This window comes from Methylobacterium sp. ARG-1 (assembly GCF_001262595.1).
GTDB lineage: Bacteria > Pseudomonadota > Alphaproteobacteria > Rhizobiales > Beijerinckiaceae > Methylobacterium > Methylobacterium brachiatum.
The window spans coordinates 1-57,671 of sequence record NZ_LHCD01000034.1; the positions used below are offsets into that span (position 1 = coordinate 1).

44 protein-coding genes, 1 tRNA gene and 1 pseudogene (1 of these 46 running past the window's edge) are annotated in these 57,671 nt (G+C 70.3%); 19 read left to right on the forward strand and 27 right to left on the reverse strand.

The genetic code is table 11. The annotated features are described in order from the left end of the window. The coding region (locus AKJ13_RS24000) for an EAL domain-containing protein (protein WP_050735632.1) at positions 1–1,985 on the forward strand (1,985 nt) is incomplete at its 5' end. A 69-nt stretch (positions 1,986–2,054) separates the two neighbouring features. Continuing rightward, on the forward strand, positions 2,055–2,468 hold the full coding sequence (locus AKJ13_RS24005) for a globin family protein (RefSeq protein WP_050735633.1): 414 nt from the start codon (positions 2,055–2,057) through the stop codon (positions 2,466–2,468). 12 nt (positions 2,469–2,480) lie between these two features. Here the strand turns inward: AKJ13_RS24005 and AKJ13_RS24010 are convergent, their stop codons facing one another. Together AKJ13_RS24010 and AKJ13_RS24015 are read right to left on the reverse strand one after the other, a co-directional pair. Beyond that, complete coding sequence (locus AKJ13_RS24010; protein ID WP_050735634.1) at positions 2,481–3,065, reverse strand: PIN domain-containing protein; 585 nt, start codon at positions 3,063–3,065, stop codon at positions 2,481–2,483. A gap of 2 nt (positions 3,066–3,067) precedes the next feature. Then, the gene (locus tag AKJ13_RS24015; RefSeq protein WP_050735635.1) at positions 3,068–3,508 is read right to left on the reverse strand and encodes a helix-turn-helix domain-containing protein; all 441 of its coding nucleotides are present in this window, start codon (positions 3,506–3,508) and stop codon (positions 3,068–3,070) included. Positions 3,509–3,830: 322 nt separating this feature from the next. Here AKJ13_RS24015 and AKJ13_RS24020 point away from each other — a divergent pair, with 322 nt between their 5' ends. The 3 genes from AKJ13_RS24020 to AKJ13_RS24030 are packed head-to-tail and all read left to right on the forward strand — an operon-like array spanning position 3,831 to position 6,231. After that, entirely contained in the window at positions 3,831–4,196 is a 366-nt protein-coding gene (locus tag AKJ13_RS24020; protein ID WP_050735636.1) for a hypothetical protein, read from the forward strand. A 29-nt stretch (positions 4,197–4,225) separates the two neighbouring features. Next, positions 4,226–5,149 (forward strand): ferredoxin--NAD(+) reductase, encoded by a 924-nt coding sequence (locus AKJ13_RS24025; protein ID WP_050735637.1) that lies wholly within the window; start codon positions 4,226–4,228, stop codon positions 5,147–5,149. Between the two features lie 38 nt (positions 5,150–5,187). Continuing rightward, the gene (locus AKJ13_RS24030; RefSeq protein WP_050735638.1) at positions 5,188–6,231 is read left to right on the forward strand and encodes a hypothetical protein; all 1,044 of its coding nucleotides are present in this window, start codon (positions 5,188–5,190) and stop codon (positions 6,229–6,231) included. Between the two features lie 64 nt (positions 6,232–6,295). On the opposite strand, the gene AKJ13_RS24035 is transcribed toward AKJ13_RS24030, so the two are convergent. Beyond that, positions 6,296–8,770 carry a glycogen/starch/alpha-glucan phosphorylase gene (locus AKJ13_RS24035; protein ID WP_244471709.1) on the reverse strand — a complete coding sequence of 825 codons (2,475 nt, stop codon included), beginning with the start codon at positions 8,768–8,770 and terminating at the stop codon, positions 6,296–6,298. 387 nt (positions 8,771–9,157) lie between these two features. On the opposite strand from AKJ13_RS24035, the gene AKJ13_RS24040 reads away from it, so the two are divergent. Then, entirely contained in the window at positions 9,158–10,741 is a 1,584-nt protein-coding gene (locus tag AKJ13_RS24040) for an alpha-amylase family glycosyl hydrolase (RefSeq protein ID WP_050735639.1), read from the forward strand. Between the two features lie 220 nt (positions 10,742–10,961). After that, the gene (gene glgA, locus AKJ13_RS24045) at positions 10,962–12,503 is read left to right on the forward strand and encodes a glycogen synthase GlgA (protein WP_050735640.1); all 1,542 of its coding nucleotides are present in this window, start codon (positions 10,962–10,964) and stop codon (positions 12,501–12,503) included. Positions 12,504–12,628: 125 nt separating this feature from the next. Here the strand turns inward: glgA and glgB are convergent, their stop codons facing one another. From glgB to AKJ13_RS24080, 7 genes are all read right to left on the reverse strand, one after another. Continuing rightward, a complete protein-coding gene (glgB, locus tag AKJ13_RS24050; RefSeq protein WP_050735641.1) occupies positions 12,629–14,914 on the reverse strand; it encodes a 1,4-alpha-glucan branching protein GlgB in 2,286 nt (761 codons plus the stop codon). Beyond that, positions 14,911–18,189 (reverse strand): maltose alpha-D-glucosyltransferase, encoded by a 3,279-nt coding sequence (gene treS, locus AKJ13_RS24055; protein ID WP_050735642.1) that lies wholly within the window; start codon positions 18,187–18,189, stop codon positions 14,911–14,913. Before treS ends, glgB begins: the two co-directional genes overlap by 4 nt. A gap of 145 nt (positions 18,190–18,334) precedes the next feature. Further along, entirely contained in the window at positions 18,335–21,721 is a 3,387-nt protein-coding gene (locus AKJ13_RS24060; protein WP_050735671.1) for a maltotransferase domain-containing protein, read from the reverse strand. Between the two features lie 192 nt (positions 21,722–21,913). Continuing rightward, the gene (locus tag AKJ13_RS24065) at positions 21,914–26,821 is read right to left on the reverse strand and encodes a malto-oligosyltrehalose synthase (protein ID WP_050735643.1); all 4,908 of its coding nucleotides are present in this window, start codon (positions 26,819–26,821) and stop codon (positions 21,914–21,916) included. Continuing rightward, on the reverse strand, positions 26,818–28,623 hold the full coding sequence (gene treZ / locus AKJ13_RS24070) for a malto-oligosyltrehalose trehalohydrolase (protein WP_050735672.1): 1,806 nt from the start codon (positions 28,621–28,623) through the stop codon (positions 26,818–26,820). Before treZ ends, AKJ13_RS24065 begins: the two co-directional genes overlap by 4 nt. Positions 28,624–28,920: 297 nt before the next feature. After that, positions 28,921–31,044, reverse strand: a complete 2,124-nt coding sequence (glgX, locus tag AKJ13_RS24075) for a glycogen debranching protein GlgX (protein WP_050735644.1) — start codon at positions 31,042–31,044, stop codon at positions 28,921–28,923. 285 nt (positions 31,045–31,329) lie between these two features. After that, a complete protein-coding gene (locus AKJ13_RS24080; protein ID WP_050735645.1) occupies positions 31,330–32,751 on the reverse strand; it encodes a trehalose-6-phosphate synthase in 1,422 nt (473 codons plus the stop codon). 490 nt (positions 32,752–33,241) lie between these two features. Between AKJ13_RS24080 and AKJ13_RS24085 the strand changes: the two genes are divergently transcribed. The 4 genes from AKJ13_RS24085 to AKJ13_RS24100 all read left to right on the forward strand — a co-directional run bounded on the left by AKJ13_RS24085 (position 33,242) and on the right by AKJ13_RS24100 (position 35,423). Further along, positions 33,242–33,763, forward strand: coding sequence for a hypothetical protein (locus tag AKJ13_RS24085; RefSeq protein WP_050735646.1), 522 nt, complete (start codon positions 33,242–33,244; stop codon positions 33,761–33,763). A gap of 2 nt (positions 33,764–33,765) precedes the next feature. Beyond that, on the forward strand, positions 33,766–34,179 hold the full coding sequence (locus tag AKJ13_RS24090) for a phage holin family protein (protein ID WP_007562768.1): 414 nt from the start codon (positions 33,766–33,768) through the stop codon (positions 34,177–34,179). Between the two features lie 5 nt (positions 34,180–34,184). Beyond that, complete coding sequence (locus AKJ13_RS24095) at positions 34,185–34,556, forward strand: DUF3618 domain-containing protein (RefSeq protein WP_200905695.1); 372 nt, start codon at positions 34,185–34,187, stop codon at positions 34,554–34,556. Between the two features lie 90 nt (positions 34,557–34,646). Beyond that, positions 34,647–35,423, forward strand: coding sequence for a hypothetical protein (locus AKJ13_RS24100; protein ID WP_050735648.1), 777 nt, complete (start codon positions 34,647–34,649; stop codon positions 35,421–35,423). A gap of 47 nt (positions 35,424–35,470) precedes the next feature. Here AKJ13_RS24100 and AKJ13_RS24105 read toward each other — a convergent pair whose 3' ends face one another. Beyond that, positions 35,471–36,979 (reverse strand): malonyl-CoA synthase, encoded by a 1,509-nt coding sequence (locus AKJ13_RS24105; protein WP_050735649.1) that lies wholly within the window; start codon positions 36,977–36,979, stop codon positions 35,471–35,473. A 247-nt stretch (positions 36,980–37,226) separates the two neighbouring features. Here AKJ13_RS24105 and AKJ13_RS33150 point away from each other — a divergent pair, with 247 nt between their 5' ends. Next, the gene (locus tag AKJ13_RS33150; protein ID WP_280137124.1) at positions 37,227–37,352 is read left to right on the forward strand and encodes a hypothetical protein; all 126 of its coding nucleotides are present in this window, start codon (positions 37,227–37,229) and stop codon (positions 37,350–37,352) included. A gap of 9 nt (positions 37,353–37,361) precedes the next feature. Here the strand turns inward: AKJ13_RS33150 and AKJ13_RS24110 are convergent, their stop codons facing one another. Together AKJ13_RS24110 and AKJ13_RS24115 are read right to left on the reverse strand one after the other, a co-directional pair. Next, positions 37,362–38,771, reverse strand: coding sequence for a malonyl-CoA decarboxylase (locus AKJ13_RS24110; RefSeq protein WP_050735650.1), 1,410 nt, complete (start codon positions 38,769–38,771; stop codon positions 37,362–37,364). A 231-nt stretch (positions 38,772–39,002) separates the two neighbouring features. Continuing rightward, positions 39,003–39,194, reverse strand: a complete 192-nt coding sequence (locus tag AKJ13_RS24115; protein ID WP_007562754.1) for a hypothetical protein — start codon at positions 39,192–39,194, stop codon at positions 39,003–39,005. 317 nt (positions 39,195–39,511) lie between these two features. Between AKJ13_RS24115 and AKJ13_RS24120 the strand changes: the two genes are divergently transcribed. Beyond that, the gene (locus tag AKJ13_RS24120) at positions 39,512–40,687 is read left to right on the forward strand and encodes an MFS transporter (RefSeq protein WP_050735651.1); all 1,176 of its coding nucleotides are present in this window, start codon (positions 39,512–39,514) and stop codon (positions 40,685–40,687) included. Here AKJ13_RS24120 and cobD read toward each other — a convergent pair. Beyond that, positions 40,680–41,708: a threonine-phosphate decarboxylase CobD gene (gene cobD, locus AKJ13_RS24125; RefSeq protein ID WP_050735673.1), complete on the reverse strand. Its 1,029-nt coding sequence runs from the start codon at positions 41,706–41,708 to the stop codon at positions 40,680–40,682. The genes AKJ13_RS24120 and cobD overlap by 8 nt on opposite strands. On the opposite strand from cobD, the gene cbiB reads away from it, so the two are divergent. After that, entirely contained in the window at positions 41,700–42,683 is a 984-nt protein-coding gene (gene cbiB / locus AKJ13_RS24130; RefSeq protein WP_050735652.1) for an adenosylcobinamide-phosphate synthase CbiB, read from the forward strand. The genes cobD and cbiB overlap by 9 nt on opposite strands. A 109-nt stretch (positions 42,684–42,792) precedes the next feature. Then, the gene (locus tag AKJ13_RS24135; protein ID WP_050735653.1) at positions 42,793–43,707 is read left to right on the forward strand and encodes an NAD(P)-dependent oxidoreductase; all 915 of its coding nucleotides are present in this window, start codon (positions 42,793–42,795) and stop codon (positions 43,705–43,707) included. Positions 43,708–43,712: 5 nt separating this feature from the next. Here AKJ13_RS24135 and AKJ13_RS32345 read toward each other — a convergent pair whose 3' ends face one another. The 3 genes from AKJ13_RS32345 to AKJ13_RS24150 all read right to left on the reverse strand — a co-directional run bounded on the left by AKJ13_RS32345 (position 43,713) and on the right by AKJ13_RS24150 (position 46,877). Further along, the gene (locus tag AKJ13_RS32345; RefSeq protein WP_007562744.1) at positions 43,713–43,889 is read right to left on the reverse strand and encodes a hypothetical protein; all 177 of its coding nucleotides are present in this window, start codon (positions 43,887–43,889) and stop codon (positions 43,713–43,715) included. A gap of 101 nt (positions 43,890–43,990) precedes the next feature. Then, positions 43,991–45,340, reverse strand: a complete 1,350-nt coding sequence (locus AKJ13_RS24145) for an MFS transporter (RefSeq protein ID WP_050735655.1) — start codon at positions 45,338–45,340, stop codon at positions 43,991–43,993. Positions 45,341–45,419: 79 nt separating this feature from the next. Next, positions 45,420–46,877 (reverse strand): cobyric acid synthase, encoded by a 1,458-nt coding sequence (locus tag AKJ13_RS24150; RefSeq protein ID WP_200905696.1) that lies wholly within the window; start codon positions 46,875–46,877, stop codon positions 45,420–45,422. Positions 46,878–46,939: 62 nt separating this feature from the next. Here AKJ13_RS24150 and AKJ13_RS24155 point away from each other — a divergent pair, with 62 nt between their 5' ends. After that, entirely contained in the window at positions 46,940–47,353 is a 414-nt protein-coding gene (locus tag AKJ13_RS24155; RefSeq protein WP_050735675.1) for a RusA family crossover junction endodeoxyribonuclease, read from the forward strand. Then, positions 47,350–48,000, forward strand: a complete 651-nt coding sequence (locus tag AKJ13_RS24160) for a hypothetical protein (protein WP_050735656.1) — start codon at positions 47,350–47,352, stop codon at positions 47,998–48,000. Before AKJ13_RS24155 ends, AKJ13_RS24160 begins: the two co-directional genes overlap by 4 nt. A 6-nt stretch (positions 48,001–48,006) precedes the next feature. Here the strand turns inward: AKJ13_RS24160 and cobO are convergent, their stop codons facing one another. Together cobO and cobU are read right to left on the reverse strand one after the other, a co-directional pair. Further along, positions 48,007–48,609, reverse strand: a complete 603-nt coding sequence (gene cobO, locus AKJ13_RS24165; protein ID WP_050735657.1) for a cob(I)yrinic acid a,c-diamide adenosyltransferase — start codon at positions 48,607–48,609, stop codon at positions 48,007–48,009. After that, positions 48,606–49,139, reverse strand: a complete 534-nt coding sequence (gene cobU, locus AKJ13_RS24170) for a bifunctional adenosylcobinamide kinase/adenosylcobinamide-phosphate guanylyltransferase (protein ID WP_050735676.1) — start codon at positions 49,137–49,139, stop codon at positions 48,606–48,608. The genes cobO and cobU overlap by 4 nt, the downstream gene beginning before the upstream one ends. Before the next feature lie 127 nt (positions 49,140–49,266). On the opposite strand from cobU, the gene AKJ13_RS24175 reads away from it, so the two are divergent. Together AKJ13_RS24175 and AKJ13_RS24180 are read left to right on the forward strand one after the other, a co-directional pair. Next, positions 49,267–49,342, forward strand: a tRNA-Glu gene (locus AKJ13_RS24175). A 180-nt stretch (positions 49,343–49,522) separates the two neighbouring features. Continuing rightward, on the forward strand, positions 49,523–50,377 hold the full coding sequence (locus tag AKJ13_RS24180) for a hypothetical protein (RefSeq protein ID WP_144426367.1): 855 nt from the start codon (positions 49,523–49,525) through the stop codon (positions 50,375–50,377). 401 nt (positions 50,378–50,778) lie between these two features. Here the strand turns inward: AKJ13_RS24180 and AKJ13_RS24185 are convergent. The 8 genes and pseudogenes from AKJ13_RS24185 to AKJ13_RS24220 form a co-directional block, all read right to left on the reverse strand. Continuing rightward, a pseudogene (locus AKJ13_RS24185) lies at positions 50,779–52,797 on the reverse strand (AI-2E family transporter). A 1,066-nt stretch (positions 52,798–53,863) separates the two neighbouring features. Next, positions 53,864–54,214, reverse strand: a complete 351-nt coding sequence (locus AKJ13_RS24190; RefSeq protein WP_050735659.1) for a DUF3618 domain-containing protein — start codon at positions 54,212–54,214, stop codon at positions 53,864–53,866. Positions 54,215–54,320: 106 nt separating this feature from the next. Beyond that, positions 54,321–54,515: a hypothetical protein gene (locus AKJ13_RS24195; RefSeq protein ID WP_050735660.1), complete on the reverse strand. Its 195-nt coding sequence runs from the start codon at positions 54,513–54,515 to the stop codon at positions 54,321–54,323. Between the two features lie 380 nt (positions 54,516–54,895). Beyond that, positions 54,896–55,372 carry a YidB family protein gene (locus AKJ13_RS30030; protein ID WP_064774663.1) on the reverse strand — a complete coding sequence of 159 codons (477 nt, stop codon included), beginning with the start codon at positions 55,370–55,372 and terminating at the stop codon, positions 54,896–54,898. 83 nt (positions 55,373–55,455) lie between these two features. After that, positions 55,456–56,151 (reverse strand): hypothetical protein, encoded by a 696-nt coding sequence (locus AKJ13_RS24205; protein ID WP_064774664.1) that lies wholly within the window; start codon positions 56,149–56,151, stop codon positions 55,456–55,458. Between the two features lie 49 nt (positions 56,152–56,200). After that, on the reverse strand, positions 56,201–56,587 hold the full coding sequence (locus AKJ13_RS24210; RefSeq protein WP_050735662.1) for a hypothetical protein: 387 nt from the start codon (positions 56,585–56,587) through the stop codon (positions 56,201–56,203). 113 nt (positions 56,588–56,700) lie between these two features. Further along, positions 56,701–57,621, reverse strand: a complete 921-nt coding sequence (locus tag AKJ13_RS24215) for a YsnF/AvaK domain-containing protein (RefSeq protein WP_050735663.1) — start codon at positions 57,619–57,621, stop codon at positions 56,701–56,703. Then, on the reverse strand, positions 57,618–57,671 hold the end of the coding sequence (locus AKJ13_RS24220; protein WP_050735664.1) for a YsnF/AvaK domain-containing protein. The gene runs 447 nt beyond the window's last position; only the last 54 of its 501 coding nucleotides appear in the window; the start codon falls outside the window, past its right edge — the gene reads right to left on this strand; the stop codon is at positions 57,618–57,620. The genes AKJ13_RS24215 and AKJ13_RS24220 overlap by 4 nt, the downstream gene beginning before the upstream one ends.

Genomic DNA, 57,671 nt, shown 5'->3' on the forward strand with positions numbered 1-57,671 from the left:
CGGTGGCAGCCGGGGTGGCGCGCATCTCCATCGCGGCCGTGGCGGGGATCGGCCTGCTCTTGATCGTCTACCTCGCCGCCCATAACGGCTACGACCGCGCCATCCTGCTGGTGCCGACCTGGCTGCTCCTGGTGGTCTGGGTGACGGCGGCGGGCTTCGCGGTCACCGGCCAGATCGGCAGCGACCTGGTACAGCCGGCCCTGATCGGCGGCCTCGTGCTGATCGTGATGCTGATCGGCTTCACGGTGCTCCAGCACGCCTTCGCGGGCGGCGGCCTCAGCCACGCCCTGGTCTCGGACACCGAGCGGCGGGCCCTGGCGCTCACCGGCGCGGGCGACGTGGTGTTCGATTGGGACGTGCCCGCCGACCGGGTCTTCGCCGGCCCCGAGATCGAGGCGCAGCTCGGCCTGCCCCGGGGCACCCTGGAGGGCCCGGCGACGAACTGGCTCGGCACGCTCCACCCGTTCGACGTGGAGCGCTACTCGGCGGCCCTCGACACGGTGATCGAGGAGCGGCGCGGGCGCATCGTCCACGATTTCCGCCTGCGCTCGGCCGCCGGCACCTATTTCTGGTACCGGCTGAAGGCCCGGCCGGTGATCGGCGCCGACGGCGAGGTGATCCGCGTGGTCGGCACCATCGCGGACGTCACCGAGATCAAGACCGCCGAGGAGCGCCTGCTCCACGACGCCGTGCATGACAGCCTGACCGGCCTGCCCAACCGCGAGCTGTTCGGGGACCGCCTCGACGCGGCTCTGGCCTTCGCGGGCCAGGACCAGCGCCTCCGGCCCACCGTGATCGTGCTCGATGTCGACCGGTTCAAGGGCATCAACGACGCCATCGGCCTGTCGGCGGGCGACTCGATCCTGCTGACCCTGTCCCGCCGGCTCGGCCGCCTGCTGCGGCCGCAGGACAGCCTGGCCCGGATCTCCAGCGACGAGTTCGCCGTGATCCTGCTGTCCGAGCGCGACCCCGACCGGATCCTGGCCTTTGCCGAGATGATCCGGCGCGCCATCGCCACGCCGATCACCTATGCCGACCGGGAGATCTTCCTCACCGTCTCGATCGGGCTCGCCCTCTACGAGGCCGGCGCCAACCTGAAGCGCGACGAGGTGTTCAAGAGCGCCGAGATCGCCATGATCCAGGCCAAGCGCAACGGTGGCGACCGCATCGAGGTGTTCCGCGCCCATATGCGCACCGACCGCTCCGACCGGCTGATGCTGGAGAGCGACCTACGCAAGGCGATCGAGCGCAACGAACTCCGGGTGCTGTTCCTGCCGGTGGTCCGCCTCGAGGACCGCACCGTGGCAGGGTTCGAGACCGTTTTGCGCTGGGACCATCCGAAGCTCGGTCGGATCCCGGCCTCGACCTTCATGCCGCTCGCCGAGGAGAGCGGCTTCGTGGTCAATCTCGGCATCTTCGCCCTGGAGCGCACCGCCCTGGAACTCGCCGCCTGGCAGCGCTCCCTCGAGGTCGAGCCGCCGATCTTCGCGGCCTGCAACCTGTCCTCGCGTCAGCTCCTGCGCCACGACCTGCTGCACGACGTGAAGACCGTGCTGGCCCGCTCCGGGGCCCTGCCCGGCTCGCTCAAGCTGGAATTCAGCGAGAGCCTGGTGATGGAGAACCCGGAATACGCCGCCCAGATGCTGGCCCGGATCCACGACCTCGGGGCCGGCCTGTGCCTGTCGGATTTCGGCACCGGCTACTCGGCCCTGTCCTACCTCCAGCGCTTCCCGTTCGACACGATCAAGGTCGACGCGACCTTCGTGCGCCAGATCGGCACCGGCCAGACCGCGATCCTGCGCTCGATCGTCCGGATGGCGAGCGAGTTGAACCTCGCCATCGTGGCGGAGGGCTGCGAATCCGAGAGCGACGCCCAGGCGCTGGCCGGCCTCGGCTGCGAATACGCCCTCGGCCCCGCCTTCGGCGAGCCGATGACCATGCTCCAGGCCCGCCAGATCGTCGGCGCCGCGCCCGAAGCCGCCTGATACAGGTTTCACCCGGCCCGAGCCGGGCTATAACCCCGCCGGGGGACAGGTCTTTCGGCAGGGGATGCGATGACGCCCGATCAGGTCCGGCTCGTCCAGGACAGTTTCGCGAAGGTGCGGCCGATCGCCGGGACGGCGGCCGACCTGTTCTACGGGCGCCTGTTCGAGATCGCCCCGGAGGTCCGCCCGCTCTTCCCCGACGACATGGCCGAGCAGAAAAAGAAACTGATGGCCATGCTGGGCCTGGCCGTGGCCAATCTCGGCCACCCGGAGACCGTGGCCCCAGCGATCCAGGAGCTGGGGCGCAAGCACGTGGCCTACGGCACGCAGGCCGCCCATTACGCCCCGGTCGGCGCCGCGCTGCTCTGGACCCTGGAACAGGGCCTCGGCCCCGACTTCACCCCCGAGGTCCGCGACGCCTGGGCCGAAACCTACACGCTGGTGGCCGGGTTGATGAAGGGGGCGGCGGCGGAGGCCGCGTAAGGAGCGCGCCACCTACGGCTCGGGCTGATCGTCGAGCAGGACGCGCATGCGCCAGAGATAGTCTGCAAGCTGGGGGACGCCCGCCCCGCGCAGGTCATCCGTGTACTGCCTGGGCGTCAGGGGCGGCCGCTTGTAGTGGGCGAGGTCGCGGGCGGCCGCATCGGTCAGCATGTCCGGCTCGACCCCCTCGGCCTCGCTGAAGAACGCGTCCGGATGGCGCGTGTGGATCCCGTAGGGCGCCAGGGCTTCGGCCGGAAAATCCTTCTCGTTGAAGGTCACGATCACGTCGGCCCGGCCGACGATGGCGGCGGCCAGGATGTGGCGGTCGTCGGGATCGGGCAGCGTCAGCGCTGGGATCAGGCCGGCATATCCCGAGACCAGGGCATCCGGGACCTCCATCATCGACCGGATCGGCTCGATCTGCTCGCGTCGGAGGTCGGCGCGCCTGCCGAGCACCGACCGGATCCATTCATCATGGACATCCGCGCTCCAGCGCGCCCGAAAAACCCCGCTCTGTGCCACCTCCATCACGAGGCTGCGAAGGCGGGCTCCGAAGAACACGTTCGCGTCGAAGAAGGCGGTGAATGTGGACCGCATGATCAGTCGAGGCCGAGGTCCTGGGTCAGGGCGGCCATGCGATCGAGGGCGTCCTTGCGCTGCGCCTCGTCCTTGCGCTTGAACGCGATCAGGTCGGCGGCTCGCACGCGCCTATGCGCTCCAACGCGGCGGAACGGCAGCTCGCCGCGCTCCAGCAGGCCGACGAGATGGGGCCGGGAGACGTTGAGTAGGTCCGCGGCCTGCTGGGTCGTCAGCTCGGCGTCCAGGGGGATGAGTGACACGGCCCTCTGATCGCCCATACAGGCCAGCACGTCGACGATCAGCCGAAGCGCGCGGGCGGGCACCGGCACGACGACATCAACCGATTCCATCACGCGCAGGCGGACATCCTGATTGCCCTCGGCGATCGGTCTCAAGCGGGCCACGGCCTCGCGCGCGATGAGAGCCTCCTCGTCGCTTGCCACGAAAGGCACGTTGTCCATGCACGACTGCCTATCCCGCCTCTCGGTCGTGACCGTCATAGGGCCCTCCGCACCGGTCGGTCGCGTGTCCGACCAGGAGAATTTCAGGTCCAAACGCAATATTCGAAATCAACGAAACACGTAAGCACGGTGCGACGCGCGGCCGACCGCGGAATCATGCGCCGATCGCATGTGAGGATCCCGGGCATGGCCTTGAGCCCCGTGAGGCTTTTCGCCTGAACACCCCCGGATGCCGCCGATCAGTTTAAGTCCCCCTTAACCATGTCCGCGCAAGCTCCTGTTGACAGGCGGGCCCTCCGGCGCCCGTGAAGGGGATGGGCGGATGGCCGAGGCGGCGAGGCGTTACCAGCAGGCGGGCAGCTCGGATCTCGTGCGTCGTCTGATCGCCCGGCCGGTCCGGCTGGAGCAGCAGGCCCGCACCCGGCTGCCCCTGCCCGGCCAGGAGGCCCGCGGTCCCAGCGTTCCCCAGGACGACCTGATCGCGGAATCGGACGAGGCCGACGAGATCGCCCGGCTCGAGACCGAGCTGCAGGTGATGAAGGCGGTGCTCCGGGCCCAGCGGCAGGAGGTCGAGGCCTTGCGGGCGCAGCGCCAGCTCCTGACCGAGTCCGCGGCGAGCGACGACGTCCGGGCGACCCGCGAGCGCTGGGCGTCCCTGGTCGACACGCTCCTGATCCGCGCCCGGTGATCCCTCTCCAGACCAAGCGGGGTACGGCCATGGGCGCGCGCTGCTCGCTCGTCGTCAACGGCCGGTCGGTGCGCGTCTCGACCGGCGACACGCCCCTCGAGGCGGCGCTCGCCGAAGGCATGATCGCGCCCGTCCAGGCGCAGCTCGCCAACCAGCTCGCCGGACAGGGCAGCGCCGCGCCGTCGAGCCGCCGCCCGCCGGCCCGTCGCGCCCGGGCCGAAGCCCTGCGGCCGAGCCTGCCCGGCGCCCCGATTCAGGGCCAGGAGGAGGCTCCGCCCCCGCCGGTGGCGATCCGCAAGGGCACCGTCTCGGAGATCCGCCGGCTTTGCCCCGGCATCGTCGAGGTGGTGGCCACCCTGACCCGGCGCCCGAACCTCGAACCGGGCCACCAGGCCCTCGTCACCTTCGCGGGCCTGCCCGCCCTGACCCTGTCCCCGACCCTGCGGATCGACGGCTCGGCCGAGATCAACGAGGCGGTGTTCCACATCCCCCGCGATCCCGAGGGCGGCCCGGTCGACGCGATCCGCCTCGACCAGCCGGTGCGCCTGAAGGGCCCCGTCGGCCGCGGCCAGTACCGGCCCGGCGGCGGGCGCCTCGTGCTGGTGGCGGCCGGGGCCGGCTTCGGCCCGATCTGGGCGATCGCCCGGGCAGCCCGCTACATCGAGCCCGCCCGCGAGATGGCGCTGGCGGTGGGCGCCCGCGACGCCCTCGACCTCTACATGCGCGAGAGCCTGGACTGGCTGCGCTGCACCGGCGTCGGCCGGATCGTGCTCTGCGCCGATCGCGGCCGCCAGCGTCCGCCGGATGTGCGTTCCGGGCCGCTCACCGCCCACCTGCCGAGCCTGCGCGCCACCGACGTCGTCCATGTGGCCGGCGACATCGCCACGGTCGGCGCCGTGCAGGTGCTCGCCGCCTCCGTGGGCGCGCGCTGCTACCCGATCGTGCTCGACTGAACCCCGCGGTCCCGGCGCCCGGCCGAGCGGATTCCCCGATGCTCCGCGTGCTCTGCCTCGGCTACAGCGTCACGGAGCTGCCGGGCTATGTCGAGCGGGCCAACGCCCTCGCCGTGGCCGAGGGGCGGCCGGTCACCTTCCTGCGCAGCGGCTGGGGCGGCCATTCCCTACCCGCGATCGCCTGCCTGATCGACGAGATCCTCGACGCTTGTCCCTGCGACCACGTCCTGCTGGAGCTGTTCACCGGCAACGTCCGCTACTTCGACGGCGCGACGATGCGGGCCTATCTGGACGACATCCTGGCGGCGACGGCGCGCCGGAACCTGCCGGTGGCCTTCCTCAACCTCCACCAGGGCGGGGTCGATTACGCGGCCGAGCCCGTTGCCGGCCTGCTTGGCGAGTACCGCGCCCTCTACGGCATCCCGTATCTCGACATCGCCGCCCCGGTGGCCGAAGCGGGGGCGGGCGACATCACCTACCTGCTGAAGGACGGGACCCATGTCGCCCCGGCCGGGGCCGAACTCTACGGCACCCTGGTCTACGCCCTGATGCGGGCGCCGCCTCCGGGCCGCGCCTATCTCGACCGGTTCCGGGGCTTGCCGGTCCGGTTCGACTCGCTGCCCCTGCGCACCCTCCCCGGCCTGGAATGCGGGTTCGACCTGCGCCGCAACGGCATCCCGCTGCACTTCCTGGAGATTCCCGAGGGCGCGAGCGCCGAGATCCCGCTCGGGCGCCCGCGCCACGTGATCGGCCTGCTCGTGACCTACGGGCCGCGGGCGGGCACGCTGACGATCCGGGATCCGGCGCGCGGGCGGATCCGCGCGATCACCGCCTACGACGAAGTCTCGTATTACACGCGCTCGGTCTACCGCAGCGCCGTGTTCCCGGCCGCGCGGTCCCTGACGATCACGCAGGAGGCCGCGCTGCCGGACATCGCGCTGCGCAAGGGCGAGCCCGACCGGGGGACGCGGCTCGGGCGGGTGTCGCACGTCTTCGTCCGGCGCCGGCTCGGGCTCGCCGAGCGCGTCGTGCTGCTCCGCCACCGGCTCTGGCGCCGGCTGAAGGGTTTCCGAAGGGCCTGAGGCCCCTCGGCGGGGTGTCGGGGCAGGGCTCCGACTTCGGGCGAAGCCTGATAAGGCCGGGACGTCAGCCCAGGCGGACGCGCCAGATCTCTTCGGCGTATTCGCGCATCGACCGGTCGGACGAGAACCACGCCATCCGGGCGGTGTTGCGGATCGCCTTGGCCCACCAGCCGCGCGGGTCGCGCCAGGCGGCGTCGATGGAGCGCTGCACCCGCCAGTAATCGTCGAAATCGGCGGTGAGCAGGTACTGGTCGCGCTGGCGCAGGTCGTCGGTGAGCGGCCGGAACCGACCCGGCTCCTCCGGCGAGAACCGCCCGGAGGCGATCATGTCGAGGGCGGCCGCCAGCCGCGGCGAGGCCTGGATCGCCGCCGCGGCGTAGCCCGGCTCGGCCTCGCGCGCCTGCACCCCGGCGGCGTCGAGGCCGAAGATGAAGATGTTGTCCGCCCCGACATGATCGCGGATCTCGATATTGGCCCCGTCCAGCGTGCCGACCGTGAGCGCGCCGTTGAGGGCGAACTTCATGTTGCCGGTGCCGGACGCCTCCATGCCGGCGGTGGAGATCTGCTCCGACAGGTCGGCGGCCGGGATGATCGTCTCGGCCAAGCTCACCGAGTAGTTCGGCAGGAACACCACCTTCAGCCGGCCGGCGACGTCCGGATCGTCGTTCACCGCCTTGGCCACGTCGCAGGCGAGCTTGATGATCAGCTTGGCCCGCACGTAGCTCGGCGCCGCCTTGCCGGCGAAGATCTTCACCCGGGGCGTCCAGTCCCGATGCGGCTCGGCTTTGATCGCCTGGTAGAGCGCCACCGTCTCGACGACGTTGAGCAGCTGGCGCTTGTATTCGTGGATGCGCTTGACCTGGACGTCGAACAGCGCGTCCGGGTCGATGTCGGTGCCGGTGCGCTCGGCCACGAGCTTGGCGAGTGCCTCCTTGCGCTGCCGGCGCACGGCGGCGTAGCGCGCCACGAAGGCGGCATCCTCGGCATGGGCCTCGAGGCCCCGGAGCAGCTCGGGATCGTCGAGAACGCCCGCGCCCGCCGTCTCCACGGCGAGCCGGGTGAGGCCCGGATTGGCGTTGTGGAGCCAGCGCCGGAAGGTGATGCCGTTGGTCTTGTTGACGATCTTGTCCGGATCCAGGGCGTGCAGCGGCGCGAACACCGTGGACCGCATCAGGTCGGTGTGCAGCGCCGAGACGCCGTTGACCCGGTGGGAGCCGTGGAAGGCGAGGTGCCCCATCCGCACCCGGCGGCCATGGGCCTCGTCGATCAGCGAGATCGAGGCCAGGTAGGCGGCGTCCTGGTGGGCGGCGTCCTGGCGGCCGTGCTTGGCCTGCTCCTCGAGATGCATCCAGTTGATCAGGTAGATGATCTGCATGTGGCGCGGCAGCAGCCGCTCCATCAGCTCCACCGGCCAGGTCTCCAGCGCCTCGGGCAGCAGGGTGTGGTTGGTGTAGTTCAGCGTGTTGGTGGTGACGTGCCACGCATCCTCCCAGGAGAGGTCGTGGTCCTCCATCAGGATGCGCATCAGCTCCGGCACCGCGATGGCCGGGTGGGTGTCGTTGAGCTGGATCGCGGCGTGGTCCGGCAGGGACCGCACGTCGCCGCGCTCCGTGACGTGACGGGCGATGAGGTCCTGGAGCGAGGCCGAGGTGAAGAAGTATTCCTGGCGCAGGCGCAGCTCCTGGCCGTCGGCCGAGGAATCGCTCGGATAGAGCACCCGCGAGATCGCCTCGGCGCGCATGCGCGCCGCGACCGCGCCGACATGGTCGCCGCCGTTGAAGCGGGCGAGGTCGACCGGCTCGCCGGCCTCCGCCTTCCACAGGCGCAGCCGGTTGACGTGGCGCCCGCGCCAGCCGACCACCGGGATGTCGTGGGCGACCGCCTGCACGGTCTCGGCCGGCTGCCAGTGGCGGCGGATCACGCCCTCGCCGGGCGAGGACAGGGTGACGGTGCCGCCGAAGCCGATCGTGTAGGTCGCGTCGGGCCGGACGAACTCCCAGGGGTTGCCCTCCGCGAGCCAGGTCTCCGGCGCCTCGCGCTGCCAGCCGTCCTCGAAGGATTGGCGGAACAGGCCGTGGTCGTATCGGATGCCGTAGCCGATCGCCGGGATGCCGATGCTGGCCATGCTGTCCATGAAGCAGGCGGCGAGCCGCCCGAGCCCGCCATTGCCGAGCGCCGCGTCGGGCTCGGCATCCTGCACGGCGTCGAGATCGACCCCGAGCTCCCGGAGCGCCGCCCGGGTCGCCTCGGTGAGGCCGAGGTTGTTCATCGCGTCCGACATCAGCCGGCCGATCAGGAATTCAAGCGAGAGGTAGTAGACCCGCTTGTTCGGCACGGCCTTCTCGGAGGCCATGCAGGCCGCTACGATCCGCTCGCGCAGGGCCAGCGCGGTCGCGGCGAACCAGTCGCGCGGACGGGCGTTCTCGGGCGTCCGGCCCAGCGCGAAGCTGAGCTTGGCGCGGATCGATTCCCGCAGGTCGACCACGGAATCGCCGGTCTGGGACAGGAGCGGCGCGGTCCAGGCGGCGGGCGCCGGGATCTGGGAAGCGCTGTCGTCGCGCGAGGCGTCCCGCGGGGCGGGCGGAGTGAGAACGTCGTTCAGCACGTGCAGGTCCCCCAAAGTCGGCTCCCCGGATGCTAGCGCCAGGGGTATCGTGGGCGGATTATCTCTTTTGATGGATTGCCACCGCGTGAACGGGCGGACATCCGAGCCCCGAAGCCGCGACTGTGCGGCCGGCTTCCGGGCGAAGTCGTGGCAGCGCCGCCCCGACCGGGCTGCGCGACTACGCAGCCAGAGATATGGCGCGACTACGTGACATTCTAGACACAACGGCCGGCCCGGCCAGCCCGCATCGCGCGCATCTGAGCCGTCGCCAGCGCGCGGCTCAGCGGTTAACCCTGCACCCGGGGATTCGCGAGGGGCAGCATGACCGAGACCGTCTGGTGGAAGCGTGGGACCGTCTACCAGGTCTATCCCCGCTCGTTCCAGGACACGAACGGCGACGGGGTCGGCGACCTGCCGGGCATCACGGCACGGCTGGACTACCTCGCCTGGCTCGGGGTCGACGCCGTGTGGATCTCGCCGGTCTACCCCTCGCCCATGGCGGATTTCGGCTACGACGTGGCCGATTACTGCGGCATCGACCCGTTATTCGGTACGCTGGCCGAGTTCGACGCGCTGATCGCCGAGGCCCATCGGCGCAAGCTCAAGGTGATCCTCGACTTCGTGCCCAACCATTCCTCGATCGCGCATCCGTGGTTCGCGGAGAGCCGGTCGTCGCGGTCGAGCCCGAAGCGGGACTGGTACATCTGGCGCGACCCGGCCCCGGGGGGCGGTCCGCCGAACAACTGGGTGTCGAATTTCGGCGGCCCGGCCTGGACGCTCGATGCGGCCACCGGCCAGTACTATTACCACGCCTTCCTGGCCGAGCAGCCGGACCTGAACTGGCGCAACCCCGCCGTGCGGGCCGCGATGCACGACGCCCTGCGCTTCTGGCTGGAGCGCGGCGTCGACGGGTTCCGGGTCGACGTGATCTGGCACCTGATGAAGGATGCGGGATTCCGCGACAACCCGGCCAATCCCGACTACGCGCCGGGCACGCCCGAGATCAACCGCTTCACCCAGGTCTATTCCGCCGACCGCCCGGAGGTGTTCGACGTGATCGCCGGGATGCGGGCGGTGCTGCGCGAATACGGCGAGCGGGTGCTGATCGGGGAGATCTACCTGCCGATCGAGCGGCTGGTGGCCTATTACGGCCCGGATCTCACCGGCGCCGACCTGCCCTTCAACTTCCAGCTGATCCAGACCCCGTGGCGGGCCGACGCGGTCGCCGACCTCGTGGCCAATTACGAGGCGGCGTTGCCCGAGGGCGGCTGGCCGAACTGGGTGCTGGGCAACCACGACCAGCCGCGGATTGCCGCCCGGGTCGGCGAGGCCCAGGCGCGCATCGCCGCGATGCTGCTGCTCACCTTACGCGGCACCCCGACCCTCTATTACGGCGACGAGATCGGCCTCGGCCACGTCCCGATCCCCCCGGGGCGCGCCCAGGACCCCTGGGAGCGCAACGAGCCCGGCCACGGCCGCGACCCGGAGCGCACGCCGATGCAGTGGGACGAGTCTCCGCAGGCCGGCTTCTCCACCGCGGAGCCGTGGCTGCCCCTCTCCGAGGATTGGGCGACCCGCAACGTCGAGAGCCAGCGCTCGGACCCCGGTTCGATGCTGACCCTGCACCGGCGGCTCCTGGCGCTGCGGCGCGACCATGCGGCGCTCGCGGTCGGCGATTACCGGGGGCTGCCAATCGAGGCCGCAGACGTGTTCGCCTACGAGCGCAGCGCCGACGGGGAGAGCCTGCGCGTGATCCTGAACTTCGGCGATGCCCCGCAGAACCTGCCGCTGCCCGAGGGCGATTGGGGCGTGCTTCTCTCGACGCTCGCCGGCCGGGCGGGCGAGCGGATCTCGGCGAACCTCGCCCTCGCACCCGCCGAGGGGGTGATCCTGCGCCGGGCCTGAGGGCCCGGCCCTCCCCTGCCATCTCTTGTCGCAGTGCAGCGCAGTCATCGCGCCGTGGCCGAATCTGTAACCGATGCTTAAGGCTGTTCCTGGCCTATTTTGTGCGTCGCAGCGGAACTGTTGCGACGGAGGAGCATTGGACATGGTTGAGGCCGTGACAGCCGTGTCTGCCCGATCCTCTGCCCGACCGGGGCATCCCGCCCGGCCAGGATCAATGCCCATGCACGACGCGCTTCGCGGTGGTTCGCTCGCCGACGAGTCCTTCGGCGAGAGCGGCGGTGCCGCAGCGCAGTTCACCAACCCGGCCTGGCCGGCCTCGCTGCGCCGCCGCATCCTCTACGCCACCCCGGAGATGGCCGATTTCGTGAAGACCGGCGGCCTCGGCGAGGTCTCGGCCGCCCTGCCCCGGGCCCTGGTGCCGCATTACGACATCCGCGTCCTGATCCCCGGCTACCGCCAGGTCCGGGCCGCCTTCCCGGAGATCCCGGTGGTCGCCCGGCTCGAGGGCTTCGCGGGTGTCCCGCCCTGCGACCTCGGCCTGGTCGAGGCCGCCGACGGATTGCGCATCTACGTCCTGCTGGCGCCCGAGCTCTACGAGCGCGACGGCACGCCCTACGGCGACGCCCACGGCGATTTCGGCGACAACGACCTGCGCTTCGCCCGCCTGAGCCTCGCGGCCGCGGAGATCGCCGCCGGCGCCGATTCCGACTGGGCGGCCGACCTGCTGCACCTCAACGATTGGCAGGCGGCGCTCGCCCCGGCCTACCTGGCCTGGCGCGGCCGGCGCATCCCGAGCGTGCTGACCATCCACAACCTCGCCTATCAGGGCCTCTTCCCCCGCGACAGCCTGGGCCGCCTCGGCGTGCCGGATTCGGCCTTCCAGGTCGACGGCGCCGAGTTCTACGGCCAGCTCTCCTTCCTCAAGGCCGGCATCTTCTACGCCTCGCAGGTCACCACGGTGAGCGAGACCTATGCCCGCGAGATCCAGACGCCGGAGATGGGCTGCGGGCTCGACGGGCTGCTGCGCACCCGCGCCGGCCAGGGCCGGCTCGCCGGCATCCTCAACGGCATCGACGAGAGCTGGGACCCGAGCACCGACCAGCACCTCGCCACCCGGTTCGAGGTCGACGACTGGAAGGGCAAGCGCGCCAATGCCGAGGCGGTGCGCCAGCAATTCGGGCTCGCGGTCTCGCGCGGGCCGCTCTTCGCCATCGTCTCGCGCCTGGTGCACCAGAAGGGCATCGACCTCAGCCTGCAGGCGGCCGAGGCGATCGTGGCCGAGGGCGGCCAGCTCGTGGTGATCGGCCAGGGCGAGGGCCGGTTCGAGCAGGCTTTGCGCGGCCTGTCCAAGCGCCACCCCGACGCGGTCGGCGTCCATGTCGGATTCGAGGAAGCCCAGGCCAGGCGGATGTTTGCCGGGAGTGACTTCCTGCTGATGCCCTCGCGGTTCGAGCCGTGCGGGCTCGCCCAGATGTACGCCCAGCGCTTCGGCTCCCTGCCGATCGTGCACCGCACCGGGGGGCTGGCCGACACGGTCGAGGACGGGGTGACCGGCTTCACCTTCGCGGAGGCTTCGGCCACCGCGTTCGGGTCGGCGGTCCGCCGGGCCTTCGAGGCGTTCGGCCAGAAGAAGCGCCTCAACGCCATGCGCCGGCGCGCCATGGCCGCCCGGTTCGGCTGGGACCAGGCCGCCGACAGCTATGCCGGCCTCTACGCCCGCGCCATGGGCAACAGCCCGGCGCTGCGCTGGCGCGCGGCGTAAGACCGGGTTTCCAAAGGGCTCAGCCCTTTGGCGGGGTGTCGGGGCGAAGCCCGATACCAGGGCTCTGCCTTGGACCCGCAAAAGGTCACGGACCTTTCGGATCCGTGACCTTCGGGGACGAGCCCCTATCGCTCCAGCACGAAGATCATCGTCGCGAGCGGCGGCAGGGTCAGCGACAGGGACTGGGCCTGGCCGTGGCTTGCCGCCCCGTCGGTGTGGCGGCCGCCATTGTTGCCGAGATTCGAGCCGCCATAGACCGCCGCGTCCGAGTTGAACGCCTCGCGGTAGAAGCCCGCCTCCGGCACGCCGACGCGGTAGCCCTCCCGGGGAATCGGGGTGAAGTTCGACACCACGATCGCGACCTCGCCGGGATTGGCGCCCTTGCGAGCCCAGGCGATGACGCTGTTGTCCTGGTCGTCGGCTACCAGCCACTGGAACCCAGTATGCTCGACGTCCCGGGCGTAGAGGGCCGGGGTCGAGACGTAGAGCCGGTTGAGGTCCCGGACCACGTCCTTGACGCCCTTGTGCAGGGGATCGTCGAGCAGGTGCCAGTCCAGGCTGTTGTCGTGGTTCCACTCCCGCTCCTGGCCGAACTCGCCGCCCATGAACAGCAGCTTCTTGCCGGGATGGCCCCACATGAAGCCGAAATAGGCGCGCAGGTTCGCGAATTTCTGCCAGCGGTCGCCCGGCATCTTGCCGAGCAGCGAGCCCTTCCCGTGCACGACCTCGTCGTGGGAGAGCGGAAGGATGAAATTCTCCGAGAAGGCGTAGAGCAGCCCGAAGGTCAGGTTGTGGTGGTGGTAGCGGCGGTGGATCGGATCCTCCGACACGTATTTCAACGTGTCGTGCATCCAGCCCATGTTCCACTTGAAGCCGAAGCCAAGGCCGCCCGTGTAGGTCGGGTGCGAGACCCCCGGCCAGGAGGTCGATTCCTCGGCCACCGTGATCGTGCCCGGGGCGTGGCTGTAGGTCGCCTCGTTGGTCTTGCGCAGGAAGTCGATGGCGTCGAGGTTCTCGTTGCCGCCGTAGCGGTTCGGGATCCACTCGCCCTGCCGGCGCGAATAGTCGAGGTAGAGCATCGACGCCACGGCATCCACCCGCAGGCCGTCGAGGTGGTAGTGCTCCAGCCAGAACCGGGCGTTGGCGGCCAGGAAGGTCGCGACCTCGGTCCGGCCGAAATTGTAGATGTAGGTGCCCCAATCCTGGTGGAAGCCCTGGCGCGGGTCGGCATGCTCGTAGAGATGCGTGCCGTCGAACAGGCCGAGCCCGTGCGCGTCGAGCGGGAAGTGGCCGGGCACCCAGTCGAGCATCACGCCGATGCCGGCCTCGTGGGCGGCGTCCACGAAGGCGGCGAAATCCTCGGGCGTGCCGAAGCGGCTGGTCGGCGCGAACAGCGAGACCGGCTGGTAGCCCCAGGACCCGTCGAACGGGAACTCGGTGATCGGCAGCATCTCGATATGGGTGAAGCCCATATCCTTGACGTAGGGGATCAGCCTTTCGCCCAGCTCCTTGTAGGTGAGGTAGCGGTTGCCCTCCTCGGGCACCCGCGCCCAGGAGCCGAGATGGACTTCGTAGATCGAGATCGCGGCGTGGCGCGGATCCTTGGCGCCCCGGGTCTTCATCCAGCCGGAATCGCGCCAGGCGAACTCACCCGTCCCGTGGGTGATCGAGGCGGTCTCCGGCGGGTGCTGCGCCGCGAAGGCGACCGGGTCGGCCTTGAGCGGGATCAGGGCGCCGTCGGGGCCGCGGATCTCGAACTTGTAGCAGGCGCCAGCCTTGAGGCCGGGCACGAACAATTCCCAGATCCCGCCATCCTGCCACAGGCGCATCGGGTGGCGCCGTCCGTCCCAGTCGTTGAAGTCGCCGACCACGCTGACCTTGCGGGCATTGGGCGCCCACACGGCGAAGCGGAAGCCGTCGATGCCGTCGAGCTGGCCCGACTGGGCGCCGAGCATCCGGTAGACCAGGTTGGTGCCGACCTCGCGCAGGGTCGCGACGTCATACTGCTCGATCGAGGAGCCGAAGCCGTAGGGGTCGTAGCGCCGCTTCTTGGTCCCGTCCCAGAACTCGACCTCGATCTCGTAGAGCGGCCGGCCCTCGCCCTCGACCCGGGCGACGTAGAACCCATCCGGGTGCCGCTTCTCGAACGGCACGGTGCGGTCGCCCATCACCAGGGCGGCGGCGCGGGCCTCGGGCAGGACGGCCCGGACCTCCCAGAAGTCCGGGCCGACCCGGTGGGGGCCGAGCACCGAGAACGGGTCGCCGTGGTTGGCGCTCATCAGCGCCGCGATCGCGTCCGGATGGACGCTCGGCGGCGCCGAGGCAGCCCCGGAATGCGGGACATCCGCGTTCCGCGCGCTCGCCGCTTCCGGGTCGATCCGCGGTGCGAAGGTCTCGTCGATCGCCGTCATTCGGTTTCCCCGGGCTCGTGTCCGTCCGTGTCCAGAATGGTGAGAACCCCCCGTGCGGGGATTTCGATCCAGTCCGGCCGGTTGTTGGCCTCGTAATCGACTTCGTAGAGCGCCTTGGTCAGCAGGCAGAGGCGCAGCAGCCGCGCCCGCGTGTCCGGGTCGGTCACGGCCGCCCGCGTCCCCGCCACGGCCGCCTCGTAGCCGGCCAGGAACGCCGCCTCGATCATGCCCCGCCACGCCGTGGCGGCGTCCCGCGCCCGCTCCTCGGAATCACCGAACCGGATGGCGATCTCGCGGACCACCGTCTCGGCCCCGTACGCGAAGGAGCGCATCAGGCCGGCGACGTCGCGCAGCGGCATCGACTTCGCCCGCCGCTCGTCGGCCGGACGCGAGGGCTCGCCCTCGAAGTCGACGATGATCAGGTCGCTCTCGGAGACCAGCACCTGACCGAGGTGATAGTCGCCGTGGATCCGGATCTTGTGGGCCCCGCGCGGCGGCTCGGCGCTGAGCTGTTCGATCAGCGCCTCGACCTCGGCGCGCCGCTGCATCAGCGCCGTGCAGGCGGGCTTGCCGGTATCCAGGCCGCGCTCGGCGAGACCTTTCAGCGCCCGGAAGGCCCGCTCGGCCTGGTGGCGCGCATCCCGGGCGAGCACCACCAGGTCGTCCTCGGCGAAGGGCTCGGCCGCGAAGGCCGGGTCGTCCGTCTCCATGGCGAAGGCGGCGTGCATCTCGGCGGTGCGCCGGCCGAGCAGGTCCGCCCAGGGGCCATGGGCCTGGAACGCCTCTTCGGGGCTGGCAGCCTCGCTCTCGGGGGTGAGCACCACGGTCTCGAAGTCCCGGCGCAGGCCCTCGAGCATCAGGGTCCAGGCGTCGCCCTGGTTGAGGACGAATTTCTGCAGGACCGCGAGGGCCGTCCGCGTGCCGTCCTCGGCGACGTGCTCCAGGGTGCCGAGCAGCGCCGGGGTGTTGGCGAAGCCCGCGGTCTCGGTGAGGAAGCGCCCGACCTCGATCTCGGGATGCGTGCCCGGCTGCAGGCGCCGCAGCAGCTTGAGCATCATTTTCGAGCCGATGGCGATCGAGGTGTTGCTCTGCTCGGCCGAGAGCCGGCGGATGTCGGCGGTGTCGACCGTGACGCCGGCATCGAAGGCCGAGGTGGTGGAAAAGACCAGCCGCCCGCTCTCCGTGGGCAATTCGGTGCCCCGGCGCATGTCCTCGATCAGGCAGGCGGCGAAGTCGTTGGAGCCGGCCGCCCCGTAGAGCAGGCCGGTCCGCGGGCCGCGGCGCACCCGCGCCACCGCGAAGGGCAGGAGCGTCTCGTCCTCCCGGCCCTCCTCGACGCCCACGGGCATGAAATATTCGTGGCTCTCGCCGTTGGCGAGCTGCACCTGCAGCCGCGGCAGCAGGAAGCGCGCGCTGCCGTTCCCGTCCTTGAGGGCGGCGCAGTCGATCACCTTCACGGACCGGATCCGTGAACCCTTGGCGCCGAACCAGCGCCGGCTCGACAGGAACGGCGGCACCACGGTGCGCTCGAAGGCGACGCGCTCGCGGCCCGACATCAGGCTCTCGATGCCGCCGGTCAGCACCAGGGTGAACAGCTCGGGCTGCTCCTGCTGCGGGCCGATCGCGCCCGAGCGGGCCGCGCTCAGGGAGAACCAGTAGAAGCCGTAGGACGGCAGGGTCAGCAGGTAGGGCAGGTCGCCGATCGGCGGGAACTCGGTGCCGCCGGTCAGCTCGATCGGCACCGCGGTGCGCAGCTCCGACAGGTCGAGCTGCACCGCCTGCGGCGCGCGCGACAGGTTGGCGACGCACAGGATCCGCTCGTCCTCGTGCTCGCGGATCCAGGCCAGGACCTTGCGGTTCGAGGGATACAGGAACTGGATCGTGCCCCGCCCCAGGGCGACGCTGTTGTTGCGGATCGCGATCATCCGCCGCGTCCAGTTCAGCAGGCTCGTCTGCGCCTGGGTCTGCGCCTCGACGTTGATCGCGTCGAAGCCGTAGATCGGGTCCTGGATCGCCGGCAGGAACAGCCGCTGCGGGTTCGCCCGGGAGAAGCCGCCGTTGCGGTCGGGGCTCCATTGCATCGGCGTGCGCACGCCGTCGCGGTCGCCGAGATAGATGTTGTCGCCCATGCCGATCTCGTCGCCGTAATAGAGCACCGGCGTGCCAGGCATCGACAGGACGAGGGACTTCATCAGCTCGATCTTGCGCCGGTCGTTCTCCAGCAGCGGCGCGAGGCGGCGGCGGATGCCGAGGTTGATCCGGGCCCGGCGTTCGGCGGCGTAGAACGACCAGAGGTAGTCACGCTCCTCGGCGGTGACCATTTCCAAGGTCAGCTCGTCGTGATTCCGCAAAAAAATCGCCCACTGGCAGCCCTCGGGGATCTCCGGGGTCTGGCGCATGATGTCGGTGATCGGGTGCCGGTCCTCCCGGGCGATCGCCATGTACATCCGCGGCATCAGCGGGAAGTGGAACGCCATGTGGCATTCGTCGCCGTCGCCGAAATACTGCGCGGTCTCCTCGGGCCACTGGTTGGCCTCGGCCAGCAGCATCCGGTCGGGATAGCTGGCGTCGAGCGCGGCCCGGATCGCCTTGATGACGTCGTGGGTCTCCCGGAGGTTCTCGCAGTTCGTGCCGTCGCGCTCGATCAGGTAGGGGATCGCGTCGAGCCGCAGGCCGTCGACGCCCATGTCGAGCCAGTACCGCATCGTCGCGATGACCGCTTCCAGCACCTTCGGGTTGTCGAAGTTCAGGTCCGGCTGGTGGCTGTAGAACCGGTGCCAGAAATACTGCTTGGCGACCGGGTCCCAGGTCCAGTTCGAGGCCTCGGTGTCGAGGAAGATGATCCGCGTGTCCTTGTACGGCTCGTCTGTGTCCGACCAGACGTAGAAGTCGCGCTCGGGCGAGCCGGGGGGCGCTTCGCGGGCCGCCTGGAACCAGGGATGCTGGTCGCTGGTGTGGTTGATCACGAGCTCGGTGATCACCCGCAGGCCGCGCGCGTGCGCCGCCTCCACGAAGGCCTTGAAGTCCTCCATGGTCCCGTAGGACGGGTTGATGCCCTCGTAATCGGCGATGTCGTAGCCGTCGTCGCGCAGGGGCGAGGGATAGAACGGCATCAGCCAGATCGCCGTGACCCCGAGGTCGCGGACGTAATCGAGCCGCCGGGTCAGCCCTTCGAAATCGCCGATCCCGTCGTCGTTCGAGTCGAAGAACGACTTGACGTGGATCTGGTAGATGATGGCGTCACGGTACCATTGCGGGTCGCTGCGATCGATCATCGCGTCGCTGCCTCATCGGTCGAATTTACTGGGACCGGCGGTCGGAACCGGCCGGGGCGCGGGCGGTCGGCCGCGCGGCGCAATGGTCGGCGACGGGCGGGCCCGTCGTCGGGATCAGACGCATGGTCAGGTGCCATGGGTGGGCTCAGCCCGCAACCCGCCGCGGCGCCCGAAGACGCCAGATGATACAGGATCGCTCGGCCGGATCGAGCGCGATGCGGTGGGACTTGCCCCGCAGCTCGAACGTGTAACCCTGGAGCAGGTCCTCCACCTCCACGGCGCCGTCATCCGGCAGGCCGAACAGCCAGAGCGGTACCTCGTAGGTGCATTCCTGGCGGTTCTTGGGATCGAGGTTGACCATGGTGAACACGCAATTGTCGCGCTCCGGCGTCGCCTTGGCGTAGGCGATGATCTGGTCGTTGGAGGCGCCGGTGAAGACCACGTTGCGGAAGTCCCAGAGGGCGGGGTTCTCGCGGCGGATCGTGTTCAGCTTGACGATGTGCTCGCGGATGTTGCCGGGCCGGTCGTAGTCCCAGGCCTTCAGCTCGTACTTCTCGGAGTTGAGATACTCCTCCTTGCCCGGGTAGGGAGCCGCCTCGCACAGTTCGAAGCCGTTGTAGATGCCGTAGACCGACGAGAGGGTGGCGGCGAGCGTACCCCGGATCACGAAGCCCGCCCGCCCGCTGGTCTGGAGGAAATACGGGTTGATGTCGGGGGTATTCGCAAAGAAATTCGGGCGGTAGTACTCGCCCATCTCGCCGGCGAGCTCCAGGGCGTACTCGGTCAGCTCCTGCTTGGTGTTGCGCCAGGTGAAGTAGGTGTAGCTCTGCTGGTAGCCGGCCTTGGCGAGCTTCTTCATCATCTTCGGCCGGGTGAAGGCCTCGGCCAGGAACAGCGCGTCGGGATAGCGGCCGTTGACCTCGGCGATCACCCATTCCCAGAACGGGATCGGCTTGGTGTGCGGGTTGTCGACCCGGAAGATGCGCACGCCCCGGGCGCACCAGCCGAGCAGGATGTCGCGCAGCTCGATCCAGAGCGAGGGCAGGGCGCCCCCGTAGAAGTGGACGTTCGAGATGTCCTCGTACTTCTTGGGCGGGTTCTCGGCGAAGCGGAGCGTCCCGTCGGGGCGCCACTCGAACCATTCCGGGTGGTTCTTGATCCAGGGATGGTCCGGCGAGCACTGGATCGCGAAGTCGATGGCGATCTCCATGCCGTAGGCGTGGCTCGCCGCCACCAGCCGCTCGAAATCCTCCAGCGTCCCGAGCTCGGGATGCACGGCCTCGTGGCCGCCCTCCTCCGCGCCGACCGCGTAGACCGAGCCGACATCCCCGGGCTCGGCCTTCAGGGTGTTGTTCTTGCCCTTGCGGTTGGTCCGGCCCACCGGGTGGATCGGCGTGAAGTAGAGCACGTCGAAGCCGAGCTCGCGGATCTCGGGCAGGCGCTTGATGACGTCGTCGAAGGTGCCGTGGCGGTTCACGTCCATCGATTGCGAGCGCGGGAAGATCTCGTACCAGGCGGAGAACCGGGCCGCGAGGCGGTCGGCGATCACCGGCAGGACCACCGGATAGCGGCTGAGATTCACCCGCTCGGCGTTCCGGCGCACGAGGCTCGCGGCCTCGGGCTGGAGGATCCGCTCGAGCTGGGCGGCCGAGCCGGTCTCCTCCGCGGCCAGAGCGGCGACCAGAGCGGCCAGCCGCTCCGCGTCGCGCCCGGCGGCGCGGCTGCGGGCGAGGGACGCCGCGGTCTCGACCAGGGTGACGCCCTCGATCGTCTCCAGGCGGATGTCGACGCCGGCGGCGCGTTTCTTCAGGGTGTCGCGCACCCAGGAGGAGAACGGGTCGCGCCAGGCGATCAGGGTGAACTCGTAGCGGGCGTTGCGCTCCAGGGGGAATTGCCCGGCCCAGCGGTCGTTGTCGACGAAGACCATCGGGTCCTCGCGCCACGCCTCGGTGCCGGCGACCCGCGACAGGATCGCGGCGTCGAGCACCTCGTGGCCGTCGGAGAAGATGTCGGCCTCGACCCGCAGGGATTCGCCGACGATGCGCTTCACCGCCGAGCGGCCGCCGTCGATCTCCGGGCTCACGGCCTCGATCACCACCCTCCCCTCGCCGTCCGGCGCGCTGCGCTCGGGCAGCTGGGCGACCTGGGCGGCGCTCGCATTCAGGATGCGCAGCTCGCCCGGCAGCAGGTCGATGGCGCTGCCGGGATGGAAGGCGATCGGCTCGGCCTCGGGGGTCCGGTCTACGAAGGCGCCGAGCATCCCGCCGGTCCGGGCGATGAGCGTGCCGGCATCCACCGGCACCGGCTTGTCCGAGGGGTTGTAGAGCACGATCAGTGCGTGCCGCGCCGAGGCCGGATGGCCGGTGTCGAAGCGGGCGAGCGCCACGAGGTCGCTGTCGGGGGCCGAGATGCGCAGCTGCGCACCCTCGACATTGGCGGCCGGCAGCTCGGCGCGCAGGGCGTTGATTGCCCGGATCGAGGCGGAGATGTCGATGCCGGTGTCGTTCTCGCGGTCGCGCGGGGTGGTCTCGACCACATGCAGCGCCCGCCGGTAGCCCCATTCGTAGCCGATCGGCATCAGCACGCCGGCCGAGAAGAAAGCGGCGAGCGCGTAGCGGTTGCGCAGGTGCCGCGCCACCGCCTCGGGGCCGCCGCTGATTCCGGCGGCCAGCCGCTTCATGTCGTGGTTTTCCGGGAAGGCGATCGAGGGTGCCAGCACCCGCAGGCGCTCGTACTGCTCCAGCGCCCAGGGTTTCTTCAGGTCCCACCAGGCGAAGGAGTTGAACAGGTAGTCGAAGCCGGCGCCGGCGGTGGCCTTCGCCTCCTCGAAGGTGCAGCCCAGGGTCTCGGCGGCGAACAGGCAAGCGGGATCGCGGCCCTTGGCCTCACCGATCAGGACGCGCCAGGTCTCGGGCGGGACCTTGTAGGCGGCGTCGCACCGGAAGCCCGCGACGCCGAGCGCCTGGAGCCGGGCGACGTAGGCGCCCCAGATCCGGGTCAGCTCGTCCCGGGCGGCGGGCGTGTGATAGTCGAGTTCGGCGAGATCGCCCCAGACCGTGCGGATCGCGGGATCGTCCGGATCCACGGCGGCCGGGTGCATGATCGAGCCGTCGGGCTCCTTCATGAACAGGTCGGGCCGCTCCGCGGCCAGCCGGGCGTTGTCGGCGGTGTGATTGATCACGAGGTCGGTCATCACCGAGAGGCCGGCAGCCTTGGCGGCGGCGCAGAAGCGGCGGATCTGCTCGTCGTCCGGCGTGCCGTCCTGGTCCCGGAACCGCTCGTCGAGCCGCTCGGGATCGGCCACCGCGTAGAGGCTCTTCGAGCCGCCGGTCTGGTGGAACGGGTTCAGGTAGATCCAGTCGAAGCCGAGGCTCGCGATCCGCGGCAGCTCGGCCGTCCAGTCCGAGACGCGCCCGACCAGGAGCGGGAACAGGTTGTAGATCCGCGGTCCCTCGGCGCGGGGCGCCAGGGAGGCCGGCAGGACGGCTTCGGCTCCGGTCGTCGCGGCGGCGGCGGTGGTCGGTGCGTTCATGCTGGCCTCTGGCTCCCAATCCATGTCTCGTAACGCCCGAACCGCAGGCGCGTGCCTGCAGCTGCAGGGCGGCACCGGTCGAGGCGGCGGAACGGCCCGCACCGCTCCGCACAATCGCTCGGACCCGCCTCCGTTCCGGCGGCGGCCCGTCTTCTAGCCGACGCGGCGTGACAGCGCCGCGTCGGCCGCGCCCTAGGACGCGCGCCGCAGGACCACGTAGGGCAGGTCGCGCAGGAGTTCTCCGAGATCGACGCCCTCCCCGGCGCCCTCGACGGTGCGGCCCGAGACGATGTCGCGCCAGCTTGTACCCGCCCCGAGATCGACCCGGGTGCCGGCGAAGGCCTCGCCCGACCAGATTGCCTCGCCGACGATGCCGGCGAACAGCCGCGGCACCGCCACGAACAGGTCGCCGCCCTCCTCGCCGGGATCGGTCCGCCGATAGGCGATCACGTGGGCCGCCCGCGCGCCCCTCGCCTCCACCGGCTCGTAGGCCGCACTGGCGTAGAAGCCCGGGCGCTCGGCCCGCTCGGCGAGCAGCCGCGCCAGCGTCGCCTGCTTGACCCGCCCGTCCGTCCAGTGCGCCAGCAGCTCGGCCGGCGCGCCGCCCCGTTCGAGCATCCGCTCGAGGGCCGGGTAATCCACCGGGCGGCGGTTGTCGGGATCGACGAACGAGAAGTCCCAGATCTCCGTGCCCTGGTAGGTGTCGGGCAGGCCCGGCAGGGTGCATTTCAGGACCGTCCGGCCGAGCCCCGCGAGCATGCCGAGATGGGCGAGCCGCCGGGCGAAGGGCCGGAGTTCCCGCAGGAAGTCCGAGCCCGGGGCGATCAGCGCCGAGAACAGCTTCTTCGTCGCGCCCTCGTAGACCTCGTCGACATTGACCCAGCTCGAGCGGCGCTTGCCCTCGCGCATGGCCTTCTCGCCATAGGCGATCAGCCGGTCGCGAAAATCCTCGATCGCGGCCGTCTCATCCTGCTCCAAAAGCTCCAGCGGCCAGGCGCCGAGGATCGCCTGGAAGAACATCCACTGGTCGTTGGCGTCGGGGGCCGGCTCGCCGTCGATCCGGGCGAGGTGCGGCCCGGCGGTCCGCTGCCACAGGTCCCAGGCACCGGCCCAGCCCTCCGGGATCTCGGAGAGGGCGAGCAGCCGGGTCCGGGCATCCTCGCCGCGCTTGGTGTCGTGGGTCGCCGTGGTGATCATGGCGTTCGGCCAGTCCCGGGCGCGGGCGATCTGCAGGTCGTGGAAATGCTCCGCGTCGATGCCGTACTCGCCGGGATCGCCGCCGACCTCGTTGAGGCCGAGCAGGCAGGCATACCGGTAGAACAGCGTGTCCTCCAGGCTCTTGGCCATGACCGGGCCGGTGAGCTGCTGGAACCGGCGGCGGAAGCGCAGGACCACCCGCGGGTCCGGGCGCCCCGCCCCCGTGGTCTCGATCCGACCGAGCAGCACGTCGGCGGCGAAATCGTGCACCGAGCGGTCGGGCAGGCCCGACCAGCGCTTGGCCTTGGCGACCGCGCCCTCGATCAGCCGCACGTCCTCCGGCTCGACCTCACCCTCCTCCAGCTCCGGCGGCAGGTAGCTGCGATAGGTCGGGAAGCGGGCGATGATCTCGATCAGGGCCCGGCGCAGGGCATTGACGGTGAAGTCGCGGGTGCGCCGGTCGGCATCGGCCACCTCCTTGAGGTCGGAGGTCAGCACCTCGAGTTCGCTGGCGAAGCTGATCTCGAGGATCTCGGCTTTGGCGGCACGCAGCTGGAACCCGTAGGGCTCGTCGACGCCCGAGGCCCATTCGTAGAGCCGCCGGACCTTCCCCTGGCGCTCCTTGTCCACCAGGATGCCGTCGAGCTGGTTGAGCACGTCGTAGCCCGTGGTCCCGGCCACCGGCCAGGGTCGCAGCCGCTCGCCGGGCTCCAGGATCTTTTCGACGACGACGTAGAAGCCCGGCCCGACCGCCGCCTGGAGCGCGCGCGCGTAGCCCAGCGGGTCGGCCAGCCCGTCGATATGGTCGATACGCAACCCGTCGATCCGGCCCTCCCGGATATGCCGGAACACGGTCTCGTGCGAGCGGTGGAAGATGTCGGACAGCTCCACGCGCAGGCCCGCGAGCGAGTTCACGTCGAAGAACCGGCGGTAGTTGATGTCGCTCGAGGCGACCCGCCAATGGGCCAGCCGGTAGGCCTGGGCCTCCAGCAGCCGGTGCAGCGGCCCGAAACTGTCCGGGCGGCCCTTGAAGCCGTTGAGCAGCGCCAGGGTGCTGGCCGTGGCCTCCTGGATCAGCGGCGACACGCCGTAGATCTCGGCGAGCCGGCGCTTGAGCCCCTCGGCCTCCTCGGGGAAGCTCTGGCGGCGGGTCTCGTCGGTGTCGATCGACATGGCCCGCAGCCGCTCGGAGATGGCGAGCAGCTCCGCGGTGGTGTCGTCGTCCACGGCCCCGATCGCGGCGATCACCCGGTTGAGGATGGTCGGGTAGCTCAGGGGCCGGATCGGCAGCTGGTGCTCGTAGTGCCAGACGCTGAAGGCGCCGGCCTCGGGGTCGAACTTCAGCTCCAGCGTGCCCTTCTCCAGGGCCTCGCCGTAGCGGTCGCCCAGGAACGGGATCACTAGGTTGCGGCCGGCGCCAAGACGCTGCCAGTCGATGTCGAAGGCGTCCGCGAAGGGCGACAGTGACCCCCATTCGAGCACCGAGAGCCACCAGGGGTTGTCGGAGCCGCCGACGCCCATGTGGTTGGGCACGATGTCCAGCAGAAGCTTCAGCCCGTGCCCGTGCAGGGTGTCGGAGAGCTTGACGAAGCCCTCCTCGCCGCCGAGCTCCGGGTTGATCGCGCCGTGATCGACGATGTCGTAGCCGTGGGTCGAGCCGGGTCGCGCCTTCTGGAGCGGCGAGGCGTAGACGTGGCTGATCCCGAGCTTCTTGAGATACGGGACGATCCGCTCCGCGTCCGCGAAGGTGAAGTCCTTGTGGAACTGCAGCCGGTAGGTCGATTGCGGCGGCGGCGCCGCCAGCCGGGCGGAGCCTGAGCGCGGTCCCCGCGACTCGGCCGAGAGCGAGGCCGCGAGCTTGGCCAGCGGTCCGCCGGGGGCGGCGATGTCGACGAGGTCCCGGTCGAGCTTGCGCCGCCAGTTCGGGTAGCCCTCGGTCGAGCCCGGCACGTTGGCCTGGGCGAGCTCGGAGACCACGTCCTCGTACTGCACGGCGGTCAGCATCGAGGGGGCGCGGGCGAGGTAGCGGGCGGCCGCCTCGAACGGCGCGGCCTCGGGCGGCTCGGCCGAGGGCAGGAGCTGCTCGGCGGCCAGCGCCTCGGTGAGGCGGCGACGCTCGACCACCCGCTCGTTGCGCTCGGCCTCGGCGCGCTCGTGATCGTAGAGGCCCAGCGACTGGCGGGTGTCGGTGTCGACCCCGCGCCACCAGCCGACGAAGGTCGGCAGGTCGTGGGTGGTGATGGCGGTGAGCGCGTCGCGCGGATAGGTGGAGGGGGCCTTGAACCGTCCGTCCCCTTCCCGCTCAAAGGCCAGGATCCGGTAGCTCAGCACGCCGGCCCGCATCAGGGCGTCGGAGAAGCCCTCGGGCGCGGTGCCGAGATCCTCGGCGATGACCAGGCACTTGTTGCGGTGGCTCTCCAGCCGCAGCACCGCCAGCATCGGCTCGAACGGCATCATCACGTAGGCGCCGGCATGGGCGCCGGCCCCCAGCGGGATCAGGAACAGCCGGGCGAGCTGGAAGGCGTGGTCGATCCGGATCGCGCCGGCATGGCGCATGTTGGCCTGAACCAGGGCCCGGAACGCCGCGAGACCGTCGCGCTCCATCTCCAGCGGGTCGAAGGCCGGCAGGCCCCAGTTCTGGCCCTTGGGGGCCAAGAGGTCCGGTGGCGCGCCGATCGAGACCCGGTCGGCGAAGCGCTCGGGATGCGACCAGATCTCGGAGCCGCCCCGGTCGGCGCCCACCGCGAGGTCGCGGTAGAGCCCGACCCGCATGCCGGCGCCCAGAGCCGCCGCCGAGGCCGCGGCGAGCTGGCGGTCGGCGAGGTATTGCAGCCAGGCCTGGTAGCCCACCGCCTCGGCCTTCTCGGCCGCGAAGGCCATGACCGCATCCGTGCCGGCGCGGCGGTATTCCTCGGGCCAGTCGCCGAGCCAATGGGCGCCCTGCTGCCGGAAATGCTCGGAGAGCGCCTCGAACACCGCATGCGCGGCGAGATCCGGGCCGCCCTCCTGGCGGAAGCGCTCGAACGCGGCGTCGGTGCCGGCCCGGGCCGGGGATTCCAGCCAGAGGGCGCGCAGCACCGGGTCGAGCACGTCGGCCACGCCCTGATGGTCGACGAGGGCGGCCTCGCGCAGGGCGGTGATCGCGTCGGCGCGCTCGGCGAGCAGCGCCTCGGCCCGGGAGCCGGCGAGCCCCGGCAGGCTGCGCGGCGCGATGAACAGGGTCTCGAGGAACAGCCGCGAGGACGGCGAGTAGGGCGAGATCTTGGTCCGGTCGGAGCCGAACAGGGCGTGGACCGGGCTCAAGCCCAGAAAGGCCGCCCCGCGCAGGGCTGCCTCGCGGGCGGCCTCGCCGGCATCCGCGTAGGTGCCGATGCCGATATTGGTGGCCGAGCGCAGGCCGTAGAGCTGCGCGGCCATGCCCCAGTCGGAGGCGCCCTCCTCCGTGTAGGGACGCGGGCGCCAGCAGCGCTGCGGCGCGGCGATCACCCAGGATTCGGCGCGGATCCGGCCGGCCTGGACGGTGAGGCGGTGGTAGCCCGGGGTCAGCGGCGGCAGCTCGAAGCCCGGTTCGGCCCCCTGCAGGTTGGCCCGGCCCTCGCGGGCCGCGCCGCGCTCGTCCACGAGCCGCCAGACCAGGGTGTGCGGGGTGCCGTCCTGGACGCGGACCGGCACCCGGGCGCTGCGCCGCGCCTCCACGGGCAGGAGCGGCGGGACCAAGCCGCAGCGCAGGGCCTCGACCTGGGCGAGGCTCTTGGCCACGCCGGCCTCGTCCTCGACCGCGAAACCGAGCGCCGCGAGCAGGCCGCGCCGCACCTCCAGGGAGGTCTCGACGGGCTGGCCGAAAGCGTCGGTATAACCGGCGGCGACGCCGACGAGGTCGGCGAGTTTTTCCAGGGGGCTCACGAGCGGGGCTCCGTCAGGAACAGGCCGGTCCAGGACGGCAGGTCCCGTCCGGCCGTATCGGGGGCGTTGGTCCAGACCACCCGGGCGCCGCCCGGATCCAGCGCGAAGGGCGCGTCCCCGACATTGGCGATGAACCGAAGGGTGCCGGCGCCGAACTGCCAGGTGCAATCGACCACGTCGGCCCGCGGCAGGGTGGCGGCGGCGCCCAGGTAGCCGGATTTCGCGAGCGGCACGACCACGTCCCGGCGCAACCCGAGCAGGCGCGTCGTCTCGGCCAGGACCTCCCGGTGCGGCGAGCGTGCCCGCTCGGACCAGTCGAGCTTCGAGGCCTCGAAAGTCTCGCGCTCGGTCGGGTCCGGGATCTTCGACGTGTCGTCGGCAAACGCCGCGAAGCTTTTGAACTCCCGGCGCCGACCGTCACGCACCGCCTTGTTCAACTCCTCGTCCGGGGCGAAGTCGACGAAGAACAGGAACGGCGTCGAGGCCGACCATTCCTCGCCCATCCAGAGCATCGGGATCTGCGGCGCCAGCAGGAAGCCGGCCCGGGCGAGATCGAGTTTCCTGGGATCGGCCAGATGATTGAGGCGCTCGCCCAGCGCCCGGTTGCCGACCTGGTCGTGGTTCTGCAGGAAGGTCACGAAGGCCGAGGGCGGCAGATGCGCCGAGGGCTCGCCGCGCGGATGGTTGCCGAGGGTCGAGAACGGCTCGCCTTGATAGGCGAAACCCTCCGCCAGGCAGCGGGCCAGGCGCTCGATTGGTTTGTCGGCAAAGCTTTGATAATAACCGGCATCCTCACCGGTGAGCAGCACGTGCCAGCAATGGTGCAGGTCGTCGGCCCATTGCGCGTCGTGCATCTTCGGCTTGCCGGCGGCGTCGCGCTCCAGCCAGCGGGCCTGGTTGGCCTCATTCTCCAGCATCAGGTGGATCTCGCGGTCCGGGAAGCGCCGCCGGACCGTCTCGCCGAGCTCAGCCAGGAAGTGGCGGGGCGAATCGTCGAGGATCGCGTGGACGGCGTCGAAGCGCAGACCGTCGAAATGGTATTCCTCCAGCCAGTACAGGGTGTTCTGGATGAAGAACTGCCGCACGGTGGCGCCGCTCTCCTTGCCGTCGAAATTGATGCCCGCGCCCCACGGCGTCTGGTGGCGCTCGGTGAAGAAGGTCTTGGCGTAGGCGTGGAGGTAATTCCCGGCCGGGCCGAAATGGTTGTAGACCGCGTCGAGATAGACCATCAGGCCGAGCCCGTGGGCGGCGTCGATCAGGCGCTTGAGGTCGTCCGGGCGGCCATAGGCGCCGTCCGGGGCGTAGGGCAGGACCCCGTCATAGCCCCAGTTGCGCGAGCCCTTGAAATCGGCGAGCGGCAGCAGCTCGATGGCGGTGACGCCGAGCGCCTTGAGGTCGGGCAGGCGCGCCTGCAGACCGGCATAGGTGCCCTCCGGGGTCGCGGTGCCGACATGGCACTCGTAGATCACCGCCTCCTCGAACGGGCGCCCGGTCCAGGCCTCGTCCGACCACGCGAAGGCGCGCGGATCCACCACCTCGCTGAGGCCCGAGACGTCGTCCGGCTGGAAGCGCGAGGCCGGGTCCGGCACGACGAGGTCGCCGTCGATCCGGAAGCCGTAGCGGGCCCCCGGCTTCACCCCGGGCAGGGCGGTGCGCCGCCAGCCGCCGCCCGACTCGGGCAACGGGTGGTCGATGCCGTCGACGACGAGTTCGACGCTCTGTGTGGTCGGCGCCCAGAGGGCGAAGCGCACGCCACCCCCCACCATCTCGGCTCCGAAATCCATGCTGTGGGCGCGCCGCATCGGGCCACGGTCCTCGTCGTTGGCCGTGCGCACCGAAGGGCAAGCGCGGCAGGGATCATTGTCGTGGGAGAAGGCCCCGGGCACGATCCGGTTCCCGCAGCGCAGCTATGGCGACGTGATGAGACGGCAAGCGTGCGAAAAATGGCGCGGGGGCAGGGCGATCCGTCGGAACCGCTTGCCCCACCCCGACCGCGGGACGAAAGGCGTGGTTCCGTGATGCGTCGGATCTCCGCGCCCTCCCCGTCCTTGCTTCGCTCACGCTCGCGAGGACGGTGTGTTTCCGATCCGAGCCTGTTCTCAGCCCCCCGGCACCCAGCCGCTCCGCGCGCCCACCCCCGCTGCGGTGAGCACCAGGACCGTGCGGCCGGGCAGCGGGACGGGGGCGTCCGGCCCGTAAGACGGGGCGCCGGGCGGGACCGTGCCTTCGGCCTCGCCGGTGTCGAAGACCGGGTGCCAGGGGCCGCCGATCACGGGGGCGAGGCGGAAGTCGACAGGCTCCAGCCCGGCATTGAACAGGACCAGCAGGCGGTCGCCGGCGCGGCCGTCATTGCCGATCTGCATGCCGAACACCTGAAGGCCGTCATCGGCCCAATGGCCATTCTCCATCTCGGTGCCCTCGGGGGCGAGCCAATGCACATCCCGCAGGGGAGAATCCGGGCCGATCGGGGCGCCAGTGAAGAAGGTCTGCCGCCGAAGAGCTGCTTGAGCCCGGCGCAGGGCCAGCAGATTCGCCACGAATCCGGTGAGCTTCGGATCCGGGTCGCTGGTCCAGTCCATCCAGCTCGTTGGATTGTCCTGGCAATAGGCGTTGTTGTTGCCGCCCTGGCTGCGCGAGCGCTCGTCGCCCATCAGCAGCATCGGCACGCCCTGCGCCAGCATCACGGTGGCCAGCATGTTGCGCTTCTGGCGGGCGCGCAGGGCGAGGATCGCCGGGTCGTCGGTGTCGCCCTCGACGCCGTAATTGCAGCTGACATTATGGCCGTGGCCGTCGCGGTTGCCCTCGCCGTTGGCCTCGTTGTGCTTCTGCTCGTAGGCCACCGTGTCGGCCAGGGTGTAGCCGTCGTGGCTGGCGATAAAGTTGATGCTGGCCAGCGGCGAGCGCCGGGACGGGGCGAAGACCTCGCGCGAGCCGGTCAGCCCCTGGGTCAGCTTCGCCAGGGTACCGGAATCGCCCTTCCAGAAGCCCCGGGCGGCGTCGCGGAACTTGTCGTTCCACTCGCTCCAGCCGCGCGGATAGCCGCCGAGCTGGTAGCCGCCCTCCCCGATATCCCAGGGCTCGGCCACCATCTTGACCCGGGCGAGCACCGGATCCTGAGCCACCGCCTGGAAGAAGGCCGCCTGCGGGGTGAAGGCCAGGGGCGAGCGCCCGAGGCTCGTGGCGAGGTCGAACCGGAAGCCCGCGATGCCGTAGGCGGTGACCCAGTGGCGTAGGGAATCGAGCACGAGCTGCATCACCCGCGGGTGGCTCGCATCGAAGGTGTTGCCGCAGCCGGTGCAATCGACGGTGCGGCGCCGGTCCGCGGGGTCGAGCTTGTAGTAGCTGGCATTGTCGATGCCGCGGAACGACAGGGTCGGGCCGCTGTGGTCGCCCTCGGCGGTGTGGTTGTAGACCACGTCGAGCCAGGTCTCGATCCCGGCCGCGTTCAGTTCGCGGATCGCCGCCTTGAGGCCGCCCGGGCCGCCCTCCCCGCGGTAGCGCGGATCCGGGGCGAAGTAGTTCAGGGGCTGATAGCCCCAGAAGTTGACGAGCCCCTTCTCGACCAGGAAGCGGTCATCCGCGAAGGCCTGGATCGGCAGCAGCTCCAGGGCGGTGACCCCGAGCTTGACCAGGTGCTCGATGATCGCCGGATGGGCCAGCGCCGCGTAGGTGCCGCGCTCCGCTTCCGGGATGTCGGGATGGGTGCGGGTCAGCGCCTTGACATGGGCCTCGTAGATGACCGTCTCGGTGAGCGGCCGCCGCACGGGGGCCAGCGCAAGGTCGGGCACTTCGGGGGCGGTGACCACGCCCTTGGGCATGTAGACCGCGCTGTCGCGCCGGTCGATCCTGTCTTCTCGCCGGTCCTCCCGGCCGCGGCGGTGGCCGTAGAGCGCGTCGTGCCAGCGGATCCGGCCGCGGATCTCCCTTGCATAGGGGTCGAGCACCAGCTTCGAGGGGTTGAACCGGTGCCCGTTCGCCGGATCCCAGGGCCCGTGCACCCGGTAGCCGTAGAGCTGGCCCGGCAGCACCCCGCGCAGGTAGCCGTGCCAGACGTCGTCGGTGCGGCCGGGCAGCCGGACCGTGCGGGTCTCGTGCCGCTCCCCCGGCTCGAACAGGCAGATGTCCACCGCGGTGGCATGCTCGGAGAACAGGGCGAAGTTCACCCCGCGCCCGTCGAAATGCGCGCCGAGCGGCGCCGCCACCCCGTCATCGACGGCGATCATGGGCAGAGTCCGGGTTTTAGGGACATGGGCCGAGGCGCGTGCCGGCGCCGGCGGGCGAGGTCAGCCATCGGGATCGGCCGGCAAGGCGCGTGGAACCGTGCGCCTTGCCCCGTCCCCGCCAAGCCCGCGGGAGATGCGGATCTGCACGGGAGCGCGATCCCGTCGTCGGCCGCATGAGGCGCGGATCCCTCTCCCATACGGGAGAGGAGCGCGCGTCGCGCTCTGCGAGAGCGATGGCGCCTCAAAGCCGGATCGACAGCGTTAGCGTCAGCGAACGAGGCCCGCCTATTCGGCAGCCGCCGCGGTCGTCGGGGGCTCGCGCTCCATCGTGCGGAAATTCTCCAGCTCCGACAGGAAGTTGCGGGCCCACCAATCGACGTCCTCCCGGGTCATGCGCTCGACCATCGGCCGCCAGCGGGCGACTCGCTCGGCCTTGGGCATGTACAGGGCGGAGCGGATCGCCTCGGCGACCTCGAACCGGTCGTAGGGGTTGATCAGCAGCGCCTCGGGCATCTGCCGGGCCGCGCCGGCGAATTTCGACAGGACCAGCACGCCGGGATCGTCCTCGCTCTGCGCGACCACGTATTCCTTGGCGACGAGGTTCATGCCGTCGCGCATCGGCGTCACCAGCCCGACCCGGGCCGCCCGGTAGAGGCCGGCCAGGACCGGGCGCGGATAGGCCTTGGTGATGTACTGAATCGGCGTCCAGGCCGGGTCGCCGAGCGCGCCGTTGATCTCGCCGACCTTCTCGTTCACGTCCCGGGCGAGCTGCTCGTATTCCGGCACCTCGCTGCGCGATTTCGGGGTGATCTGGATGTAGGTGACGTTGCCGCGCTGGTCGGGATTGGAGGCGAAGAAGCTCTCCACCGCCTCCATCCGCTCGGACACGCCCTTGGAATAGTCGAGCCGGTCGACGCCGATCAGCAGCTTGCGGGTGCGCAGGCCCGCGATGGTCTCGCGCACCACCTTGTTGGAATTGGCCTTCTCGGCGGCCTCCTTGAAGCCGGCGACGTCGATGCCGATCGGGAAGGCGCGGATCCGGGTGCGGCGCCCGTCGACCATCAGCGAGCCGCCGCCGAGCGGGATCGCCCGCTGGGTGTCGACCAGGTTGCGCTGGAGGTTCTGGACGTCGGCCTCGGTCTGCAGGCCGATCAGGTCGTAATCGACGATGGCGCGCAGCAATTCGGTGCTCGCCGGCAGCGAGTTGAACACGTCGGCCGCCGGCCAGGGGATGTGGTGGAAATAGCCGATCGGGTTGTCCAGCCCGAGGCCGCGCAGCTCGGCGGCCAGCGGCAGCAGGTGATAATCGTGCACCCAGATGATGTCGTCCGGCTCGACCAGCTTGGCGAGCGCGCGGGCGAAGGTACGGTTGACCCGGCTGTAGCCGGCGTAATCCGAGCGCGAGAACGCGCCGAGCCCCAGCCGGTAATGCATGATCGGCCACAGGGCCCGATTCGCAAAGCCGGCGTAATATTCCAGGTGGTCCTGCGGCGAGAGGTCGACCACGGCGTACTGGACCCGGCCCCGGTCGATCAGGGTCGGCTCCTCGGAGGGCTCCTCCGTGATGTTGCCGCTCCATCCGAACCACAGCCCCTCATAGGCGGTGAACGCCTCCTTCACGGCGACGGCGAGGCCGCCCGCCGCAACCGCCTTCCCGCCATCCTCGGGGATGGCGACGCGGTTCGATACGATCACAAGGCGTGCCACGCGGGTCGGCTCCGGATCAGGGGCGCGGCTCGAGTCGAGGACCTCGCCGCGCCTGCATCGGGACTTCTCAGTAGCAGAACGCGCGGAGGCCCTGCGCGATCCTTTGTCAAGGCAACCCAAGCGTGAAGCCGGGCGCGGGTCAAGTCGAGCACCCCGCCGCACCGGACAGGATCGCCGCCCTGTCCGGTGCTCGCGGCGCGGTCCGGGCCCCGCGCGGCGAGCCTTCGAAGGCTCTTCGCGGCGAAGCCCGGGATGTGTCGAACGGCCACCGAAGGGAAGCCGTCATGCAAGCGTGGCGGTTCTGCCGGACCCTGCCTGAACGCCGGCTGAGCGAGGGCCGACGCGTCGCGCGGACCGGTCGCGCCGACGCCGCCCGCCGGACCGCACGCCGCGCTGGAACCGGTGACAGCCCAGTCGGTTACTCAGCCATCGCGGGGGCCGCGGTCGCCGCGAGCGACGCCGTCCCTGCGCCGCGAGGAGTGTTTTCGAGATGGCCGGCAACGAGTTCCCGCAGGACGCGCCCAAGGACCCGCTGAAGGATCCGGCGCACGAGCGGCCCGGCGAGACCGCCGGCGAGCGCGCCCAGTGGCGTGCCCTCCAGGGCGACGTCGAGGGCCTAGCCGACGAGGCGGCCGAGCGCGGCCGCGGGCTGATCGACGCGGCGCGTCTCCAGGCCCAGGATTACGTCGAGCGGCGCAAGAGCGACGCCGCCCAATCGGTCCACGAACTGGCGCAGACGATCCGCAATTCCGGCCGCGATCTCGGCGACAAGCCGAACGTGCGGGCTTTCTTCGACAGCGCCGCCGACGGGCTCGAGCAGCTCGGTTCCTCGATCGAGCGGCGCAGCCTCGGCGACTTCTACGGCGAGGCCGAGGCCTTCGCCCGGCGTGCCCCGGTGGCGGTGGCGGTCGGCACCTTCGTGGCCGGCCTGATCGCCGCCCGGTTCATCAAGTCGTCGAGCCTGCCGCCGGAAGCGCCCGACGGCGACGCCCGCGACAGCTTCCGGGCCTGACGATGGCCCAGGGTCCTGATCCGCGCCAACCCGGCGCCTCGAGCATCCAGAGCCTGATTGGCGATGCCCTGCGCGAGACCAACGAGCTCGCCCGCAAGGAGATCGCGCTGTTCCGCGCCGAGATGGCGGGCAATGTCCGCCAGCTCATCGTCGGCCTGGCCTGCATGGTCGGCTCGGCCGTGTTCGCCGTGGTCGCCTTGCTCGTCCTGATCGGCGCCCTCGTGAAGTGGCTCGCCACCATCGTGGGTTCCGAGTGGCTCTCGGCTCTGATCGTCGGCGGCGTGCTGCTGGTCATCGCCGTGGGCATGGCCCTGTGGGCACGCAGCGTCCTGTCCCTCTCCACACTGGCGCCGACGCGCACGACGCGCCAAGTTCGCCAGGATGCCCAGGCCCTGTCGGAGCGCGTATCCGGATGAGTTCGATGACCGACCTCGAGAAGGAAATCGAGGCGAGCCGGGCACGGCTCGACGAGACGATCGACCAGATCCAGGGCAAGCTCTCGGTCCCGAACATCGTGGACGAGATGCTGGGCAATGCCCGGCGCACGCCCGCGCTGAGCGGCATCTATGACGGCGCCCTGGAAGCGGTACGCCGCAACCCCGTGCCGGTCCTGCTGATCGCCGCCGGAGTGGGGCTGCTGTTCAACCGGATGGCCCGGGATGCCGAGCGCCGCCGCACCCAGGTTTCGGCCGAGCGCGTGGCCACGCTGAATACCGGCACCGCCCGCGGCTACGATCCCGACCTGCCGACGGTGCGCCCCGTCCGTGATCCCCTCGAGAAGACCGAGATCTGACGCCCGAGACGTGACGATTCGAGCCCGGCCCGACGGCCGGGAGGCGCGACGCTCCCCGCGTCGCCGAGACGGACATCCGAGGACCCCGCCATGACCGACAAGCCGACCCCCTCCAGCCTCCCCGAGCAACTCGCCGCCCAGGCCGGCATGCCGACGGGCTCGGGCGACAACAGCCTGCGGCCCGATCCGGCCGGCCACGGCGACCCGCGTTCGGCCCCCGGCGAAGCGGCCGGCGATTTCACCCTCCGCCCCGACCCGCGCGGCCTGCACGACCCGCTCCCGCCCGGCGCCGCGACGCGCCCGATCGATGCGGCCGCATCCGCAAAGGAGGGCGCCCAGGAGGCCACTGATCGCGCCGCCGACCTCGCCGGGCAGGCCCGCCAGACCGTCTCGGACCTGGCCGACGATATCGGCAACCGCCTCGGCAGCGCCGCCGATCAGGCCCGCGCCCGCGCCGCCTCGGCCTATGACGAGGCCCGAGAGCGCGCCGCCGCTCTGCACAAGCGCAACCTCCGGGCGCTCGACGACATCACCACCCAGGGGATCGACGGGCTCCAGCGCGGCCGCAGCACGGTCGAGCGCTTCGTGGACGACAACCCGCTGCTGGTGGGCGTCGTCGGCGTCGCCGCCGGCCTGCTGCTCGGCGCGCTGCTGCCGCGCACCCGCCAGGAGGACCGCAACATCGGCCCCTGGGCCGACGAGGTCCGCGACCAGGGCCTGCGCTACGCCCGGGAGGTGACCAATATGGGCCGCGAGTTCGTCCAGACTGCCCTCGATCCGGACAACCTTAACGCGGCGGTCCGCAAGGCTGGGGATTCCGACGGCCACACGCCGCCAGCGAACGAGCGGGCCGCGCACAACCTCTAAAGACGAAGTTACCGCCTGCCAGCCTGAAAGCTGGCGGGCGGTTTCATTCAGGCTCGATACAGCCCCGCATGCGCCTCGCGGAGCAGGTTTTTCTGCACTTTGCCCATGGTGTTGCGGGGCAATTCGTCCACGAACAGGACGCGCTTGGGGCATTTGAACCGGGCGAGACGGCCCTCCAGGGCCGTCACGATTCCCGCCTCGTCCGGGGCGTTCGTCCCGCCGACTACCACGGCGGTGACAGCCTCGCCGAAATCCGGGTGCGCCAGGCCGATCACCGCGGATTCGACCACGCCCGGCAGGGCGTCGATCTCGGTCTCGACCTCCTTCGGGTAGACGTTGAAGCCCCCGGAGATGATCAGGTCCTTGCCGCGCCCGACGATGTGGACGTAGCCGCGGGCATCGACCTTGCCGAGGTCGCCGGTGATGAAGAAGCCGTCCGGCCGAAACTCGGCTTCGGTCTTCTCGGGCATCCGCCAGTAGCCCTTGAACACGTTCGGGCCCTTCACCTCGATCATCCCGACCGTGTCCGGGCCCAGGGCCGCGCCGGTCTCGGGATCGACCACCCGCAGGGAGACGCTCGGCAGGCGGAAGCCGACCGTGCCGGCGACCCGGTCCCCCGTATAGGGGTTCGAGGTGCTCATGTTGGTCTCGGTCATGCCGTAGCGCTCGAGGATGGCGTGGCCGGTGCGCGCCTGCCATTCCCGGTGGGTCTCCGCGAGCAGCGGCGCCGAGCCCGATACGAACAGGCGCATGCCCCTGGCCGCCTCGTGGGTGAGGCCGGGTTCCTTGAGAAGCCGGGTGTAGAAGGTCGGCACGCCCATCAGGGCGGTCGCCCGGGGCATCAGGCTCAGGATCAGCTTCGGGTCGAGGCGCGGCAGGAACAGCATGGTGCCGCCGCTCGCCAGCACCGTGTTGGTCGCCACGAACAGCCCGTGGGTGTGGAACACCGGCAGGGCGTGGATCAGCACGTCGTCTTCGGTGAAGCGCCAGACATCCACGAGCGTGCGGGCGTTCGACGCCAGATTGTCGTGCGTGAGCATGGCGCCTTTGGAGCGCCCGGTCGTGCCGGAGGTGTAGAGGATCGCGGCGAGGTCGTCCGGCCCCCGGGGCACGTCCGCGAACGCCGTCTCGTGCCGGTCCGCGGCCTCGGCGGCGCTGCCGGTTCCCGCCGCATCCAGGGTCCAGATTTCGCGGATGCCCGCGGCGGCCTGCGCCAGGGCCTCGCGTCGACCCGGATCGCAGACGAAGATCATGGGCTCGGCGTCGCCGAGGAAATACCCGATCTCCGTCGGGGTGTAGGCGGTGTTGAGCGGCAGGAACGCGGCGCCCGCGCGCACCACCCCGAGATACAGGAAGATCACCTCGGGGCTCTTCTCGACCTGGACCGCCACCCGGTCGCCGGGCCGCACGCCGGCCGCCTGCAGGGCCGCCGCGTAGGCGCCGGAGCGGGCGATGAGATCCGCGTAACTGTATCGGCGCCCTTCCGGCGTCTCGATCACGGTCTTGGCGGGATCCGGGACGCCGTCCCGGACCAGGGAGAAGAGATGGTTCGTCATCGTGAGGCTGGAGCTATCACGGACCGCAGGGTTCACGCAGCCATAGAACCGTTCCGGATCGCCCCGCAATCGCGGTCCGCCTCTCGCCTCTGCTTTCCGGGGCCTCTGTCAGGCCGGCAGCCGCTGCCGCGAGACAGGAAGGCGCCGTCCGGGACGCGCTCCGGGGCGAACAGCCCGAAGCCGACGGGTGCCGGCATCCCGACATCAATCGCCTCCATGCCCGCCGCCGACCTGACCCTGGGCGCTGGTGCACGGGCTTGCCGCGCTGATCCTCGACCGCCGGGTACCCCTGGAGGCCGGCGAGACCGAGGCGGTCGCCCGCCGGATCACCGGGCAGTTCGCCCGGCTGGCCGCTGGCCTTACCGAAGCGTGAGCCGGGCGGTCAGGCCTCGGCCAGCACCACCGCCCGCGGCGGCGGCAGCTTGGCGCGCAGCTCCCGGGTCACCGAAGGGGAGGCCGCCACGGTGCCGAGATTGGCGTAGGTCTCGTGGTTCTTCTCGATCGCCGCGAGATCGTAGAGGTAGTTCACCATCAACCCGTGCGACTGGGCCAGCCCCTTCTTCGACGTGTCGCCGAGGAAGTTGATCCGGTCCAGCCGGGCGCCGTTGCCGAGATGGAACCGGGCCACCGGGTCGAGGGGGCGACCGCGCTCGTTCTTGGCGCGCAGGAAATAGGCGGCCGCGGCCGGGATCAGCGCCTTGCGCACCGCCTCGGCCCGGGCCTTGTCGGCGTGCCAGTCCGGATCGTCCAGCGCCCGCAGCACCTCCACGTCCTCCGGCAGCAGCCCCTGCGGGCTGTCGGCCCGGCGCTCCCGGGCGAGCCAGGCGGCGAAACCCGGCACCGGCGAGAGCGTGACGAAGGTCTTGAGCGAGGGCACCTCGCGGGTGAGGTCCTCGACCACCTGCTTGATCAGGAAATTGCCGAAGGTGACGCCGGCCAACCCCTTCTGGCAGTTGGAGATCGAGTAGAAGATCGCCGTGGTCGCCGCCCGCGGCTGCAGCGGCTTGCGCTCCCGCGACAGGATCGGGGCGATCGCCGGCGCGACCTGATCGGTGAGCGCCACCTCGACGAAGATCAGCGGCTCGTCGGCGAGCGCCGGGTGGAAGAACGCGAAGCAGCGCCGGTCCGGCGGCTCGATCCGGGCGCGCAGGTCGTCCCACCCGGTGATCGCGTGCACCGCCTCGTACCGGATGATCTTCTCGAGGATATGGGCGGGCGTGGTCCAGTCGATGTGCCGCAGCACCAGGAAGCCCCGGTTGAACCAGGAGGCGAACAGGTGCTCGAAATCGGAATCGAGGCTGTCGACCGCGTCGAGCACGGCGGGGTCCGCCTCCGCGCCCGTGCGCAGCGCCTTGCGCAGGTCGAACAGGTCCTCGCGCATCCGCACGAGGCTGAGCGTTCCGCCGCGGGCCAGGTTGAGGCGGCGGATCAGCTCCTGGCTGCGCGGCTCGGCGGCCTCGTGCAGGGTGCCGAGGCGGGCCCGGGTCGGGTCGGCCCGGTAGGCGGCGATCGCCTCGTCGACGGCGGCATGGTCCGCGTCGAAGTCGAGGGCGATCCCCCGCAGGAAGGCGTGGCGCTCGGTCTGGCCGAAGCTGGCGTAGCGGTCGAGGATCAGCCGGGCCAGCGCGACCCCGGAGGCCTCGCCGCGCCGCGAGATCAGGTCCTCGCACAGCTTGACCAGCTCGCTCGCGCTGGCCCGGCCGGTGATGTCGCTGCGGCCGATGCCGATCAGGTCGCGGCCACGCTCGCTGATGGTCTGGAGCAGGTCGCCGAAGAAGGAGATCGCCGCCATGACCCTCGCACTGACCCCTGTCGGACCGGACTTGACGCGTCTCCGGTCTCATGACGCCGGCGCATGGACCCGCACATCCGTGAGGGCCCGGCCCTCCGGTCATGCTGGTCCCGGCTCTGAGCCGCCATTCTACGGTGGCGGGGCGGTCGCGACCAGAGCTTGAGCGGTCGCGAAAGGCTCACCGTGCGGCCCCGAGACGAAGGTCGTGTGACGGCGCGATCCTGGAAGGCCTCAGTGCCGCTCGGCCAGGGTGGCGAGGTCGGCCCGCTCCCGCCAGTCGCCGATGCCGTGGTGGCGGGCGAAGCGGAGCTCGGCGGCCCGGAGGGCGCGGTCCGGGTCGCGGGCCCGCATGATCTCGACGGCCCCAATGGTGAAGGGCACTCCGAGGATCTCCTTGGCAAACTCGACGCGGTAGTTCGGCATCCCGTACTCCCTGCTGCGGTGTTTCCGGACCTATCGTTCGGAACGAATCCGGCTCGAAAACCGTATCCGGATCACGAACCCAACTGTGCGTTCGACGCCCGGCACGCGGACGGCCGGAACCGCGTCGATGGCATATGGTGCAGGACGCCGGACCGTGAAGGGGCGTGGGGCGTGACCGAGAGCTGCAGCCCGGGCGCTTGCCGCATGGCGCGCCCGGCCCGTATCGGTCCCGGCTCTTCCCTCCCCGACACGGATTCCACGATGGCCCCCATACCGGCCCTGAAGCGGCGGCGCGCCTGCCCGCCCCCGACCCTGCCGTGACCACCATCCTCGACGCGAAGGCCCGGCTCGGCCTGACGCTGATCGCCGGCGGGGCGGTCGCCAACATCTATTACAACCAGCCGCTGCTCGGCCTGATCGTGTCCGAGTTCGGCGACGCCGCCGCCCTGTGGGTGCCGACCACGGCGCTCGTCGGCTACGGGCTCGGCATCATTGGGCTGGTGCCGCTCGGCGACGCCCTGCCCCGCCGCCGGCTGATCGTCTGGCAATGCCTCGGCCTCGCCGTGGCGCTGCTCGCCGTGGGTCTCGCCCCAAACCTCCCCTGCCTGGCGCTCGCCCATCTCGTGGTCGGCGTGCTCGCCTGCGCGGCGCAGCAGGCGGTGCCGTTCGCGGCCGAGCTCGCCCCGGATGCGAGCCGCGGCCGGATCGTCGGGCAGGTCATGACCGGCCTGCTCACCGGCATCCTGCTCGCCCGCACGGCGAGCGGGTTCCTGGGGGCGCATCTCGGCTGGCGGGCCGTGTTCCTGGCCGCGTCGCTGCTCGCGCTCGCCATGGCCGGCATCGCCCGGGCGACCCTGCCGCACACGCCCCAGACCCAGCGCCTGCGCTACCGGGCCCTGATGCTGTCGATCCTGCACCTCGCCCGGTCGCAGCCGGTCCTGCGCACCGCGAGCCTGTCGCAGGCGCTGCTGTTTGCCGCGTTCAACGCCTTCTGGGCGACCCTGGCGCTGCTGGTCGAGAACCCGCCCTTCGGGCTCTCCGCGGCCGGGGCCGGCCTGTTCGGGGTGATCGGCGTCTGCGGCGCCTTCGTGGCGCCGGTATCGGGCCGCTTCACCGACATACGCGGCGCGAAGCCGGTGGTGCTCAGCGGCAGCCTGATGGTCGCCCTCTCGTTCCTGGTGCTCTGGGCCGGGGGCACGTGGTCGCTGGTCGCGGTCGGGATCGGCGTGCTGCTGATCGATATCGGCATGAACGGTGCGCTCATCGCCAACCAGACCCGGGCCTACGCCCTGGTCCCGGGAGCGCGGGGCCGGATCAACACCGTGCTGTTCACGACCCTGTTCGTGTTCGGGGCGCTCGGCGCCTTCGCGGGCTCGCAGGCCTTCCTGGTGGTCGGCTGGCCGGGGGTCTGCGCGGTGGGCCTCGCCTTCTCGGCGCTCGCCGTTCTGGTGGCGGCCCGCGATCCGCACGGGCCGGCCACGCCGACTACTTGAGCACCCGCGAGAGGCGGCACCACGCCGCTTTCTCCGCCGGCAGCCCGAACCGAAGCCGTTCGGGGCGTTCGGGGAAGCGCCGCACCGCGATCCCGGCTTGCGCGAGCCGGCGGTACAGGCCCGGCCCGTCGGGAAAATCGGCGGTGCGGAACAGGCTGGTGCCGCCGACGATCGTCCCGCCGCCGCGGGCGATCAGCCGGTCGAGGCGCGCCGCATCCGCTGCCCGCGCCCGGGCGGTCTCGGCCCGCCACGCCGTATCGGACAGGGTGGCCCGGCCGATCGCCAAAGCCGGCCCGGACACCGCCCAGGGGCCGAGGGCGGTGGCGATCCGGTCCGCCGTCCCCGGCTCGGCCACCGCGAAGCCGAGGCGCAGGCCGGCGAGCCCGTAGGTCTTGCCGAAGGAGCGCAAAACCACGAGCCCCGGGGCCGCGTGCGGGCACAGGCTCGCCACCGGCTCCAGGTCGGCGAAGGCCTCGTCGGCGACCAGCAGGCCGCCGCGGGCGCGCAGCGCGTCCGCCAGGGCGAGCCGCTCAGTCAGCGGATGGGTCCGCCCGTCCGGATTGTTCGGATCGACCAGCACCGCCACGGCCGCGTCGCCGATCGCCGCGATCCCGTCGACCTGCGCCACCCTGTGCCCGGCCCGTGTCCAGGCGGCTGCGTGCTCGGCATAGGTCGGGCCGACCACCGCGACCCGGGTCGGGGCCACGAGCCGGGGCAGGGTCTCGATCAGGATCTGGGTGCCGGGGGCGGGGACGACATGCGCCGTATCGGGCGCGCCGTAGGCCATTGCGGCCGCCTCCCGCAGGGCCTCGACCTCGGCGGCGGCGGGAAGCCGCGTCCAGGCGCTGGCCTCCACCGGCGGCACGGGATAGGGGACCGGATTGATCCCCGTCGAGAGGTCGAGCCAGGGCTCCGGCGCGTCCGGAAAGGCGTGTCGGAGGCCTCCGAGATCGCCGCCATGGGGGATTGGCCCCGGGATCGCCCCCGGCCGCGGAGCGGAATTCCAGAAACGATGGTCCATCCGCCCGATACGCTCGCCATCCTCGCCCTCGCCCTCGGGATCGAGGCGGCGTCCGGCTACCCGGACGCGCTCTACAAGGCCTTCGGCCACCCTGTCACCTGGATCGGCCGGCTGATCTCCAGGCTGGAGCGCAGCCTGAACCGCGGGTCCGAAGGGCGGCGTCGGGTCGCCGGCTGCCTCGCCCTGGTGCTCCTGCTCGCCGCCACGGGGCTGCCCGCCTGGGCGCTCACCGGGCTCGCCCTCTGGGCCGGCCCCCTCCCCGCCTTCCTGCTCCTCGGCCTGCTCTGCGCGAGCCTGCCGGCGCAGCGCAGCCTGAACGACCACGTCGCGGCCGTGGAGACCGCCCTGCGCGAGGGCGGCCTCGAGGCCGGCCGCCGCGCCGTGGCGATGATCGTCGGGCGCGATCCCGACCGGCTCGACGCCCCGGCGGTGTGCCGCGCCACGATCGAGAGCCTGGCCGAGAACTTTTCCGACGGGATCGTGGCGCCGTCCTTCTGGATCGGCTGCCTCGGCCTGCCCGGCGGCGTGCTCTACAAGGCGATCAACACCGCCGACAGCATGATCGGCCACCGCACCCCGCGCTACGCCGCCTTCGGATGGGCTGCGGCGCGGCTCGACGACCTGGTGAACCTGCCGGCCTCGCGGCTCGCCGGCCTGCTGATCGTCGGGGCGGCCGCCCTGCGCGGCGCCGATGCGCAGGGCGCGCTCCGGGCGATGGCCCGCGATGCCGGCCGCCACCGCTCGCCCAATGCCGGCTGGCCCGAGGCCGCCATGGCCGGGGCGCTCGGCCTGCGGCTCGCGGGCCCGCGGGTCTATGACGGCACCCTCGTCCCCGACGCCCATATGGGCGAGGGCCGGGCCGAGGCCACGGCCGACGACATCGCCCGGGCGCTGAGCCTGTACCGCACGGCCTGCCTGATCCAGGGCGGCTTCGTCCTGGCCCTGCTCGCCCTCTGGCTCGTCGGGATGGGCTGACCGGACGGCGCGATTCCAAGTCCTCGATTCAACGTGCGCGCCGCCGGACCGGTATCCCATGCGGCGGCGCGCGTTCTAAGCTCGGTCGAGCGGGATCGAGGAGAAGCCCATGCGCGCGGTGTTCGTCGATGCCAGCGAGACCCTGGCGGCGGTGGCGCGGCGCCTGCTGCGGCCGGACGATCCGCCCTTCGCGATCAATCTCCAGCCCGACATCACCCCGGAGGATCTGCCGGCCCTGCTCGCCGGGGCGGAGATCGCGGTGATCGACCACACCGCCCTCCCCGTCGCCGTGGCCCGCGCCTGCCCCAGCCTGCGGCACGCGGTGTTTCTGGGCACCGGCGCGCGCAGCTACATGGACCCGCAGGCGCTTCAGGCCGAATGCGGCGTCACGGTCCACACGATCAAGGGCTACGGCGACACCGCGGTCGCGGAATGCGCCTTCGCGCTGCTATGGGCCGCCGCCCGGGGCCTGCCCGAGATGGACCGGGCGATGCGGGCGGGGCGCTGGCTGCGCACCGAGGCGATCCAGCTCACCGGCAAGACCATCGGGCTGATCGGCTTCGGCGGGATCGCGGCCGAGATGGCGCGGCTCTGCCGCGGCGCCGGCCTGCGGGTGCTGGCCTGGAACCGGAGCCCGAAAACGCATCCGGGGGTCGAGTTCGTCCCGCTCGAGCGGCTGCTGGCCGAGAGCGACGTGGTCTCGCTCCACCTGCTCCTGACCGAGGAGACGCGCGGCTTCCTGTCGGCCGCGCGCATCGCCGCCCTGAAGCCCGGGGCGATCCTGATCAACACCGCCCGGGGCGCGGTGATCGATGAGGCCGCCCTGGTGGAGGCCCTGCGCGCCGGGCGGATCGCCGGGGCCGAGCTCGACGTGTTCACGGTCGAGCCGCTGCCCGCCGACCACCCGCTCGCGTCACTGCCGAACGTCGTCCTGTCGGCGCATTCGGCCTTCCGCACGCCCGAGGCCAGCGACACCCTGATCGGCGCCGCCCTCGACCATTGCCGACGGATCGCCGCCGGCTGATCCCGTCAGTGCTCCGTCCCCGGCATGTTCTGACGCGGCGCCCCGCCATGGTCGCGGATCACGTTGGACCGTTCCGGGGCGCCCTTGGCGTCGGCGACCTGCTTCCGGGCCGCGGCGGCCAGGAACCAGACGACGCCCAGAGTCCCCAGGGCGAGGATCAGAAGCGGAATACCTTCGCTCATCGCGGTGCCCTCCTGGATGATGATCCGCAGGGGCACGGATTTGCATCATCGTGCCGGACGGTCCGGCATCAGGAATTATAACGCGCGATACCGTCCGATGTTCAGGCCGTGCGCGGTGCCGGGGATACCGCCGCCCGCTTGGCCGCGTCCCGCCGCAGGGCGGAGAGCACGATGAACATCAGGGCGGCCCCGATCGCCAGGCAGGCGGACAGGAACAGCATCGGCACGAGGTCGCTCTGGGTCTGGTCGCGGATGAACGGGACCATGTTCTGCGCGACGAACCCGCCGAGATTGCCGACCGAGTTGATCGCCGCGATCCCGGCCGCCGCCGTGGCTCCGCGCAGGAAGGTCGCGGGCATGGACCAGAAGACCGGCTGGGCCGAGAACGTCCCGGCCGCCGCCACGCACAGGCAGGCGAACTTCACCGCGTTGCCCGGCAGGATGACGCTGAGCGCAAGCCCGGTCGCCCCGACCAGGGCCGGCCCGACCACGTGCCAGGTCAAGGCGTTGCCCTGGGCGCCGGTGCGGGCGGCGTGGCGGGGGACCCACCACAGGGCGACCGCGGTGGCGGCCCACGGGATGATGTTGAGGAAGCCGTTGGTCAGGTTCGAGACCCCGAACCCCTTGACCACCGTGGGCAGCCAGTAGCCCAGCCCGTAGGCGGCGAGCGGCAGCGAGACGTAGACCCCGGCCAGCATCAGCACGCGCTTGTCGAGGAGCGCCGCGAACGGATTGCCGTGATCCACGAGGCCGCCGCCCTCGCGCTCGGCCCGGAGCGTCTGGGCGAGCCAGGCGCGCTGGTCCTGGGACAGCCAGGGCGCCGTCTCGGGGCCGTTCGGCAGGATCAAGAGCACGATTGCGGTCATCAGGATCGCCGGCGCCCCCGTGGCCAGGAACACCCATTGCCAGCCGGCCAGCCCCAGGACCCCGTCGAGGCCGAGCAGGGCCCCGCCGATCGCCGCGCCGACCGCGTTGGCCACCGCACTGGCGATCATGAACCAGCCGATCATCCGGGCCCTGTGCGCCTGCGGGAACCACAGCGTCAGCGCGAACAGCACCCCCGGGAAGAAGCCGGCCTCCGCGGCGCCGAGCAGGAAGCGCAGCACGTAGAACATCGCGGCGTTCTGGGTGAAGCCCAGCAGGATCGTAACGATGCCCCAGGTGAACATGATCCGGGCGAACCAGACCCGGGCGCCGACCCGCTCCAGGAACACGTTGGCGGGCACCTCGAACAGGAAGTAGCCGAGGAAGAACAGTGACGCGCCGAGCCCGTAGGCGGTCTCGCTGAGACCCAGGCTGCCGACCATGTCCAGCTTGGCGTAGGAGACGTTCTGCCGATCGATATAGGCGATCAGGTAGAGCAGGCCGAGCAACGGCATCAGCCGCAGGGTCACCGTGCGGACGGTTCTCTCGGCAAACTCCTCGCTAACCAGGGGCTGCGTGGGGGGCATATGGCGTTCCTCTGGACCCGTGCGGCCCCTCGTGGCGGGGGCCGGCATTACACAGAGTAATCCCTGGCCCGGCCCTCGCCTACCGGGCAAGCGCCAGGAGTCGGTCGCAGTCGACATGGGCCGCGATGTGTCGCGCCAGGCCGTCGAGCGCCGCCTCGACCCCGGCCTCGTAGCCCGCCCCCGCCGAGATCGTGCCGAGGCGGGTGAGCCAGGCGGCGCGCTGGGCATCGTGCGCGAACAGCCCGTGGACGTAGGTCCCGGCCACCAGCCCGTCCGCGGAGACCGCCCCGTCGACGCGCCCGTCGGCGAGGCGCAGCAGCGGCCGGGCCGCGTCGGGGCCGTGCGTGGCGCCGATATGCATCTCGTAGCCCGTAAACGGCACCGCATCGGGCAGGCTCGTGCCGGTGGCCGCGGCCAGTCGCTTGTCCGGTGTCATCACGGTCTCGACGTCGAGGAGCCCGAGCCCCGGCACCGTGCGGGGCGCCCCCTCGATCCCGTGCGGATCGGCGAGGCTGCGCCCCAGCATCTGGTAGCCGCCGCACAGGCCGAGTACCCGCCCGCCCCGCCGGACATGGGCCCGCAGGTCGATGTCCCAGCCCTCGGCCCGGAAGAAGTCCAAGTCATCGATCGTGGTCTTGGAGCCCGGCAGCAGCACCAGGGCGGCCTCCGCGGGGATCGGCGTTCCGGGGCGCACCAGCACCACCGACACCCCGGGCTCGGCCCGGAGCGGGTCGAGGTCGTCGAAATTGGCGATGCGCGGCAGCACCGGCACCGCGACGGTGACGGTCCCGGCCGGGCGCGGCCCGGAGCCCGCGAGCCCGAGCACGTCCTCGGCCGGCAGGCGCGCGGCCTCGGGGAAGTGCGGCACCAGGCCGAGCGGCGCCCAGCCGGTCTGCTCGGCGATCAGCCGCATCCCATCGGCGAACAGGCTCGGGTCGCCCCGGAAGCGGTTGACGATGAAGCCGGCGATCATCGCGGCGTCGGAGGGCTCGATCACCGCCTTCGTGCCGACCAGGCTCGCGATCACGCCGCCCCGGTCGATGTCGCCGACCAGCACCACCGGCGTGTCGGTGGCCCGGGCAAAGCCCATATTGGCGATGTCGCCGGCCCGGAGGTTCACCTCCGAGGCCGAGCCCGCGCCCTCGACCAGGACCAGGTCGGCCTCGTCCGTCAGCCGCGAAAAGCTGTCCAGGACGGCCTGCATCAGCCGCGGCTTCCAGGCCTGGTAGTCGCGCGCCTTCACGGTGGCGACCATCCGCCCCTGCACCACCACCTGGGAGCCGATTTCGCTCTGGGGCTTGAGCAGCACCGGGTTCATGTGCACGGAGGGCGGCACCCGGGCGGCCCGGGCCTGGAGCGCCTGGGCACGGCCGATCTCGCCGCCATCCGGCGTGACGGCTGCGTTGTTCGACATGTTCTGCGGCTTGAACGGCCGCACCCGCAGGCCCCTCTCGGTGAAGGCGCGCGCCAGCCCCGCCACGAGCAGCGACTTGCCGACATCGGAGCCGGTGCCCTGGATCATGAGGGCCCGCTTCATCGCGGGTCTTGCTGGCCAATCGGCATCGTCACATCCTGAGCGCCAGACGAATCGAGCCGGCCGTGGACCTGACCTTTCCGATCGAGTTCAACGTCCTGGGCACGCCCGTCTCGCTACAGGCCAAACGCGCCCGATCCAAGGAGGCGTGGAAGGAGAAGGTCAGGGCAGCGAGCCTTGAGGTCCTTCCGGTCGGTCATTTCGCCACCGAGCGGCCGGTCGCTGTGACGCTCTACTACTTCACGGCCGTTCCCCGCACCGGGGACATCGACAACATCCTCAAGCCCACGCTCGATGCCCTGATCCGGCACGTCTACCTCAACGATGGGCAGGTCGAGCGCATCGTGGCCCAGAAGTTCAAGCCCGGCGACGTGTTTCCGTTCACCGCTCCGAGCCCCGTCCTGGCCGAGGCCCTGCAGAGCGTACGGCCCATCGTCTATATCAGGCTGTCCGACGATCCCTTCGAGGACCTGACATGAGCGCGACGGAACGCGAACAGCGAGTTCTGGATCTCATCACGCCGCGCCTGAAGGCCGAAGGCTACGAGGTGTTCACGCATCCGTCGCGCGGCCTGCTGCCGGCCTTCATGCAGGATTACCAGCCGGATGCCATCGCACTCGGCCGCCCGAAAAATATCGCCATCCAGATTGCCCGGGACGAGGTGGGCGAACGCCCGAGGGCTGCGGCGCTGACCGAGCGTTTCGCGACGATTCCGGACTGGGAATTGCGGATCGTTTACGCGCCGGAGGGGAGCGATGACCGACCGGTTCCCGGCGTGCCGCGCGACGCGATCCCGACCGCCATTGCGCGCGTCGAGACGCTGCTGGCCGCCGATCAGCCCGAGGCGGCCCTGCTGCTGGGCTGGTCAATTCTTGAAGCCGTCGGCCGGCTGCTCCTGCCCGGCGACATGTCGCGACCGCAGCCGGCCGGCCAACTCCTGGAGCGGATGGCGATGCATGGCATCGTGACGCCGGACGAAGCGGAACGGCTGCGACAGGTCGCGGTGCTGCGCAACCAGGTCGCCCATGGCGCCCTGCGGGTTGCGGTGCCCCGCGAGGCTGTCGCGGACCTCCTCTCGATCTTGCGCGAGGCGCTCGCCGAGAGCGAGGTCGCCGCGGACGCTTGAGCGGGCTCAGAACTCGATCCCCTCCTGCGCCTTCACGCCGGCCGAAAAATGGTGCTTCACGCTGCCCATCTCGGTGACGAGGTCGGCGGCCTCGATCAGGGCCGGCTTGGCGTTGCGGCCGGTGACGACCACGTGCAGGTCCGGCCGGCGGCGCGTGAGGGCGGCGACCACCGCGTCGAGGTCGAGATAATCGTAGCGCAGGGCGATGTTGAGCTCGTCGAGGACGAGCAGGCGGATCGTGGGATCGGCCATCAGGCCCTCGGCCACGGCCCAGGCGTGGCGGCAGGCGGCGATGTCCCGGGCCTTGTCCTGGGTCTCCCAGGTGAATCCCTCCCCCAGCGTGTGCCAGGCGACCCTTTCGCCGAAGGCCGCGACCGCGTGGCGCTCGCCGGTATCCCAGCCGCCCTTGATGAACTGCACCATGCCGACCCGCCAGCCGCGGCCGAGCGCCCGCAGCATCAGCCCGAGCGCCGCGGTGCTCTTGCCCTTGCCGGGGCCGGTATGGACCATGAGCAGGCCCTTCTCGAGGGTCTTGGCCGCCACCTCGGCGTCCTGCACGGCCTTGCGCTTCTCCATCTTCTCCCGATGGCGGGTCGCGTCGTCGCTCATGCGGAGGCTCCGGGCATCGGGGCTTGAAGGGGGGCTTGCGGCTTCACGACCAGCGGCAGGCCCGCCACGGTGAGCACCACCCGGTCGGCCCGGGCGGCGAGCCGCTGGTGCAGGCGCCCGGCCTCGTCGCGGAAGCGGCGGGCGAGCGCGTTGTCCGGCACGATCCCGAGCCCGACCTCGTTGCCGACCAGCACCAAAGGCCCCGGCGCCCGCGCGCAGGCGGCGATGAGCCGCTCGACGGCTGCCGCCACATCGGCCTCCGCCAGGATTAGGTTGGTGAGCCACAGCGTGAGGCAATCGACCAGGACGGGGCCCGCCGCCGCCGCCACCGCCTCCGGCAGGGCGAGCGGCACGTCGCGGGTCTGCCAGGATCCGGTGCGCCGGGCCCGATGCTGGGCGATGCGCGCGACCATCTCGTCGTCGAAGGCCTGCGCGGTGGCGAGATAGAGCCACGGGCCGGGACAGGCCTCGATCAGCCCCTCCGCGTAGGCGCTCTTGCCGGAGCGCGCCCCGCCGAGGACGAGGGTCATGCGGGGCGGGATCTGCACCATGCCCCTCCATCGCCCCAACCCGTCCCGCGGTCAAACCCGCGCCGACATGCGGATCGACGGTTGCCGGACGCGCCGCCGCCGACTATAGAACCCCGGCCTAGCCAAAGCGCCCTTCGTCTAGCGGTCCAGGACGTCGCCCTTTCACGGCGAAAACACGGGTTCGATTCCCGTAGGGCGCGCCAACAAAATCAAGCACTTAGCTCAGGATGTTGCACTGGGTGTCCAGTTTGTGTCCCGTCGAGCGGGCCGGACAACCCTGGACGACGCTGGCTTTGGTCGGCCATCAGCACGTCGCCAATTCATACCGATGATGTGTCGCGCTCACCCGAAGCGTGACCATTTGCTCGGGATGGATGCAGGCCATGCTCAACGATACGGTTCCAGCCTTTCGGTTTAACCGACCTCGTCCCCCTTCTCCTTCGACCGAGCCGACGCGTCGAAACGAGCCGGTGAAAGCGACTAACGGGTCGATGGCCTCAAAGCCTGCAAGCAAGCCGGCCGCGTCACTTCGAACCAACGCTGAGGGCGGCAGCCGCGACGCCGTGGCCGCCGACGCCGAACGTTTCCTGCACCAAGCCAAGGGTAATGGGTCTCAGCCGCTTGGCAGCGCGGACTGGTTGCAGCGAGCCGGTCTCAACATCCGCAAGGCATCCGACGCCCAGCACCTCGAAGCCATCGCCCTGGCCTACGCTACCTATGTCCGCATCAGCACGAGCCCGCTGCATGTCGCGATTATGGCCGAGCTTGAGACCCTGAGCGGGCGCAAACGCTCGCGGACCACCCACGACCTGCACCTCATCGTCGAGCGATTCGTCTCTTACGGCGGTGAAACTGCGGCCGAGCGGCTGGCGGCGCGCAAGCTGATTAGCCGGGACGTCCGAGCGATTCAGCACCTCGAATTTGCCAAGGTGCTGCCGAGCCGGGTCCAGGCACTGGCGGCGACACCGGGCCAGGGGCTGCACGCCTGGGCTCGTCAGTGCGCGGTGGCGAAGCGGGTGTCCTCATCTCCGCCGAATGCCATCACGAATGCTCGTCAAGCGAAGACTGAGGCGCGGCAGCGTGCGCTGATCCACGAGGTCACGATCACGACACGGCGGCCGGACGGATCTCGGAAGGCTCAACGGCGCTACGCCATTACCGGCCTGTTGGGGGATGAGATCGTGGGGTTACGACGGCGCTTGAAGAGCCTAGAGACAAAATCCGCGCACAAAGCTTAGCTGGGATGACCAAGCCGACGGCTGAGCGGCATCGGGTCGACCAACTGCCGCTATGCGCCAGATTACGCCATGCCAGATCGCCAATGCGCGCAAAACCCGCCGTTCCGCTTTGCGCCCATATCGGTCATCTAAGGCGCCGCGGACGTTCCTGCATAGCGGACATCCACCGTGACGGCCGCGGTGGCCCATTCGCATAAAGTCAGCTTACGGAACTAATGTCGGTTCGGTGGAGCGTTTAATCGGGCAAAACACTCGCCCGCGATGACGCCGGAGACACACCAAAGTGTCCCCAAAATCAGCTAAGGACTTGTATCGGCGCCACCAGTCGCGGACGTGGTCAGGATGTGCGCGAGGGGGAGTGCAGCCAATTGGTTGGTGTTGGCTGCTCCCGCGAAGGCGTCTCAAGGAACAAGCCGAAGTGATGATGGCGCCGACATTGTCGGTTTCCTACCGTCCTGCAGCTCGTGCGATTTAGTCGCCGAGTCGGTCGCCGTCTGAGCCGCCTTCAAGCAGGCTTCGACCCTGTCGCGCAGCGAGGCCACGTAGACGTCCGCGCCGATCTGTCGGCCCAGGGCGGCGTCGGTGAGCACCTTCTCACCCACAGGCCACAATCCGACCAGAACTGGCATACCGGGCGCACGACGCTTCAGGCGTTCCAGGAGGTAGCGCAGGTGCGCCGGGCTGCCCCTGATGTCGAGGTAGGAGATACACACCATCGCCACCCCCGTCAGGTCGAGATCGCGGATACGGTCCCGCGAGACGGCCTCGTAGCCGATGACTTTGGCGCCGAGCCCGTGCTTGCGCAGCAGCTGGGCAAGCATCGCTGAGGAGGCCTCGTCGAGGGGGCCGCGCCCGGCCACGCACAGGACGGGCGTCTCGCCGCGCCACGCTTCCGGCAGGCTCTCGCGCGGAGGGGCTTGGACGGGTACGGCCTCGTCCTTCGGGTGCGCGCGTTCGGCCAGCGTCGGGGTGTCATTCGGATGGACCGCCTTGTCCTCACCGTCCGGCTCGGCGTCGGGATGGTCCTCGAAATCCTCCACCAGCGAGCGAGCCGAGTCGCGGATGTCGTCGAGCTGCGCCGGAGTGACGACACCACGGGCGTAGTCATTGGCGGCGAGCTGCAGGCCCTTGAGCGCGACCTCGTCGTAGTACGACGACAGCGAGCGCTCCTTCAGCATTGCTTCGGCGAGGTCTCGCACCTCGTCCGGGTCGGCCGCCAGCATGCGCTGATAGAAGTTCTCCACCGGTGTCAGCGGCGGCCGGTCGCCGAGCAGCACGTCGAGGAACTCCAGGCTGTCGACGTGGCGGCCGAGCACAACGAGGCAGACGGTGAACGGGGTCGCCAGGATCAGGCCAATCGGCCCCCACAGGAAGCCCCAGAACAGGGTCGAGACGATCACCGCAAAGGGCGACAGCCCGGTGGAGTGGCCGTAAAGCAGCGGCTAGATCACCTGCCCGAAGATCGGCTCGGCGATCAGGAACAGCGCCGCGGTCGCGATCACCATCGACCAACCTGGATCGACCGCGGCGGCCAATGCCACCGGGAGGACGCCCGAAATAAACGAGCCGATGTACGGGATGAACCGCATGATGGCCGAGAACACGCCCCACAGGAGCGGGTTGGGCACGCCGATGCACCACAGCCCGACGCCGACGATGACGCCGAAGGCGGCGTTCATACCGAGCTGGGCCAGGAAGTAGGTACCGAGACGGCCCGCGGCGTCGTCCATCGCCACCGTCGTGCGGTGCAGGTCGCTCGACCCGAACAGGCGGATCATGCGGTTGCGCAGATCCTCCCGTTGCAGCAGCAGGAACACCACGACGACGAGGACAATGCCGACGTCGGTCAACGGCGAGACGACCGGGCCCAGCACCTTCTCGGCGAGCGCGAGCGGCGAGGGTTCGGGCTCTTGGACGCGAACCAGCTGCGGCTTAGGCGTATCGCCAGCTGGCCCGGTCGCCGTGCTCGTACCGGCGGCGTCGGCCTTCTTGGTCACGTCCCGGACTTGGTGGCTGAACTTCTGGAGGAGGCGGTTGGCCTCGCCGAACCAGCCCTGCTGCAGCCCAGCGAATTTCTTTTGTACAGTGGCTTGGTAATGCGGCAGGTTGCCGGCGAGCCCGGCCACCTGCGTACCGATGACCGCGCCGATGCCGCCCAGCATCCCGAGAGCGAGCAGAACAGCGACGATGACCGAGGGCACCCGCCCGAGCTTGATCCGCCGGAGCAGGTTGACGACGGGGCCAAGGACGAAGCTGAGCAGCACGGCCAGCACGAGCGGGATGAACACCTCGCGGCCGAAGTACAAAGCCGCGATCAGCACCACGCCGATGGCGAGGGTGAGCAGCCCGTGGACACCCGGGACTAGAGGCGGCGGCACCTGCGCGGGCTTGCGTGAAGCGGTACTCGGCTCAGCTGACATACTGGTAGTACCTCGGTGATTTGAGCTCGGCTCTACCGTTCGCGCTGCTGTAACGCCGAACACGGTTTTCCGGCCTGAACAGGTATGCTTTGCGGTTGGAATGTGCGCGAGTTATGCGAGTTGTAGGATTGGTCTTACGACCGAACGTCGACGTCAACGAACGCTCAAGGTTCGCACCCTCTGCTTCAACCCCAGAGTCCGCGGACCTCCGTATATGCCCCGTCTCTTGATCTGATCACGGGCTGGTGAAGAGGAACCCAGCGCGGTCGTCCATAGGCTCCTATTCGTCCTCCGACACCTTGCGCCGCTGCACGACGACCTTAGGCCAGCGATCGAGCTCTATGGGCATCAGGACGGCGATCTGCTGCGGCACCTCGGCGTCGCCGAGGAGGCCCCCGCAGTGAGATCCGACACGCCTCTTCTGGTTCGGGGGGTGTATGCGCGCCCGAGTTCTTTAGGTCTGCGATGAGGAGCGCGGCAATCTCGAAAGCAAAGGCATCTGGGTCTACATGGCGCACTCCGCGTCTCCTGTGAAGCCAAACTTACACAGCTGTGCTTAAGTTCTCTGCCGGTAACAAATCTCGTTTTCACACATCGGTGATGGATGCTTGCGAGTCGGCAGACTTACAGATCAGAGCAGCCTCGATCTCAGTGGCTGGGGGCGGGAAGCTGGCGCCAGCCGTGCGAAGCGTCTGCATCAGAGCGTTTAGCTGCGCGATCGTGATCATTGGTTCGTCAGGGCTGCTTTCGGCTCGCATTACGACGCTTAGAGGCACCTTGGCTCGTTTGGCCATCTCCGCAGGAGCCCAGGCGATAGACAGTCGTGCTGCAAGGAGCTGAGGACTCGTGATCACACTCATCCGCTCCAGCCACTGAGCAATTTGAACATCACCCTTCATGCCGCAAGCATAGAGGGCGGCTACTTGCCCGCGCCACCCTTGATTGAGAGGGCGATGCGGTGCCGATCGGCGCTGACCGGGACCTCGCCTCTAACCGAAACTCGTCCGTTTGTTGAAGATATCGGCGCCCTCTAACAAGGAGGTCTGCTTCGAAACCGACTTAACACTTAGATCGGTTCCGGGTAGATACGCGCGCGTCTGCCGCGTCGGAGGCGCTCGTCTCCCTGCGCCGAAGTGGATGGCAGATTGCTGGCTGACAGCTTCGCAGGTGGTTTGACCCGCGCCAGAAGCATGCTCACCGCGGCGCAGATCAGCAGCACCGGTATTGGGTGGCGTCGCACCGTATTCAGGGTGAGGTCGTAGAGGTCGCCGCCGGCACCGCTGCGCCTTGCCGTCCCGAGCACGTCCTCGACGAACGCAACAGGGTGGAGGCGATCCTGGATCTGGTTGAGCACGCCGTCGAGCCGCGCCCGCCCAGCCTCGATCTCCCGCTCGATGTCGTTCACCGTCGCGTTCATATCCAAACCCATCGCACGTTATGCCGTCGCCGGCTAAAACAGCCGCTTGAGTGAGGGGACTGGGCGCGCAGAGACCGCGCGTCCAGCTGTAGCTCAATCGCGCGAACTACTTCTTGGCGCTGCTCTTGCTGTGCGCCGTGGTCGAGCTCTCGTGCGCCTTCTCGGAGTGGCCGTGCGCCTCCTTCGCGTGCTTGGCCGCGGTGGTATTGTCGCCCTTCTCGTGGTGCTCGGCCGCGGTGTTGTGCGACTTGGCGGCGGCCTCGTGGTGCTTGGCCGCCTCGCGGTGTGCGTTCTGGGCCATGGTTGTGTTCCTCGTTCGGCACCGTCACGGTGCTCATTGCGACCGGATCGACCGGCGCGCCCAGATGGGAAAGGTCCCACCTGGCGTGCGGAGTGTCCTCATGTCCGCCCTGGTTTCCTTCACTGGCGGCCTGTCGTCGGCGGTGTTGCGGTCCACCGCCGAGGGAAGCTCTCGTGAGAGCCGGGAAAGACGCGTGAGAGGCGGTCTTCCTCGAAGGGGTGCCGCTAATTTGGACCAACCACTGCAAGGCGGCGGTTCGGGGCGCCGCTGGCCGTCGCTCGAGGCGAGTACCGGAGTCAGCATCCGTCAATGGGCGCGTCTGCGGCGGGCCAGCTTGAAGGGCAGCGCCAGGCTTTTCCGCGGGCGCCGCGCAACATAGGCTACCAGTGCGCGTGCTCCTGCTCGGTCGGCATCCGGCCCTGTGGAGTGAGCTGATCGACCACACCGGGCAGAAGTTGCGAGAGCTGCGACAGCAGGTCGGAACTGCCCATACCGGTCTGTTGCGAGAGCTGGCCCACCGTCTCCGGACCAAGCGCCGCGCCGAGATCGTGCGATGCGATCGGTTGGTTCTGACCGTTGCCAATCCACGAATTGATCGCCCCGCCGTGGCCAGCTTGGGTGAACTGCTCGACGAGGGCACCCAGCCCCCCGACTCCACCACTGCCGCCGAGCAGACCACCGAGGCCACCCTGCCCGCCGCCGCTTGCGTTGCCCAGCATGCCGCCGAGTCCGCCGCCTCCGGCCCGCGCAGCCAAAAGGCTTATCAGGATGCCGACGAGGGGGTTGGCGCCGGCACCCTGCTGTTGACCGGCGTTGCCGCCGACCACGCTACCGATGATGCTATCGAGTAGGCCCATGACCTGTCCTCCTGTTGTGGCCCACGGGCCGGGTGATCGTAAGGGTCGACGATGAGGTTGCGCGGACGCGTGGATCGCGGCGATCAGACCGGGTGATTGTAGACGCGCACCCGGCGGGCACCGGACGTCCGGGTGTCGGTGCCAGCCACGGGAGCGCTGACCGCATCGTTCTCGCGCACGATCGAGCCGGCGGCGGCATCCGAGCCGATCAAGGTCGAGGAGGCGCCTCGCGCCTCGCCGGCCGTCCCGCTGCTCCAGCCCTCGCCCTTCCAAGCCTGCGCACGCGCGTCGAGATCGACAGCACCGTGCTCCTCCAGGATGCCCGTGGCCACACCGGCGTGGGCCTCATCCGCCCGCACTGTCAGCAGCGAACCGCCACGGCGCACGCCTTCGGCGTAGGCATGTGCGTCGGCCTCGCTCACGCCGGCGCCTGTCAACGAGCCGGTCAAACCACCCGCTGCGGCACCGATGCCCGCACCCGTCAGCGTCGCCACCAGCCAGCCGGCGGCCACGACCGGACCGACGCCCGGGATGGCCATCAGCCCGAGACCGGCGAGCAGGCCCGCGCCCCCGCCCAGGATCGTGCCGAGCGTCGCGCCGGTTCCCGCGCCGGTGGCAGCGTGGTCGGCCGTGTCGCCTGTTCCGGAGCCGCCGGTCTCCGCCTTGTTGCTGACGAGGCTGATGTCGGAGTGCGGTACGCCGGCCGCCTCCAACTTAGTCACGACCGCCGCTGCGTCGTCGTAGCGGTCGTACAGGGCCGAGAGGGTCTGTGCGGGCATGGAAGGACTCCGAGTTGTTCGGGTGGAACTGATCGAGCGAAGGGGCCCGCTACTGGACCGCGACGTTGCCCTTGAACTCGAGGCCGACGCTGGCGGGCTTGCCGTCCAGCATCGCGCTGGCGTGCCAGATACCGTCGCCGTCCTTCTTGAGGTCCTTGACCTCGTGGTAGCCGGCCCGCTCGAGGCGCCGCCGAGCCTCACCCTCGGTGAAGCTGTTGGCGCCCCGCTCCAGTTTGACGTTCGCCCCCGTACCGGCGGCCGCTGCCTTGCCGTCGTAAGCGTGATCGGTGTTCGGCCGCGTCACGGCGTTCTGCCCGCCGGAGGTCGCGCTGGAGGCACCACCCGCCGCTGGCCGCCCGGTAACGGTCGTCTGCGCCAATGCCGGCGCTGCCGCGAGCAGAGGCAACACGAGCAGGATCGAGCGGTTCACGGGCATAGCGGGGCCTGCGTTTAACTGGTTACGGTGAAGGTCTGGGTCGATCCGGACGCGGATCTCGGCAGTGCGCGCTGCCCGGCGCATCGAGACTCCGGGCAGCGCGCTCAGGTGGATCAGACCGGCTTGCGCGTGCCCGGCGTGGTCCCGGTCGTCGTGGTGCCGGACGTGCCGGTGCGGCTGACGTTGCCGCGCTCGTCTTCGACCTCGACTTCGGTGTGACGCACCTTGTCGGTGACCGTCTCGGTACGCTGACCCGCGTCCTTGCGGATGCCGACCTCCTCGACCACGCGGGCCTCCTTCGACACCACCGCCTGCTCGCGCAGCTCGGTCGCCTCGATGGTCTTGCTCGCGAACAGGGCCTCGTCCGCCGCCGTCACCGGCCGGTCGACCGCGCGCCGATCGACGTGCACGGTCTCGTCGCGCAGGGTGACCCGCTCCTCGACCGGCTTCTCGACGACGTAGGAGCGAACCCGCACGCGGCCGCTCTCGGCCACGCGCTTGCCGACATTGAGCCGCTCCTCGACCACCGGGATGTAGTCGGTCTCGCCCGCTGTCGTACCGGCGCCCTTCAGAGCCGCGGCGCCCGTAGCAGTGGTTCCCGTAGCTGTTCCGGTTGCTGCCGTGCCAGTGGTCGAGCTGGCCGCGGTCGTGCCGCCCGTCGCCGAGTACCCACTCCAGCCTTCCTGGCGCCACGTGCTCTCGCGCTGATCGAGATCGACCGAGCCGTGCTGCTCCAGGATGTCGTAGGCCGTCTCGGTCTGCGTCGGCTCGACGCTCGCGGTCAGCAGCGTACCGCCGCGGCTTAGCCCCTCGCTGTAGGCGTAGCGATCCTCCTCGGGCATGAAGAAGTCCTTGAGCGAGCCCCAGAAGCCGCCCTCGTCCTTGCGGTAGTCGTACGAGCCGCTCGTGCGCGCCGTCTGGGCACCCTGCACGAGCTTGATCGCCGATTGCGGGATGCCGGCGGCGACGAGCTTGGCCTGAGCAGCCTGAGCCTCGGCCGGGCGATCGAACAGCGCGGTGATCGTCTGCGTCATGATGTTGCCTCCTGGGTGGAATGGGGATCGGTGTGTTCGCTGGCGTGGCC

Coding starts and splice junctions, on each gene's coding strand:
- AKJ13_RS24005 (WP_050735633.1), top strand. CDS start 2,055: ATGACGCCCGATCAGGTCCGGCTCGTCCAGGACAGTTTCGCGAAGGTG.
- AKJ13_RS24010 (WP_050735634.1), bottom strand. CDS start 3,065: ATGCGGTCCACATTCACCGCCTTCTTCGACGCGAACGTGTTCTTCGGA.
- AKJ13_RS24015 (WP_050735635.1), bottom strand. CDS start 3,508: ATGGACAACGTGCCTTTCGTGGCAAGCGACGAGGAGGCTCTCATCGCG.
- AKJ13_RS24020 (WP_050735636.1), top strand. CDS start 3,831: ATGGCCGAGGCGGCGAGGCGTTACCAGCAGGCGGGCAGCTCGGATCTC.
- AKJ13_RS24025 (WP_050735637.1), top strand. CDS start 4,226: ATGGGCGCGCGCTGCTCGCTCGTCGTCAACGGCCGGTCGGTGCGCGTC.
- AKJ13_RS24030 (WP_050735638.1), top strand. CDS start 5,188: ATGCTCCGCGTGCTCTGCCTCGGCTACAGCGTCACGGAGCTGCCGGGC.
- AKJ13_RS24040 (WP_050735639.1), top strand. CDS start 9,158: ATGACCGAGACCGTCTGGTGGAAGCGTGGGACCGTCTACCAGGTCTAT.
- glgA (WP_050735640.1), top strand. CDS start 10,962: ATGCACGACGCGCTTCGCGGTGGTTCGCTCGCCGACGAGTCCTTCGGC.
- glgB (WP_050735641.1), bottom strand. CDS start 14,914: ATGACGGCGATCGACGAGACCTTCGCACCGCGGATCGACCCGGAAGCG.
- treS (WP_050735642.1), bottom strand. CDS start 18,189: ATGATCGATCGCAGCGACCCGCAATGGTACCGTGACGCCATCATCTAC.
- AKJ13_RS24060 (WP_050735671.1), bottom strand. CDS start 21,721: ATGAACGCACCGACCACCGCCGCCGCCGCGACGACCGGAGCCGAAGCC.
- treZ (WP_050735672.1), bottom strand. CDS start 28,623: ATGCGGCGCGCCCACAGCATGGATTTCGGAGCCGAGATGGTGGGGGGT.
- glgX (WP_050735644.1), bottom strand. CDS start 31,044: ATGATCGCCGTCGATGACGGGGTGGCGGCGCCGCTCGGCGCGCATTTC.
- AKJ13_RS24085 (WP_050735646.1), top strand. CDS start 33,242: ATGGCCGGCAACGAGTTCCCGCAGGACGCGCCCAAGGACCCGCTGAAG.
- AKJ13_RS24090 (WP_007562768.1), top strand. CDS start 33,766: ATGGCCCAGGGTCCTGATCCGCGCCAACCCGGCGCCTCGAGCATCCAG.
- AKJ13_RS24095 (WP_200905695.1), top strand. CDS start 34,185: ATGACCGACCTCGAGAAGGAAATCGAGGCGAGCCGGGCACGGCTCGAC.
- AKJ13_RS24100 (WP_050735648.1), top strand. CDS start 34,647: ATGACCGACAAGCCGACCCCCTCCAGCCTCCCCGAGCAACTCGCCGCC.
- AKJ13_RS24105 (WP_050735649.1), bottom strand. CDS start 36,979: ATGACGAACCATCTCTTCTCCCTGGTCCGGGACGGCGTCCCGGATCCC.
- AKJ13_RS24110 (WP_050735650.1), bottom strand. CDS start 38,771: ATGGCGGCGATCTCCTTCTTCGGCGACCTGCTCCAGACCATCAGCGAG.
- AKJ13_RS24115 (WP_007562754.1), bottom strand. CDS start 39,194: ATGCCGAACTACCGCGTCGAGTTTGCCAAGGAGATCCTCGGAGTGCCC.
- cbiB (WP_050735652.1), top strand. CDS start 41,700: ATGGTCCATCCGCCCGATACGCTCGCCATCCTCGCCCTCGCCCTCGGG.
- cobD (WP_050735673.1), bottom strand. CDS start 41,708: ATGGACCATCGTTTCTGGAATTCCGCTCCGCGGCCGGGGGCGATCCCG.
- AKJ13_RS24135 (WP_050735653.1), top strand. CDS start 42,793: ATGCGCGCGGTGTTCGTCGATGCCAGCGAGACCCTGGCGGCGGTGGCG.
- AKJ13_RS32345 (WP_007562744.1), bottom strand. CDS start 43,889: ATGAGCGAAGGTATTCCGCTTCTGATCCTCGCCCTGGGGACTCTGGGC.
- AKJ13_RS24145 (WP_050735655.1), bottom strand. CDS start 45,340: ATGCCCCCCACGCAGCCCCTGGTTAGCGAGGAGTTTGCCGAGAGAACC.
- AKJ13_RS24150 (WP_200905696.1), bottom strand. CDS start 46,877: ATGAAGCGGGCCCTCATGATCCAGGGCACCGGCTCCGATGTCGGCAAG.
- AKJ13_RS24160 (WP_050735656.1), top strand. CDS start 47,350: ATGAGCGCGACGGAACGCGAACAGCGAGTTCTGGATCTCATCACGCCG.
- cobO (WP_050735657.1), bottom strand. CDS start 48,609: ATGAGCGACGACGCGACCCGCCATCGGGAGAAGATGGAGAAGCGCAAG.
- cobU (WP_050735676.1), bottom strand. CDS start 49,139: ATGACCCTCGTCCTCGGCGGGGCGCGCTCCGGCAAGAGCGCCTACGCG.
- AKJ13_RS24180 (WP_144426367.1), top strand. CDS start 49,523: ATGCTCAACGATACGGTTCCAGCCTTTCGGTTTAACCGACCTCGTCCC.
- AKJ13_RS24190 (WP_050735659.1), bottom strand. CDS start 54,214: ATGAACGCGACGGTGAACGACATCGAGCGGGAGATCGAGGCTGGGCGG.
- AKJ13_RS24195 (WP_050735660.1), bottom strand. CDS start 54,515: ATGGCCCAGAACGCACACCGCGAGGCGGCCAAGCACCACGAGGCCGCC.
- AKJ13_RS30030 (WP_064774663.1), bottom strand. CDS start 55,372: ATGGGCCTACTCGATAGCATCATCGGTAGCGTGGTCGGCGGCAACGCC.
- AKJ13_RS24205 (WP_064774664.1), bottom strand. CDS start 56,151: ATGCCCGCACAGACCCTCTCGGCCCTGTACGACCGCTACGACGACGCA.
- AKJ13_RS24210 (WP_050735662.1), bottom strand. CDS start 56,587: ATGCCCGTGAACCGCTCGATCCTGCTCGTGTTGCCTCTGCTCGCGGCA.
- AKJ13_RS24215 (WP_050735663.1), bottom strand. CDS start 57,621: ATGACGCAGACGATCACCGCGCTGTTCGATCGCCCGGCCGAGGCTCAG.